The sequence below is a fragment of the Actinospica durhamensis genome (assembly GCF_018139695.1).
Lineage (GTDB): Bacteria > Actinomycetota > Actinomycetes > Streptomycetales > Catenulisporaceae > Actinospica > Actinospica durhamensis.
Window position 1 is genome coordinate 1 of sequence record NZ_JAGSOG010000029.1, and the last position, 51,372, is coordinate 51,372.

At 71.6% G+C, this 51,372-nt stretch carries 46 protein-coding genes and 1 pseudogene; 22 read left to right on the forward strand and 25 right to left on the reverse strand.

What is annotated here, in order from left to right; translation table 11 throughout:
• The first annotated feature begins 368 nt into the window (after nucleotides 1–368).
• Nucleotides 369–1,595: a chromate efflux transporter gene (gene chrA, locus KDL01_RS08885; RefSeq protein WP_246576169.1), complete on the forward strand. Its 1,227-nt coding sequence runs from the start codon at nucleotides 369–371 to the stop codon at nucleotides 1,593–1,595.
• Nucleotides 1,596–1,767: 172 nt separating this feature from the next.
• Here chrA and KDL01_RS08890 read toward each other — a convergent pair.
• The 4 genes and pseudogenes from KDL01_RS08890 to KDL01_RS08905 form a co-directional block, all read right to left on the reverse strand.
• Nucleotides 1,768–3,099 (reverse strand): annotated as a pseudogene (locus KDL01_RS08890) (MFS transporter); the annotation flags it as partial.
• Nucleotides 3,100–3,487: 388 nt separating this feature from the next.
• Nucleotides 3,488–7,675, reverse strand: coding sequence for a choice-of-anchor D domain-containing protein (locus tag KDL01_RS08895; protein WP_212527900.1), 4,188 nt, complete (start codon nucleotides 7,673–7,675; stop codon nucleotides 3,488–3,490).
• A gap of 354 nt (nucleotides 7,676–8,029) precedes the next feature.
• Nucleotides 8,030–9,280 carry an MFS transporter gene (locus KDL01_RS08900; RefSeq protein ID WP_212527901.1) on the reverse strand — a complete coding sequence of 417 codons (1,251 nt, stop codon included), beginning with the start codon at nucleotides 9,278–9,280 and terminating at the stop codon, nucleotides 8,030–8,032.
• Between the two features lie 18 nt (nucleotides 9,281–9,298).
• Nucleotides 9,299–10,060 (reverse strand): DeoR/GlpR family DNA-binding transcription regulator, encoded by a 762-nt coding sequence (locus KDL01_RS08905; protein ID WP_212527902.1) that lies wholly within the window; start codon nucleotides 10,058–10,060, stop codon nucleotides 9,299–9,301.
• A gap of 88 nt (nucleotides 10,061–10,148) precedes the next feature.
• On the opposite strand from KDL01_RS08905, the gene KDL01_RS08910 reads away from it, so the two are divergent.
• On the forward strand, nucleotides 10,149–11,366 hold the full coding sequence (locus KDL01_RS08910) for an MFS transporter (protein WP_212527903.1): 1,218 nt from the start codon (nucleotides 10,149–10,151) through the stop codon (nucleotides 11,364–11,366).
• 2 nt (nucleotides 11,367–11,368) lie between these two features.
• Here the strand turns inward: KDL01_RS08910 and KDL01_RS44450 are convergent, their stop codons facing one another.
• Both KDL01_RS44450 and KDL01_RS43170 read right to left on the reverse strand, forming a co-directional pair.
• Nucleotides 11,369–11,809: an amino acid permease gene (locus tag KDL01_RS44450; RefSeq protein ID WP_212527904.1), complete on the reverse strand. Its 441-nt coding sequence runs from the start codon at nucleotides 11,807–11,809 to the stop codon at nucleotides 11,369–11,371.
• The gene (locus tag KDL01_RS43170; protein ID WP_212527905.1) at nucleotides 11,770–12,648 is read right to left on the reverse strand and encodes an APC family permease; all 879 of its coding nucleotides are present in this window, start codon (nucleotides 12,646–12,648) and stop codon (nucleotides 11,770–11,772) included. Before KDL01_RS43170 ends, KDL01_RS44450 begins: the two co-directional genes overlap by 40 nt.
• 52 nt (nucleotides 12,649–12,700) lie before the next feature.
• Here KDL01_RS43170 and KDL01_RS08925 point away from each other — a divergent pair, with 52 nt between their 5' ends.
• Nucleotides 12,701–13,663, forward strand: coding sequence for a GlxA family transcriptional regulator (locus tag KDL01_RS08925; RefSeq protein WP_212527906.1), 963 nt, complete (start codon nucleotides 12,701–12,703; stop codon nucleotides 13,661–13,663).
• On the opposite strand, the gene KDL01_RS08930 is transcribed toward KDL01_RS08925, so the two are convergent.
• A complete protein-coding gene (locus KDL01_RS08930; RefSeq protein ID WP_212527907.1) occupies nucleotides 13,636–14,670 on the reverse strand; it encodes an NAD-dependent epimerase/dehydratase family protein in 1,035 nt (344 codons plus the stop codon). The two genes, KDL01_RS08925 and KDL01_RS08930, sit on opposite strands and share 28 nt — an antisense overlap.
• Nucleotides 14,671–14,764: 94 nt before the next feature.
• Here KDL01_RS08930 and KDL01_RS08935 point away from each other — a divergent pair, with 94 nt between their 5' ends.
• Nucleotides 14,765–16,048 carry a PP2C family protein-serine/threonine phosphatase gene (locus KDL01_RS08935; protein ID WP_212527908.1) on the forward strand — a complete coding sequence of 428 codons (1,284 nt, stop codon included), beginning with the start codon at nucleotides 14,765–14,767 and terminating at the stop codon, nucleotides 16,046–16,048.
• Nucleotides 16,049–16,145: 97 nt separating this feature from the next.
• Nucleotides 16,146–17,171, forward strand: a complete 1,026-nt coding sequence (locus tag KDL01_RS08940) for an alpha/beta hydrolase (RefSeq protein ID WP_212527909.1) — start codon at nucleotides 16,146–16,148, stop codon at nucleotides 17,169–17,171.
• Nucleotides 17,172–17,213: 42 nt separating this feature from the next.
• Here the strand turns inward: KDL01_RS08940 and KDL01_RS08945 are convergent, their stop codons facing one another.
• Complete coding sequence (locus KDL01_RS08945; RefSeq protein ID WP_212527910.1) at nucleotides 17,214–17,723, reverse strand: hemerythrin domain-containing protein; 510 nt, start codon at nucleotides 17,721–17,723, stop codon at nucleotides 17,214–17,216.
• Between the two features lie 367 nt (nucleotides 17,724–18,090).
• On the opposite strand from KDL01_RS08945, the gene KDL01_RS08950 reads away from it, so the two are divergent.
• Nucleotides 18,091–18,444 carry a DUF3040 domain-containing protein gene (locus tag KDL01_RS08950; protein WP_212527911.1) on the forward strand — a complete coding sequence of 118 codons (354 nt, stop codon included), beginning with the start codon at nucleotides 18,091–18,093 and terminating at the stop codon, nucleotides 18,442–18,444.
• A gap of 96 nt (nucleotides 18,445–18,540) precedes the next feature.
• Nucleotides 18,541–19,275, forward strand: a complete 735-nt coding sequence (locus KDL01_RS08955) for a uracil-DNA glycosylase (RefSeq protein ID WP_212527912.1) — start codon at nucleotides 18,541–18,543, stop codon at nucleotides 19,273–19,275.
• A gap of 37 nt (nucleotides 19,276–19,312) precedes the next feature.
• Here the strand turns inward: KDL01_RS08955 and KDL01_RS08960 are convergent, their stop codons facing one another.
• Nucleotides 19,313–19,957: a hypothetical protein gene (locus tag KDL01_RS08960; protein WP_212527913.1), complete on the reverse strand. Its 645-nt coding sequence runs from the start codon at nucleotides 19,955–19,957 to the stop codon at nucleotides 19,313–19,315.
• A gap of 175 nt (nucleotides 19,958–20,132) precedes the next feature.
• On the opposite strand from KDL01_RS08960, the gene KDL01_RS08965 reads away from it, so the two are divergent.
• Nucleotides 20,133–23,630 carry an AfsR/SARP family transcriptional regulator gene (locus KDL01_RS08965; RefSeq protein WP_212527914.1) on the forward strand — a complete coding sequence of 1,166 codons (3,498 nt, stop codon included), beginning with the start codon at nucleotides 20,133–20,135 and terminating at the stop codon, nucleotides 23,628–23,630.
• Here KDL01_RS08965 and KDL01_RS08970 read toward each other — a convergent pair.
• The 4 genes from KDL01_RS08970 to KDL01_RS08985 form a co-directional block, all read right to left on the reverse strand.
• Nucleotides 23,608–24,390 carry an ABC transporter permease gene (locus KDL01_RS08970; protein ID WP_212527915.1) on the reverse strand — a complete coding sequence of 261 codons (783 nt, stop codon included), beginning with the start codon at nucleotides 24,388–24,390 and terminating at the stop codon, nucleotides 23,608–23,610. The two genes, KDL01_RS08965 and KDL01_RS08970, sit on opposite strands and share 23 nt — an antisense overlap.
• Nucleotides 24,387–25,493, reverse strand: a complete 1,107-nt coding sequence (locus tag KDL01_RS08975; RefSeq protein ID WP_212527916.1) for an ATP-binding cassette domain-containing protein — start codon at nucleotides 25,491–25,493, stop codon at nucleotides 24,387–24,389. Before KDL01_RS08975 ends, KDL01_RS08970 begins: the two co-directional genes overlap by 4 nt.
• A 156-nt stretch (nucleotides 25,494–25,649) precedes the next feature.
• Nucleotides 25,650–26,294 (reverse strand): DUF5134 domain-containing protein, encoded by a 645-nt coding sequence (locus KDL01_RS08980; protein WP_212527917.1) that lies wholly within the window; start codon nucleotides 26,292–26,294, stop codon nucleotides 25,650–25,652.
• Complete coding sequence (locus KDL01_RS08985; RefSeq protein WP_212527918.1) at nucleotides 26,291–27,334, reverse strand: hypothetical protein; 1,044 nt, start codon at nucleotides 27,332–27,334, stop codon at nucleotides 26,291–26,293. Before KDL01_RS08985 ends, KDL01_RS08980 begins: the two co-directional genes overlap by 4 nt.
• A 165-nt stretch (nucleotides 27,335–27,499) precedes the next feature.
• On the opposite strand from KDL01_RS08985, the gene KDL01_RS08990 reads away from it, so the two are divergent.
• From KDL01_RS08990 to KDL01_RS09020, 7 genes are all read left to right on the forward strand, one after another.
• Entirely contained in the window at nucleotides 27,500–28,837 is a 1,338-nt protein-coding gene (locus KDL01_RS08990) for a CNNM domain-containing protein (protein WP_212527919.1), read from the forward strand.
• Nucleotides 28,834–29,328, forward strand: coding sequence for a nuclear transport factor 2 family protein (locus tag KDL01_RS08995; protein WP_212527920.1), 495 nt, complete (start codon nucleotides 28,834–28,836; stop codon nucleotides 29,326–29,328). Before KDL01_RS08990 ends, KDL01_RS08995 begins: the two co-directional genes overlap by 4 nt.
• 123 nt (nucleotides 29,329–29,451) lie before the next feature.
• Nucleotides 29,452–30,759: an MFS transporter gene (locus tag KDL01_RS09000; RefSeq protein WP_212527921.1), complete on the forward strand. Its 1,308-nt coding sequence runs from the start codon at nucleotides 29,452–29,454 to the stop codon at nucleotides 30,757–30,759.
• Nucleotides 30,760–30,842: 83 nt separating this feature from the next.
• Entirely contained in the window at nucleotides 30,843–33,437 is a 2,595-nt protein-coding gene (locus tag KDL01_RS09005) for a CHAT domain-containing protein (RefSeq protein WP_212527922.1), read from the forward strand.
• Nucleotides 33,438–33,457: 20 nt separating this feature from the next.
• Nucleotides 33,458–33,838, forward strand: a complete 381-nt coding sequence (locus KDL01_RS09010; protein WP_212527923.1) for a hypothetical protein — start codon at nucleotides 33,458–33,460, stop codon at nucleotides 33,836–33,838.
• Between the two features lie 187 nt (nucleotides 33,839–34,025).
• Complete coding sequence (locus tag KDL01_RS09015; protein WP_212527924.1) at nucleotides 34,026–35,324, forward strand: tetratricopeptide repeat protein; 1,299 nt, start codon at nucleotides 34,026–34,028, stop codon at nucleotides 35,322–35,324.
• 98 nt (nucleotides 35,325–35,422) lie between these two features.
• Nucleotides 35,423–35,968 (forward strand): carboxymuconolactone decarboxylase family protein, encoded by a 546-nt coding sequence (locus KDL01_RS09020; protein WP_212527925.1) that lies wholly within the window; start codon nucleotides 35,423–35,425, stop codon nucleotides 35,966–35,968.
• A 100-nt stretch (nucleotides 35,969–36,068) separates the two neighbouring features.
• Here KDL01_RS09020 and KDL01_RS09025 read toward each other — a convergent pair whose 3' ends face one another.
• From KDL01_RS09025 to KDL01_RS09035, 3 genes are all read right to left on the reverse strand, one after another.
• Nucleotides 36,069–36,437, reverse strand: coding sequence for a hypothetical protein (locus tag KDL01_RS09025; RefSeq protein ID WP_246576168.1), 369 nt, complete (start codon nucleotides 36,435–36,437; stop codon nucleotides 36,069–36,071).
• Between the two features lie 102 nt (nucleotides 36,438–36,539).
• Complete coding sequence (locus KDL01_RS09030) at nucleotides 36,540–36,974, reverse strand: MarR family winged helix-turn-helix transcriptional regulator (RefSeq protein WP_307846194.1); 435 nt, start codon at nucleotides 36,972–36,974, stop codon at nucleotides 36,540–36,542.
• Between the two features lie 66 nt (nucleotides 36,975–37,040).
• Nucleotides 37,041–37,931, reverse strand: coding sequence for an aldo/keto reductase (locus KDL01_RS09035; RefSeq protein ID WP_212527927.1), 891 nt, complete (start codon nucleotides 37,929–37,931; stop codon nucleotides 37,041–37,043).
• A 149-nt stretch (nucleotides 37,932–38,080) separates the two neighbouring features.
• Here KDL01_RS09035 and KDL01_RS09040 point away from each other — a divergent pair, with 149 nt between their 5' ends.
• The 3 genes from KDL01_RS09040 to KDL01_RS09050 all read left to right on the forward strand — a co-directional run bounded on the left by KDL01_RS09040 (nucleotide 38,081) and on the right by KDL01_RS09050 (nucleotide 39,948).
• Entirely contained in the window at nucleotides 38,081–38,938 is an 858-nt protein-coding gene (locus tag KDL01_RS09040) for a helix-turn-helix transcriptional regulator (RefSeq protein WP_212527928.1), read from the forward strand.
• A 239-nt stretch (nucleotides 38,939–39,177) separates the two neighbouring features.
• Nucleotides 39,178–39,510, forward strand: coding sequence for a carboxymuconolactone decarboxylase family protein (locus tag KDL01_RS09045; RefSeq protein ID WP_212527929.1), 333 nt, complete (start codon nucleotides 39,178–39,180; stop codon nucleotides 39,508–39,510).
• Nucleotides 39,511–39,543: 33 nt separating this feature from the next.
• Nucleotides 39,544–39,948: a (R)-mandelonitrile lyase gene (locus tag KDL01_RS09050; protein ID WP_212527930.1), complete on the forward strand. Its 405-nt coding sequence runs from the start codon at nucleotides 39,544–39,546 to the stop codon at nucleotides 39,946–39,948.
• 22 nt (nucleotides 39,949–39,970) lie between these two features.
• On the opposite strand, the gene KDL01_RS09055 is transcribed toward KDL01_RS09050, so the two are convergent.
• The 3 genes from KDL01_RS09055 to KDL01_RS45170 form a co-directional block, all read right to left on the reverse strand.
• Nucleotides 39,971–41,245, reverse strand: coding sequence for an MFS transporter (locus KDL01_RS09055; protein WP_212527931.1), 1,275 nt, complete (start codon nucleotides 41,243–41,245; stop codon nucleotides 39,971–39,973).
• 431 nt (nucleotides 41,246–41,676) lie between these two features.
• Nucleotides 41,677–42,036: a MerR family transcriptional regulator gene (locus tag KDL01_RS44455; protein WP_212527932.1), complete on the reverse strand. Its 360-nt coding sequence runs from the start codon at nucleotides 42,034–42,036 to the stop codon at nucleotides 41,677–41,679.
• Between the two features lie 33 nt (nucleotides 42,037–42,069).
• Nucleotides 42,070–43,158: an MDR family NADP-dependent oxidoreductase gene (locus KDL01_RS45170; RefSeq protein WP_212527933.1), complete on the reverse strand. Its 1,089-nt coding sequence runs from the start codon at nucleotides 43,156–43,158 to the stop codon at nucleotides 42,070–42,072.
• 142 nt (nucleotides 43,159–43,300) lie between these two features.
• On the opposite strand from KDL01_RS45170, the gene KDL01_RS09070 reads away from it, so the two are divergent.
• Nucleotides 43,301–43,651 (forward strand): TraR/DksA family transcriptional regulator, encoded by a 351-nt coding sequence (locus KDL01_RS09070; protein ID WP_212527934.1) that lies wholly within the window; start codon nucleotides 43,301–43,303, stop codon nucleotides 43,649–43,651.
• Between the two features lie 267 nt (nucleotides 43,652–43,918).
• Here the strand turns inward: KDL01_RS09070 and KDL01_RS09075 are convergent, their stop codons facing one another.
• Both KDL01_RS09075 and KDL01_RS09080 read right to left on the reverse strand, forming a co-directional pair.
• Nucleotides 43,919–44,332, reverse strand: a complete 414-nt coding sequence (locus KDL01_RS09075) for a nitroreductase family deazaflavin-dependent oxidoreductase (protein ID WP_212527935.1) — start codon at nucleotides 44,330–44,332, stop codon at nucleotides 43,919–43,921.
• Nucleotides 44,333–44,457: 125 nt separating this feature from the next.
• Nucleotides 44,458–45,411, reverse strand: a complete 954-nt coding sequence (locus KDL01_RS09080) for an NAD-dependent epimerase/dehydratase family protein (protein WP_212527936.1) — start codon at nucleotides 45,409–45,411, stop codon at nucleotides 44,458–44,460.
• Nucleotides 45,412–45,505: 94 nt separating this feature from the next.
• Here KDL01_RS09080 and KDL01_RS09085 point away from each other — a divergent pair, with 94 nt between their 5' ends.
• Complete coding sequence (locus KDL01_RS09085; RefSeq protein ID WP_212527937.1) at nucleotides 45,506–45,982, forward strand: MarR family winged helix-turn-helix transcriptional regulator; 477 nt, start codon at nucleotides 45,506–45,508, stop codon at nucleotides 45,980–45,982.
• Nucleotides 45,983–46,084: 102 nt separating this feature from the next.
• Here KDL01_RS09085 and KDL01_RS09090 read toward each other — a convergent pair whose 3' ends face one another.
• The 4 genes from KDL01_RS09090 to KDL01_RS09105 form a co-directional block, all read right to left on the reverse strand.
• Nucleotides 46,085–46,345 (reverse strand): hypothetical protein, encoded by a 261-nt coding sequence (locus KDL01_RS09090; protein ID WP_212527938.1) that lies wholly within the window; start codon nucleotides 46,343–46,345, stop codon nucleotides 46,085–46,087.
• A 13-nt stretch (nucleotides 46,346–46,358) separates the two neighbouring features.
• Nucleotides 46,359–46,829, reverse strand: coding sequence for a LytR C-terminal domain-containing protein (locus tag KDL01_RS09095; protein ID WP_212527939.1), 471 nt, complete (start codon nucleotides 46,827–46,829; stop codon nucleotides 46,359–46,361).
• 395 nt (nucleotides 46,830–47,224) lie between these two features.
• Entirely contained in the window at nucleotides 47,225–48,994 is a 1,770-nt protein-coding gene (locus tag KDL01_RS09100) for a hypothetical protein (RefSeq protein ID WP_212527940.1), read from the reverse strand.
• Between the two features lie 164 nt (nucleotides 48,995–49,158).
• A complete protein-coding gene (locus tag KDL01_RS09105; RefSeq protein ID WP_212527941.1) occupies nucleotides 49,159–50,085 on the reverse strand; it encodes a phosphotransferase enzyme family protein in 927 nt (308 codons plus the stop codon).
• 115 nt (nucleotides 50,086–50,200) lie between these two features.
• Between KDL01_RS09105 and KDL01_RS09110 the strand changes: the two genes are divergently transcribed.
• Together KDL01_RS09110 and KDL01_RS09115 are read left to right on the forward strand one after the other, a co-directional pair.
• The gene (locus tag KDL01_RS09110; protein ID WP_212527942.1) at nucleotides 50,201–50,338 is read left to right on the forward strand and encodes a hypothetical protein; all 138 of its coding nucleotides are present in this window, start codon (nucleotides 50,201–50,203) and stop codon (nucleotides 50,336–50,338) included.
• Nucleotides 50,335–51,057, forward strand: a complete 723-nt coding sequence (locus KDL01_RS09115; RefSeq protein WP_212527943.1) for a hypothetical protein — start codon at nucleotides 50,335–50,337, stop codon at nucleotides 51,055–51,057. The genes KDL01_RS09110 and KDL01_RS09115 overlap by 4 nt, the downstream gene beginning before the upstream one ends.
• Nucleotides 51,058–51,372 lie beyond the last annotated feature (315 nt).

Consider the following 51,372-nt stretch of genomic DNA (forward strand, 5'->3'; position numbering starts at 1 on the left):
CCACAGCCCCCAACGCCAGCACCGACAAGATAACCCGGCGCCCGATCGGCCTGCCTCGCTCAGCCGGGCGATCGGGTCGCGCGCCGTCGCCGGTGCCGCTGCCGGTCCCGCTGCCGTCGCCGGTCCTGTCGCCCTCAGCCATCCTCGATCACCGCCTTCTGCCTCCCAAGGCCACGGGCCCCGACGCCCGCGTCCTGAGCGTATCGGTGCGTCGCGGATGCGGTCAGCCGACACCCTTGCCACGGCTGCGGCGCTCCGGCTCGCCCTGAAGCCCGCGGGACGTGAAGCCCCACCGAGGCCGCGATGACCGCGATGACCGAACCGATATCGTGAGTTGATAACACGTGTCGAGGAGGCGGGCCCGCGTGATGACTCAGCCGGTCGAACCGAGCCCTGCCATATCCGGGCCACCGGGCGCGCGGGCGGCGGTGACGTTCCGGCGGATCGCCCGGGAATGGGCCCGGATCGGGGTCACCGGGTTCGGCGGTCCGCCCACCCACATCGCGCTGCTGCGGCGTCTGTGCGTCGAACGGCGCGGATGGATCGAGGCGAGCGAGTTCGAGGACGCGATCGCCGCCTGCAACCTGCTGCCGGGCCCGGCTTCGACACAGCTGGCGATCTGGTGCGGGTGGCGGCTGCGCGGGCGCCGCGGGGCGCTGCTGGCCGGGGTGTGCTTCATCGCCCCGGGCCTGGCGATGATCCTCGGGCTCTCGGCGCTGTTCCTGTCCGCGCATCCACCGCTCGTCGTGCTCGGAGCCGCGGCCGGGGCTGGCGCCGCGGTCCCGGCGGTCGCGGTGCACGCCGCATGGGGTCTGGCCCCGGCCAGTTGGAAGCGCATCCAGGCCGACGCACCCGGCGGGCCTCGCCGCGCCCGCGCCCGCTGGGTCGGCTACGCCGCACTCGGCGCCGCCGCCGCGACGCTGATCGGCCCGTTCCTCGTGCTGGTCCTGATCGCCTGCGGCCTGCTCGAGATCGTCGTACGCACCCGCCTGGCTGGAAGAGCACTGACCGGAACCGCGCGCTCCGTGCTGCCGGCGGCGCTACCGGTCGGCGCCGCGACCGGTGGCCTGGCGGCGCTGGCCTGGGTGGCGTTGAAAGTCGGTGCGCTCTCCTACGGCGGCGGCTTCGTCATCATCCCGCTGATGCAGCACGACGCCGTGTCCACCTACCACTGGATGAGCAACGCGCAGTTCCTCAACGCGGTCGCGCTCGGGCAGGTCACCCCCGGCCCGGTCGTGCTGACCACGGCCGTGGTCGGATTCGCCGCCGCCGGATACGCCGGCGCCCTGCTGGCCACCGCGGTCGCCTTCAGCCCGTCCTTCGTGTTCGTCCTCCTCGGCGCGCCCCACTTCGACGCCCTGCGCGGCAACCGCAGAATCCAGGCCTTCCTGACCGGCGCGGGCCCGGCGGTGATCGGCGCGATCGCCGGCTCCGCCATCCCCCTGGCCCTCGCCCTCACCCACGGCTGGCAGTACGCACTCCTGCCCGCCGCGGCACTGTGGCTGATCGCCGCAAGACGCGGCGGGGTCTCCACACTGCTGCTGTCCGCCGCGTGCGGAGCCGTGCTCGCCCTGGCCGGAGTGTCAGTGGCCTGAGCAGACCACGGCTCGCCGCGACGGGCACGGCACGGCACGGCACGGCACGGCACGGCACGGCAATGGGACCTCTGCGCCTCGAGATGTCCGAACAGACACCCGAGGCGGAACAGAGGTCCCACTTCTCTCACCGACGCGATCATCAGCCCCCCTGACGACCGAAGGTAAGTCTTCACCACCGCGGCGGCGCGCCCCTTCGGACCACGCGCCACGCTTTGGTGGCGACCGTAGACGATGCTGGGAGCGGGCGAAATGGATTCGGGATTCGGCGAATCCTCGGCGCGCCGGCGGGGACGGGGCGAGCGGGCAGTGCGCTGGTCGAGGCGCGGGAGGCGGCGAGCGCGCTGCCGGCGGCGATCAGCGCCAGTCCGGCGCAGGCGGTGGTCCATGCGGCGGACGGGCCGGCCCAGTGGCGTGCCGCGAGCCATGGGTAGAGCGAACCGAAGACGGCGACGCCCAGGACGCCCGCGACCGTGGACAGGGTGTTGACCGTTGCGCTCAGCGTCGCGGCGAAGCGTGGGGGTACGGCCGTGATGAGCAGGTTGAGCAACGCGGTCTGGGTCACTCCCAGGCCGTAGCCGCCGAAACACAGCACGAGCATCAGTGGCCACATCGCCACTCCTCGACCGGTCGGGACGAGCGGGGCCAGTGCGTAGGCGAGCGCTAGGAGCGCACAGCCGAGGACCGGCAGCCGTCGGGCCACGGCCTGCCGGGAATGGCCGAGCGTGGGTCCGCCCAGGCCGAAGGCCAGCACCCAGCCGAGCGGGACCAATCCCGCCTGCCAGGCGGGCAGCCGCAGTTGGTCCTGGGTGTACACCGACAGCACGAACAGCAGGGCGATGTAGGTCGCGGTCGTTCCGGCGAAGGCCACCAAGGACCACCGGGCCGTGGGGTCTGTCAGCGGTCTCAGATCCAACGCGGGTCGGCGGCCGCTCGCGACGACAGGTCGTTCGACGGCGATGAAGCATGCGCCGACGGGCAGCGCCGCGACCGTGAGCGTCCAGATCCACCAGGGCCGCTCCAGGCTGAGCGGCAGCATGACCGCCAGGGTCGACGCGGCGAGTAGCAAGGCTCCGCGCGTGTCGGACCCGGCCCCGGCGGCCGCTCGCGCGGGCGAGGGGTTCTCCCGCGGCAGCAGCGCAACACCGAGGAGCAGTACCAGGGCGCAGATCGGCAGGTTGAGCAGAAAGACCGCTCGCCAACCCAGCCCCATGACATCAGCCGAGACCACCGAGCCTCCGAGCACCTGGCCGAGCGCGGCGCCGCCGGACAAGGTGACGGCGTTCCACCCCAGGGCCTTGGCCTTCTGCGGGCCCGCGAACCACCGGTGGATGCCCATGAGCACCTGCGAGGTCATCAGCGCGGCGGCCGCTCCCTGCAGACACCGCCCGGCGATGAGCATTCCGGGCCCGGTGGCCAGCCCGCAGGTGAGCGACGCCAGGCTGAAGAGCGTGAGCCCCCACAGGTAGACCCGCCGCACGCCGTGGCGCTCGCCGAGCCGCGCCGCCGGGGGCGAGCAGGACCGCGGAGCACAGCGCGTACGCGGTCATCATCAAGGTGAGCTCGGAGGTACTGACCCCCAGTCCCCTGCTCACCGACGGTGCGGCCAGGTTGGCCACCGACAGATCGACGTTGGCCAGGGCCTGCCCGATGAGCAGCGTCAGTAGTGCGATACCGCCGGGATTGTGCTGTTCGTCAGCGTCCGCATGCACGGAGTCTTCGATCTCGCTCTCCGAGGACCTCGACCCCCTCGCGAGTCGAGCGGGCGGTCACTCACGCTGTAGACGAGCCGGACCCGGCGGACGTGAGAGTCGGAGAGACGCAAGTCGCCCCCTGGGCCCGGTGAGCTCAGGGGGCGACCTTCAATCAGACCTGCGATATATGCCTTCTGATCAGGAGAAGACCTCCATCTCGGACATCTGCGCGCCGTTCTGCACGTTGTTCGCGGTGAAGGAGAGTTCGACGTAGCGTTCGGCGGTGCCGGCGGGCAGGTTGATCGTCACGGTGTTGCCGGTCGACGGGTTCCAGGTGTAGGTGGCGGAGGCCACGAGCGTGGTCCAGGTCGAGTTGTTCGTGGAGCCGAGGACGGACAGGGTCTGGGTGCGCGTCTGCCAGGCCGAGGACGGGGGCAGGTCGAGCACCACGCTGCCGACCGTGGTGGTCGAGCCGAGGTCGACGGAGAACGTGGCGGGCCAGGAGCCGTTGACGCTCTCCCAGTACGTGCTGGTGTTCCCGTCTACGGCGTTGGCCGGGACGTACGTCTGGGTGTAGCTCGAAGCGGTGACCGGGCGGTTCAGGGCCAGGTCGGTGGTCGAGGACGTCCCGGTGCCGGAGAGCGCTACCGTCAGGGTGCTGTTGCCGGCGTTGCTGGCGACGGTGAGGCTGCCGGTGCTCGAGCCGGTCGCGGTCGGGGTGAAGGTGACCGAGGCGGTGCACGTGGCGCCGGCTGCGAGCGAGCTGCCGCAGGTGTTGGTCTGGGCGTAGGGCGCGGCGGTGGAGATCGAGCTGATCGAGGCCGCCACCGTGCCGGTGTTGGAGATCGTCACGCTCTGCGCGGCGCTGGTCGTGCCGGTGTTCTGGTTGCCGAAGGAGAGCGAGGTCGGTGAGGCCGAGAGTGTGGCCGTGCCGCCGGAGCCGCCGCCGACCGCCGGGAAGATCTCGAACTCACTGATCTGCGCCGCGGACCAGCCGGTGTTCGCGGTGACCGACAGCTCCAGGTACTGGTCGTTCGTGCCGGTGGGCAGGTTGAACGAGACCGTGTTGCCCGTCGCCGGGTTGAAGGTCAGGCCCGTGGAACCGACCAGCGTGGTGTACGTGGTGCCGTTGGTCGAGCCGAGCACCGAGAGCGTCTCCGTGCGCGTGGACCAGGCGGTGGCCGGCGGCAGGGTCAGCGTCACCGAGCCCAGCGGGTAGGACCGGCCGAGGTTCGCGGTCAGGGTCTGCGGAAAGGCTGACCCGTCCAGGCTCTCCCAGTAGGTGCTGGTATTGCCGTCGTTCGCGTTCGACGCCGGGTACCCGGATGCGTTGCTGCTGGCCGTCATCGTTCCGGACGGCGCGAGGTTGGTGCCCGCGCCGATGCCGGTGCCGGACAGAGACACCGTGGTCGGGCTGTTGTTGGCGTTGCTGGTGATCGTCAGCGTGCCCGAGTTGGTTCCGGCGGCGGTCGGGGTGAATCCGACCGTCACCGTGCAGGTCCCGTTGACCGCGACGGTGGAGCAGTTGTTGGACTCGGTGAAGGCGCCGGTGACCGCGACGGACGACACCGTCGCCGAGGTGGTGCCTGAGTTGGTGACCGTGACGGTCTGGGTGGGCGCGGCCACGCCGATGACCTCACTCGGGAACGTCAGTGAGGTCGGGGAGGCGTTGAGCACCGAGCCCGGCGCGGTGCCGGTTCCGGAGAGGGTGGTCGTGCTGGTGACCCCACCGGCCGTGACCGTCAGGGTTCCGCTCTGCGCGCCGGCGGCGGTCGGGGTGAACGTCACGTTGGCCGTGCACGAGCCGCCCGCCGCGATCGACGAGCCGCAGTTGTTCGTCTCGGCGAAGGGGCCGGTGACGGCGATGGACGAGACCGCGGCCGCCGAGGCGGTCGGGTTGAGCACCGACACGCTCTGCGCGGAGCTGGTCTGGCCGACCGCCAGCGAGCCGAAGTTCAGCGCGCTCGGGGTGGTGTACACGCCGGTGGAGAACGCCAGGTAGTGCAGGCTCCAGCCGGGGTTGTCCGGGTCGAGGGTGACGGTCTGCGAGCCGGCCGGCAGCGTGACCGTGTCGGAGACCGTGGTCCAGGTCTGTCCGCCGCCCGTGGCCGGGATCGTCTCAGCGCCGGTCAGGGCGTTGCCGGCGGAGTCCGTGAGATGGAAGGCGTCGGATACGCCGCTCGTCGAGGAGGCGCGGATGTTCAGAGTGTAGGTCCCGGCGGTGGCGACGTTGAGCGTGTACTTGAACCACTGGCCGGCGCTCGTCCAGGCCAGGTCGTCGCCGCCTCCGGTGTCGGAGGTCGTCTCCAGGTCGACGGCGTCGGTCCGGTACGAGGTGTCGGTGCCGTTGACGGAGTTGACGTTGTACGCCACGCCCTGGCCGCCGTTGTCGTAGTTCTCCGCCTGGACCGTGCCGGGCACCGCGGCGGCGGTGCCGTGGGGCGCCTCGGCCGTGCTGTTCTGCCAGCTGTTGCCGCTCGTCGTCGCGGTGAAGCCGCTGGAGTCGTTGAGGAAGGCGGACATGCCGGAGGCGAGCCCGGTGACCGAGTTCCCGGTGAGGACGGCGTTTCCGCTGGGCGCCGGGTAGTACTGCGGGGAGATCACGATGCCGTCGCGCCACGGATTGATGATCTGATTGTCCGACAGCGTCGTGCTGGTCGACGTGGAGAAGTCGAGCCCGTCGTAGACCGGATTGACGATCATGTTGTCGGTGGCGACGGTGTTGGAGACGACGCCGACGTTCTGGCCGTCACCGCCGTTGCCGATCTGCATCGCCGGCTGGCCCTGGAAGTAGGCGTTGCCGCCGGAGCGCACGACGACGTTGCCCGAGACGGTCGCACCGGTCATGTCGCTGCCGTTGGTGCCGAACCGCCCGACGCCGAGGCCGATGTAGCGGGAGGTGTCCGCGATGTAGTTGTCCTCGACGTGGTGGCCCGAGCCGCCGTAGACGGCGATGCCCTTGCCGCCCCACGGCGCGAGCGAGGTGTTGTGCTCCATGGTGATGTTCGTCATCGCGGTGTAGGTCGTGGACCCGTTGTTGGCGACCGAGTTGATCGCCATCCCGTCGTCGCCGGTGCCTCTGATGAAGTTGTTCTCGACCGTGATGTTGCTGCCGGACGTGCCGGTCAGAGCCACGTTGTTGATGTTGCAGCCGTCCGCGAAGATGTCGGTGAAGAAGTTGCCCTCCACGGTCCCGCCGGTACCCGAGGCCCAGACGCTGGATTCCACGTGCTGGACCCACATGTTCTCGATCGACCAGTTGGTCCCAGTGGTGTCCTCGGCTCCGCCGCCGCCGTCCGCCTCACCGCGGCTGAGCGAGTTCGTGTCGATGTGGAAGTCCTGGATGTGGCAGGAGTAGCACTGCAGCAGCGAGCCGAGGGGCGTGCTGTTGGGCAGCGGCGTATCCCGGTAGAGCTCGCTGTAGAGGTAGCCGGCGCCCTCGATGGTGATGCCGGTGACCGGGATGCTCTGCGTGCCGATCACGTAGAAGGTGCCCTGCGGGATCCACAGGATCTTGTTCTGCGACTCGGCCTGGCTCACGCAGTTCTGGATGTCCGCCGTACTGTCCGTCGCCCCGGCCGCGGCGGCGCCGTTGGTCGGGGTGTTGTCGGCGGTCGCTCCGCAGCTGGTGATCGAGATCGAGTTGGCCGGCTGCGCGAGCGGCGCGGGCGCGTCGAACAGGTCGATCGAGTTGATCCAGTAGGACGACGCGGAGTTCGACGAGTCCTTCACCAGTGAGATCGTGGATCCCGGCGCGATCGCGGTGCCGGTGACGAAGGCGCTGAAGTCGTCCCAGAAGTCGCGCGGGTCGCCGTCGGCGGCGTTCTGGTCGGGCACCGACGAGCTGTAGTTCCCATTGCCCTCGTACTGCCAGGTCTGGATCGAGTTCATGTTGATCGCCTGGCGGAAGGTGCCGTTCACGTACAGGTCGAGGGTCGCGGTGATCCCGCCGCCGGTCGACGAGTCGGGGATCGAGGCGCGGATGTTCACGAAGTCGATCGGCGTGCCGGTCTCGTTCGTCCACTGCACCGACTGCCCGTTGCCGGTCAGCTGCACGTACGCGTGCCCGGTCGCCTCGCCCTGCGGGCTGTCGTACTCGGAGGTCGGCGACGAGGTGAGCGAGACCACGCTCGCCCCGCCACCGAGCTGGCCTTCAGGGGCCTGATACGTGGTGAACGGCGTGGTCGCGCCGGCCACGCTCGGCGAGGGCGTTCCCGGCGCCTGGTACGCGGTGGCGGTGGAAGACGCCGCCAGCGCGGCCGGGGCGGGCGCGAGCGCCAGCACGAAGCCGGCGAAAGCCGTGGCCGCCGCCGTGCTCAGGGCGGTCAGCCGGCGCGAGCGGCGGTGGGAGGAGGGTGGCTGCGTGGGCGGGCCAGAATGTCTCATCGGTTTCCCTGGTTGACGTCGTGGCGAACCTCGACCGCCGCGACGGCGCTCGGGCGCACGTCAGGGTATTGAGGTGGGTTCGGCTGCTGTGCCAGAGAGTAAGACCTCGGATGCGCGGCCGCAAGAGTCGCAAGGAACTTTCGAATTATGTACGTAACACATCGCAAATTGTTGCGCCCCGACTGCGTTCGCCCAAGCAATCAGTAATCGATCATGTCTGATCAGGGAGCTTCATCGGCTGCGGGAGGCATCATGGCTTCTCAGCGGTGCGGTCCTCGAACGCAGCGCTTGCACAGGAGCCTTCGAATCCTGTCAAGAGATCGCAATTTTCCAGCCTGACGGCCGGTTTCCGAGTCAGCGCACGGCGAACCGGGAGCGGCTCAGGACGGCGATCCCGCCGGTGGCGACCAGTCCGTAGAGAGCCGGGGCGAAGAACACGTGCGGCAGGCCGAGAACACTGACACCCAGGCTGCCGGTCAGCCCGCCGAGGGCGCTGGCGATCGCCGAGGAGTTCATGAAGACGGCCGAGGCGGTCGCGACGGCCAGGGGCAGCAGCCGTTGGGCGACGATGATGCCCAGGGCCGCGAACACCCCCCATACCCCGCCCATGAGGATCTGCCCGGCGAACATTCCGGCGGCGTCGCCGGTCAGGGCGAAGCAGAGGTTCGCGCCGACGCCGAACGCCGCGCCGAAGACCATCAGCGGCATCATGCCGATGCGGCGGGCGACGACCACGGCAACCGGCATCAGGATCAGCTCTATCAGAGGCTGGATGCCGATGACCGCGCCGCTGAGCGCCGTCGGCAGACGCAGGTCGTCGCGCATGTAGATCGGCAGGAAGCCGTACTTGATCGGCTCGCCCGCGTATACGAGTACGTACAGGCCTGCGAACGCGAGCAGCGGCGACATCTCCCGCAGGCTCGGGCGCTGCCCGCGACGCTCGGACTGCGCTTCGGCCTGCACTTGGACCGGCGCTTCGGGCACCGATATGCGAGCGAAGCCCATGGGGACGATCTGGGCGAGCGCGCACGCACCGGTGGCCGCGAGCATGACGCGCGGACCGGCGGCGCTGGCCAGGATCGAGCCGAGGACGGGGCCGATGACCCACCCGGCCGTGAGCGCCATCCGCACGATCGAGACGACCCCGTCGGCCACGGGGCTCGCGTGCGTGCGCAGGTCGTCGTGGATCGCGGCGAACAGCTGCGAGCCGGCGGCGCCCGAGAAGGCCAGGACAACGGCGCTGATCACGAAGGGCATCCACACCTGGCCGGCCAGGGCCATCGCGATCCAGCCGAGGCTCCCGGCCAGAGCGCACCAGCGGAACAGCCCGAGCCGCCTTCCGGTGCGGTCCGAGCGCGCGCCGACCAGGTAGCCGGCGATCGGGGCGGTGATGTTCGTGAGGTAGAACAGCCCGGCCGTGGTCAGCGAGACGTGCAGGTCGTTGACCAGGAACAGGGTGATCTGCGGCGCGGCGGCGGAGGTCCCGAGCCCGGAGAGGAACAGCGCGACGGTCGCTCCGCGGTAGAGCGGCGAGGTCCAGACCGAGCGGACCGCGGACGAGGTGGTGGGCGCATCCTCGGCGGCGGCGGCGAGTGCGGATGTCATGAAAAAGATCCCTGAGATCTAGGCGGTGATGACGGCGGTACCCGCCTGCTCGAGCGCCGCGACTTCCTCGGCGGCCGCGGAGGTGTCGGTGACGAGGGTGTGCACGAGACTTGACGGCCCGACGTAGGCGTGGGCGGTGCGGCCGAGTTTGCTGCCGTCGGCTGCGGCGATGACGCGGCGGGTGGAGGCGATGATCGCCTTCTTCACCGCCGCGTCGTCGAGGTCGTATGCGGTCACGCCCTCGGCGGCGCTCAGACCGCAGCAGCCGAGGATCGCGGTGTCGAAGCGCAGCGCCGCGAGGGAGGCGAGGGTCAGCGGTCCGGTCAGGGCGCCCTCACCGCTGCGGGGCCGTCCACCCGGCACCACGAGCGTGGTCGCGGGCGCGGCGTCGCTGAGCGTGTGAATGGCCTGCAGCGACAGCGGCATCACGGTGACCGCACGGCCGTGCAGCAGTCGGGCGACGTCCAGACACGTGGTGCCGCTGTCGAGCAGGACGGTCTCGCCGTCCGCGATGAGTCGGGCGACCTCGGCGGCGATCCGGCGCTTGGCGTCGAGCGCCTCGTGGGCGCGCAGGGCGAAGGGCGGCTCCTGGCCCCGCAGCAGCAGCGTGCGCGCGCCGCCGCGGAACCGCTCGAGGACGCCCTGCGCGGCGAGGGTGTCCAGATCGCGCCGGATGGTCATCTCCGAGGCGCCGGTCAGCCCGGCGAGGTCCGGGACCGTGGCACTGCCCGAGTCCTTCACGGCCTGGGCGATCAGGCGGTGCCGGTCTGCGTTGTTCATACCGCGATTGAACACCATCCAGAACGAACACACAAGCTGTTCGAACATCGGCTTTTCAAACACAAGACATGTTCGTTACGATGGTCGCATGGAACGATCTCTCCGCGCCGCCCGGGTGGCGACCTTCGTCTACTTCGTCCTCGACGGCACCTTGATGGGCATGTGGCTGGTGCAGATCCCCACCGTCGAGAAACGGGTGGGCATCAGCCACGCGACGCTGGGCAGCCTGCTCGTGCTGCTCGGCCTCGGCGCGTTCCTCGGCATGCAGGTGGCCGGCCGGCTGGCCGACCGGCTCGGCACGCGCGTCGTGGTCCCGGCCGCCGGCGTGCTGTGCGGCGCGGCGCTGGTCCTGCCGGGCCTGGCCCGCGAGCCCTGGGCGCTGGCCGGCGCGCTGCTCGTGTTCGGCTTCGGCAACGGCTGTCTGGACGTGAGCATGAACGCCCACGCCGTGCACGTGGAGAAGGCCTACGACCGCCCGATCATGTCCGCGTTCCACGCCACCTTCTCGGTCGGCGGGGTCATCGCCGCGCTCGTCGGGGCGCGGGCGACGAGTGCGGGGATGAGTCCCGCCGCGACCCTCGGCGCCGCCGGAGCGGTCGGCGTCGTCATTGCCCTGATTCCGGCCCGCAGCCTGCTGACGACCGGCCCGACCGCCTCGGCAGCCGAATCCGCGCCGATCGAATCCGCCGAACCGACGGCGAAGCGGCGCACCTCGGCCCGGCGCATCTGGATCCTCGCCGCCCTGGCCCTGATGTGCATGCTGTGTGAGGGCGTCGCCAACGACTGGAGCGCCCTGGAGGCGAAGAACATCCTCGGCGCCCCGGCCGCCACCGCCGCGTTCGCCTACGGCACCTACGCCGCGAGCATGACCATCGGCCGGCTGCTGGCCGACCGCGTCTCCCGGCGCTTCGGCTCGGCGGCCGTCCTGCGCTACGGCGCGGCCACCGGCGCCGTCGGCCTCACGGCCGTGGCCTTCTCGCCCTGGCTCGGGATGACCCTGGCGGGCTGGGCGGTGTTCGGCCTCGGCCTGTCCGGCTGCGTCCCGCAGCTGTTCAGCGCCGCCGGGCACGCCGATCCCGCCGCGGCCGGCGCCAACGTCTCCCGGGTCGCCGGTCTCGGCTACCTCGGGATGCTCGCGGGCCCGGCGCTGATCGGCTGGATGACCCGTCTGACCGGGCTCAACCACACCTTCCTGCTCCCGGCGCTGCTGCTGGTGGTCGCCGCCGTCACCGCCGGAATCCTGCGTCCCGGCGCCGAGCGCGCGTCAGAACCCGAATCCGAGCCCGCGCTGGCGCAGCGCCCCTGAGCTCACCTCGTCGCGCGAATCGCGAGGACGACGGCGGCGATGGCGGCGGGCAGGAGCAGCCGCCAGCCGGCGAAGGGCACGGTGACGAGCAGCGGGACGATCGTGGCGGCGGCGAGGAGGCGAAGGCGGCCGGTGAAGAGCCGGGCGGCGGCCGCGACGCCGAGCAGGTAGGTGGCGAGGACGAGGGTGGAGGGGATGAACACGATCTGGTCGGTTCCCCACCCGAACACCGCCGCGCCGCACAGGCCGCCGGCACCGATCAGGCCGACGGCGAGGATCGCGCGGTACGGGACCTGCCGGGCCGTGCGCCGGGCGAGCAGGCGCGGGCCCCAGCCGTCGCGGGCGAGGGCGTAGCCGAGTCGGGACACGGAGGCGACGAACGCGTTCACCGTGCCCAGGCAGATCACGACGGCCGCGACCGCGACGGCATCGGCGACGGACACGCCGAGGCCGTGCTGGATGACGACGCCGAGGGAGATCCGGTCCAGCGCGGGGCTGCCGCGTAGGCACGGGTGCCGACGACGGCGAAGGCGACCGCGAGATACAGGACACTGATGATCAGGATCGTGAGAAGCGTCGCCCTCGGCAGGGTGCGCCGCACGTCGCGGAACTCGGCCGACAGATGGGCGATCGCCTCCCACCCGGCGAAGGCGAAGAAGAGCACGACGACGGCCTGACCGGTCCCCGCCACGCCGTGGGGCGCGAACGGCGTGAGGTTCTCGGCCCGGACCTGCGGCAGCGCGACCACGACGACGCAGACGAGGATGGCCAGGACCCCGGCGGCGAGGCCGATCTGCACCCGGGCGCCGAGCCGCAGTCCGCCGAGGTTCGCCGCGACGGCCGCCGCGAGCACGACCAGGGCGATCGCGGGAGCCCAGCGCTGCCCGACGCCGAGCGCGGCCGCGACGTAGTACCCGGCGGTCAGCGGCACGATGCTCTGCCCGACGGATCCGGCGATGAAGTACCACCAGCCCACCACTCCCCCGGCGGCGGGGCCGAAGGCCTTCGCGGCGAACGTGGCCACGCCGCCCGCATCCGGGAAGCGGGAGGCCAGCACGGCGAAGGTGAACGCGAGCGGCACTCCCATCAGAGCGCTGAAGCCCCACGCGATCAAGGACGCGGGCCCGGCCGCCGACGCGGCCTGCCCGGGCAACACGAGCACCCCCGCGCCGAGGATCGCGCACACGTACAACGCGACCCCCTGGGCCAGGCCGATCTGCTGACCCGCGGAAGCGGGAGCCTGATTCGATGTGTCGGTCGTGTTCGTCGCGTTCGTCGTCACCGTCTCATTCCAGCCCCTCGGGCCGCGCACCGCGAGTGACATGATGGCCGTCATGCGCAAGAAAACCGACGCTCACCGGGTCGCCGTCGCCGTGATGCCCGGTACGCCGATCTTCGAGCTCGCAGTGCCCTGCGAAGTGTTCGGCATCGCCCGGCCGGAGCTCGCCGACCCCTGGTACGAGTTCCGGCTGTGCGCCCCGGAGCCGGGCACCACGGTCGCGGGCGGATTCACCGCCACCGCGTCGTTCGGGCTCGAGGAACTCGTCGAGGCCGACACCGTGATCGTGCCCGCGTGTACGAGCGTCCACGACACCCAGCCCGCCGACCTGGTCGACGCGGTCGCCCGGGCGTACGCACGGGGCGCGCGCATCGCCTCGATCTGTTCCGGCGCGTTCGTCCTCGCCCAGGCCGGCCTGCTCGACGGGCGCCGCGCGACCACGCACTGGATGCACGCCGAGGAGCTGCGCCGACGCTTCCCGAAGGTGCTGGTCGACGAGACCGTCCTGAGCACCCACGACGACCGCGTTCACACCAGTGCGGGCACGGCCGCCGGGATCGACCTCTGTATCGACCTGGTCCGACGGGACCACGGCGCCACCGTCGCCAACGCCCTGGCCCGGCGGATGGTCACTCCCCCGCACCGTCAGGCCGACCAGGCCCAGTACGTCTCCACGCCGCTGCCCACCTCGCGCGCGAGGCCGCTCGGGGAGATCACCGACTGGGCGATCGCCCACCTGGACGAACCGCTACGCCTGCGCGACCTCGCCACCCGCGCGCATCTGAGCGAACGTCAACTCACCCGCCGCTTCCTCGAGGCCTACGGCCGCACGCCCGGCGACTGGCTCACCCGCGAGCGCCTGCGCCGCGCCCAGGAGCTCCTCGAGCGCACCGACCTGACCATCGGCAGCATCGCCGGCCTGACCGGCTTCGCCACCGCGGCCGGCCTACGCGCCGCGTTCGCCAGACACCTCCATACCGCACCGAGCGGCTACCGCGCCGCATGGCGCTCCGGCTGACCGGAGGCCGACCGGACCGGGCCGGCAAGGAGATCGGTGTACCAGGCCACGGTCGCGGCGAGCCCCTCCTCGAGCGTCCACCGCGGCGTCCACCCGAGCTGCTCGCGCGCCTTCGTGTTCGAGACCTGCTGATGCAGGATCTCCTCGTGCGGCGGCTCGATGACCTGCGGCACCAGATGTTCGGCCCCCATCAGGCGCTGGAGCTGCTCGACGATCCGCGTCGGCGAGTACGAGACGCCCATCGCGAAGTTGTACGCCTCGCCGCCCGCCACGCCGCGGTCGATACCGGCCGCCATGGCGAAGTACGACTCCACCGAGTCTTCGATGTACAGGAAGTCGCGGCTGAAGTCCTGGCCAGCCGGACGCTTGATCACGGGGCTCTGTCCGGACAGCAGACGCCTGACGGTGCCCGGTATCAGCCGGGAGAAGTTCCGGTCCCCCGGCCCGAAGGTGTTGCCGTATCGGCCGACGGCCACCGGCACGCCGTAACTCGCGTGGTACGCGCGGGCCAGCAGATCCGCGCACGACTTGGACACGTCGTAGGGGTTCAGCCCGTTCATGGCCATCGACTCGTCGTACGGCAGTCGGGCGTCACCGCCGTAGGCCTTGTCGCTGGACGCGACCAGGACCCGCTTGACCGATCCGGCCGCACGGCGACAGGCCTCGAGTACGTGGTAGGTGCCGCGGATGTTGGCCTCGAACGCCCGCAGCGGGTCGGCGAACGCGGCGTCCTGCTGCGCGACGGCGGCGAGGTGGTAGACCGTCTCGAACCCGCCGAGCCGGACCGTCCGCTCGATCAGTGCGAAGTCCTCGAGCCGGCCCCTGCACACCTCGACCCGGTCGATCACGCCGGAGCGAATCAGTTCACTGTCCGGCTCCCAGTCGGCCAGCAGCACCGTGACCGGCACTCCCGCCGCCGCCAGGCGGGCCACCAGCCGGGAACCGACGAACCCTGACGCCCCCGTCACCAGGCTCCGCCCGCCGTCGAAGGCGAACTTCCCGTCCATAGCTACGTCTCCGTTCGATCCGACGCATCGTGCGCCGCCATCCTAGGGGGCGGCCCGGGCGGGTAGATCGCGTCGTACCGGGTACTGGGCGCGGATGAACAGTCAGGCCGACGCCGTGCTCGAGCGCGCGCTCGCGCGGTTGTCGCTGGTGGCGGACCTGAGCGAAGCGCTGGCCGCCACCCTCGACGCCCGCGAGGGGGTCGAGCGCGTCTGCCGGCTGCTCGCGCAACGCCTCGGCGACTGGTGCGCGGTCGACCTGGTGCGCGACGGCGGCGCAACGAGCGGCATCGAGCGGATCTGCGCCAGCGAGACCGGCGCACCCGACTCGCGGTGGCCGCTGCCCGCACAGGAGGCCTCCGGCCCGCTCGCGGAGGCGCTGCACGGCGGCGGGACGGTGCTCTTCGACGCCGACGACATCCGGAACCTGCCGCGGGCGAACGCCTGGGACGCCGCGTTCGCCGACGACCTGGCCCGACGCGACGCCACCAGCGCCATCGTCGCGCCGATCGACGCGCGGCGGCAGGTGCTGGGCGTGATCTGCCTGGCCAGGTCCGGCCGGAGCCGCCCGCTGGCGAACGCCGAGCGCGCCATCCTGCGCGGGCTCGCCCACCGGGTCGGCCTCGCGCTCGAGAACGCCCGGCTCTACGCCGACGCCGAGAACATCGCCGAGCGCATGCAGCGTTCCCTGCTGCCGGAGCTCCCCCACGTGCCGTCGCTGGCCATGGCCGTACGCTACCTGCCCTCGAGCACCGCGGCGCAGGTCGGCGGTGACTGGTACGACGCGTTCCGCCTGCCGAACGGGCCGACCGCGCTGATCATCGGCGACGTCGTCGGGCACGACCTGCACGCGGCCGTCGCCATGAGCCAGGTGCGCAACATGCTGCGCGGCATCGCCTGTGACCGGCAGGAGCCGCCGGACTCGATCCTGCGGCGGCTCGACACCGCGGCCGACACGCTCAACCCGGACACGTACGCCAGCTGCGTGTACGCCGTGCTGCATGAAGATTCGGCGAGCCCCGGGGGTGGCGACTGGGCGCTGGACTACACCTCGGCCGGCCACCCGCCGCCACTGCTGATCGAAGCCGACGGCCGAGCGCGGTTCCTCGAGGACGGCCACGGCCCGATGCTCGGTATCGACCCCGCCCTCCCCCGCTCCAGCGCCACCGAGCCGATCGCGTCCGGTGCGGCACTCCTGCTCTACAGCGACGGGCTGATCGAACGCCGCGGTGAGACGCTCGACCACGGCTTGGCCCGGCTGCGCCGACACGCGGCGGGCCTGTCCGAGGACTCCCCCGACGTGCTGTGCGACCACGTGCTCGATGCGCTCGAGCCGGACGCGGGTGACGACGTGGCGCTGCTGGCCGTGCGTCTGCGCTGACGCTCTGCTGTTGGTGATCGACGGTTTATGCGATGAATTCGCGGCAACTCGGAGCATCCGGCCCGCTGGGGCCGAGCGAGCGAAGGGATGCCGCGCGATGGCCGCCGTCGTCTTTCCCGCCGTGCCGCTTCGGCCGCTGCGACGCGCCGCCGAGGCCGGGCAGGCGTTCGCCCTGGCGGAACTGCTGCGCTGGACCTGGCGGCCCACGGTCGACGTGCTCGGCGGACGCGTCGACGTCCGGCTGCTGCGCCTCGCGCTGGAGGCCGGGACCCGCCTCGTGCCGGGCGCACCGCTGCAACCGAGCCTGACCCGTCGGCCGGAACTGATCACCGGCGTCGACGGGAACGACGGCCTGTCGGCGGAGTGGACCATCCCGCGACAACCGGTGGAGGGCGCGGCGGTGCTGTATCTGCACGGCGGGGCGTTCGCCTTCGGATCCGCGCGGACGCATCGCACGCTCACCGGGGCGCTGGCGGCGGAGTCGGACCTGCGCGTGCTCGCCCCGAGCTATCGGCTCGCACCCGAACACCCGTCCCCGGCCGCGCTCGAAGACGCCCAGGCCGCCTTCCGGTTCCTCGAAGCGACGGGCATCCCCGCGGACAGAATCGTCGTGGCCGGCGACTCGGCGGGCGCGTATCTGGCGACGCTGCTGGTCGCGCAACGGTGCGAGGCCGGGTTGCCCGCGCCCGCGGGAGTCGTGCTGTTCTCACCCTGGCTGGAACTGGGATGTGCCGCGCTGTCAGATGCCGACCACCGCTGCCGCGACCCCTTCGTCAGTCCGAACGCGGCCAAGCGGCTCGGGCGACTGTACGCCGACGCGGCGGCGGGGCCTTTGGCAGAGCTCTGTCCCGGGCGTTCGGACGGCTCGCCCCCTGACTCCACTGCAGCGCGCGTCGCTCCGTACCTCATTCAGGTGGGCGGGCTCGAATCCCTCGCGCCCGGGGCCCGCGAATTCAGCCGGAAGCTGACCAGCGCTGGATTCGACTGCACATTGGAGACCTGGCCGGGGCAGATCCACGTGTTCCAGGCCATGCACCCCTGGCTGCCGGCCGCCCGCAGAGCGATGCGCCGAGCCGGGCAGTTCGCCCGTGAGCGCGCTCTCGTGGCTGAAGGTCGTGACTGAAGGTCGTGACTGGAGGTCGTGGCTGAAGCTCGTGGCTGGAGGTCAGCCCGCTGCCTCGCCGTGCCCGTCGCCGCGCTCCTCGCCCAAGGCGTAGCGCAGCTGCCGACCGAGGTGGTCGACCTCCTCGCGTGGGCACGCGTCGCGTAGTGCCGGCAGGAGGACGGCGTCCTGTCGTTCGATGTGGCGCTGGGCGTCGAGGACGAATCGGCCGACGAGCACGGCGTGGTCGGCGTCGTACTCGTTCTGCTGCTCGACCTCGCCGTGCTGCTCCTGCGCGGCGGCGCGCTGCAGACTCTCCACGGCGTCGCGCAGGGCGTGGACCCGGCGTTCCTGGTCGACCGCCTCCTGCCCACCGCCCGGCAGATACCGGCGGAACGCGGGCAGCAGATAGCGTTCCTCGGCCTCGGCATGGCTCAGGAATCGGGCTGTCGCGTCGTGGACGAGCATGGTCCGCTCCGGCCCGGGGTCGAGCGCCGCGATCCGCTGCACCAGCCGTTCGATCCCGGCGTGTTCGCGGGTCAGTTCCGTGACCGCGTCGGCTCTCTCGGGCATGGTGGCCTCCTTCGTCGCCTGATTCACCGCGGCCGCCCGCCCCGGCCTGGGCAGTTCCGGTACCCGCGACTCCCGGCATCATGCACGGCCGCTCGCCCGCACCAGCGCGTTCACCACAGCGTTTGAACATGGTTTGAACATGCGGGGGCGCACGAAGCCGGTCGGCGCACCAGAAGTTTCACGAGGATGGAAATCGGTTACTTCGGCATATCGGGTACTAGTTCATCGAGAGGTGTCGGATAAGGAGGAATGGGCCGTGAACGAGCCGACGGATCCCCGCACCCATCCCGCCGCCGAGTACTCCGACCGGCCGGACCGGGCCGCCGCGTGCCTGGGCCCGCGGTAAGCACCCGGGCAGGCTGGGATGTTGTCTCCGCGCGACCAACACACGCTGGCGCAGATCGAGGCCGAGCTGCGGGCCAGTGACCCGGAGCTGGCGCGTCGGATGGACGACGACGCGGCCGCCGCCTCGGCGCAGGGGCCCATCTACGCGCGCCCGCGTCGACGCGTCGTGCTGAGCTGGCTCACCATCGGCGCGGTCCTGCTGGCCACGGCCTTCGCGGTGCGCAGCGCGGACGTCGCCTTCCTGGGCGTCGCCGTGATCCTGGCGAACGTGAGCGTATGGACCGCCGCGCTCGTGGCGGGCCGGCTCCGGCGACGCACCAATCGTTCACGGATCGGCGACGGGCGGAACAGCAGCGGCGGACGCTTAGGCTCGTGATGCGGCCCGGCTCGGTGATGCGACCCGGCTCCGTCATGCGACGGGGCCCTGCAGCGTGAGGGCGTCGCGGTGCGTCGCGGCGTTACGGTGGACGGTATGACCGGACAGGACGCGGCCGCCGCCGCGGCAGACAGCGTCGAGCAGCTCGACGCCGCGTTGATCGGCTGCCGGGCGTGTCCACGACTGGTGGAATGGCGGGAAGAGGTAGGCCGGGTCAGGCGACGCGCGTTCGCCGACTGCGACTACTGGTCCCGACCGGTCCCCGGCTTCGGCCCGGCGAACGCTCCGCTGGTCATCGTCGGGCTGGCGCCGGCCGCGCACGGCGGCAACCGGACCGGGCGCGCGTTCACCGGCGATCCCTCCGGCGATGTACTCTTCCCCGCCCTCTATGACGTGGGCCTGGCCACTCGCCCCACCTCGACGGACCGCGACGATGGGACCGAGTTGGTGGGTGTGCGCATCACCATGCCCGTGCACTGCGCGCCGCCCGACAACAAGCCGACCATCGCCGAACGCGACGCGTGCCGTCCTTGGCTGATGCGCGAGCTGACCCTGCTGCGGCCGACCACGCGTGTCTTCCTGGCCTTCGGCGCCTACGCGTGGCAGGCACTACTGCCGATCCTCGCCGACTCGGGTTGGATCGTCCCCCGGCCCCGGCCGGGGTTCGGCCACGGCGCCGAAGTCGAACTCGAGCACCAGGCCGACGGGCAGCGCGTACGCCTCATCGGCTGCTACCACCCGAGCCACCGCAACATCGCGACACGCACCCTGACGCCCGAGATGCTCCGCGACGTGTTGGCGCAAGCGGCACACGCGGCGGGCCTGCGCTGAAACGGCGGCTCACGCGGCGGATCAGCCGGTCAGCCGATTAAGCATTTTGTCGATCGAGCCGGATGCGCAGGAGCGCCTCGACGATGGCGGCACGCCAGGCGTCCGCACCGGCGGCCCAGTCGTCGCAGACCACGTGGATCTCCGCCTGAGCCTGCGCGGTCAGGCACGGGAGCAGCTCGTCGACGATCTCCGCGAGATACGTCGGCGGAGCGTTCGGCGCAGGATGGTCGACGATGAACTCCATCGCCTCAACGACGGACATCGGGGGCAGCGGGTCCCAGGCGAGTTCTCGGAATGCCGCGTCAGACTCCTGAACCTGATCCAGAACCTGATCCGCGGCCGGCCGGGCTCTCGCGTCCCAGTGCTCGAGGATCACGCGTGCCTTTTCGTCGAACTGGGGGAAGCGCCGCGTCGCCGCCGTCAGGTTCATCAGGATCTCCGCGCGGGTGCGGCCGGGGAAGACGTCGTCCATCGCGAACGCCAACTCGGTGCGGTCGAGGTCGCCTTCGCGCAGCCAGCGCTCGCGGACCAGTTCGAGGGCGTGCCCGTTGTCGTCGTTGGTCCAACTGAGTGTGCCGAGCAGGTCCGGTAGCGCCCGGGCGTCGGCTGCCGGATCGCGCCGCACACGCAGGCAGTCGAGGAACGCCTCGGTCTGAGCGGTGAGGTCGAGGGCGGACTGCATGGTGGATGTGAGTGTACTGCTTCACTGCGCGAGCGATGGAGCGGTCGGACTCGCGGTCGGCTGCGCGAGGGCGGGGCGGGACGGCCGCGGGTGTTTGTGCCGGGGCGCCCTCGACGGAAGTGCGCGGAGCTCGCGCCCCGGCGTGGGCGCGACGTGGTCAAGTAGCCTGCTGGACATGGGTGTCGAGTTGGTCTTGTTGCCGCGGGTGGCGTTTCGGGGGCGAGAGATCGCCGGCGCCCGGCTGGTCGGGCTGCTCGCGTTGCTGGCGCAGGACCTGCACGGGGGTTGTGGCACGAACCGGCTGATCGAGGGGCTGTGGCCGCAGGAGCGTCCGGAGCATCCTAGCCGGGCGTTGCAGGTGCTGGTGTCGCGGGCGCGGGCGGTGTTGGGGGCGGAGGCGATCGTCAGCACGCCGTCCGGAGGCTACCGACTCGCACTGCGGGATGAGCAGGTGGACGCCGCGGCGGTGCTGGCGTGTGCGGCGGCGGGTGCCCGGTGCGCGCAGGACGGTGATCATGCGGGGGCGCTCGCGCAGGCTGAGGCCGGTCTGACGCTGTGGGAGGTGGCGCCGGGGAGTGGCGAGGGGGGCGACGGATCCAGTGGGCTGGGCGGAGCCGGCCGCATGGGCGGATCCAGTGGGCCGGGCGGATCCAAAGGGTTGGGCGGACCCAGTGGGTTGGGCGGACCTGGTGGGCTGGGCGGAGCCAGTGGACTGGGCGGATCCAGCGGGCCGGGCGGATCCAGTGAGCTGGGCGGATCCGGCGGCATGGGCGGAGCTGGCGGCATGGGCGGAGCCGGCGCGGCCGGTGGGCTTGGCGGATTCGGCGGAATCGGCGTGTTCGACGGGGTTGGTGACGATCCGTTGGCTGAGCTGCGGGCGGCGCGGGCGGGGACGTATCGGGGGTTGGTGCGGGCACGGGCGTTGGCGCTGAGTCGGCTGGAGCGGCGGCCCGAGGCGGTCGAGGTGCTCGGCGGTCTGATCAGGGAGCAGCCGCAGGATGAGGAGGTGTTGGCGCAACTGCTGCTGTGCGAGGCGGAGACGCTCGGACCCTCGGCGGCGCTGACTCGGTATGACGCGTATCGGCGCGGCTTGCGGGAGGAGCTGGGGAGCGACCCGGGGTTGGAGCTGCAGCAGGTGCACCGGCGGCTGCTGGAGCGGGGTGCGCCGGTCGTGCGGCGCGGCGTCGAGCATGAGCCGAACGCGTTGCTCGGGCGGGAGGAGTCCATCGCGGCGGTGCGGGAGTTGCTCGGCGCCTTCCGCGTCGTATCGATCATCGGACCGGGCGGTCTGGGCAAGACGCGGCTGGCGCACGCCGTGGCCGGGGGTGCGCAGCAGCGGGTCGTGTTCCTGGTCGCGCTCGCCGGCGCCACCGCCGACGCCGACGTGGTCGGCGAGGTCGCGTCCGCGCTCGGGGTCCCGGACCGGGGGCCCGCGCCGGGCGGGCGTCGCGGGGCGCCGACCGACGCGGTCTCGGGCATCGTCAAGGCCCTGGGACCTGGGCCGGCTCTGCTGGTACTGGACAACTGCGAGCACGTGCTGGCCGGTGCGGTCTCGCTGGTGCGTGCGCTGGTGGCCGGGAGCGGGGAACTGCGGGTGCTGACGACGAGTCGGGCGCCGCTCGGCCTGTCCTCGGAGTCCGTGTACCTGCTGCCGGAACTGAGCCTGGCCACCAGCGTCGAGCTGTTCCGGCAGCGGGCGCAGGCGGCGCGGCCCGGGCTTGACTGCCCGCCGGACTCGGTGCGGCAGCTGTGCAGCCGGCTGGACGGCCTGCCGCTCGCGGTGGAGCTCGCGGCGGCTCGGGTCCGGGTGATGTCGGTGGCTGAGATCGCCCGGCGCCTGGAAGACCGGTTCGCCCTGCTGCGCGGTGCCGCCCGCGACACGCCGCAGCGGCATCGCACGCTGCACGCGGTGATCGACTGGAGCTGGAACCTGCTGACTCCGGACACCCGGGCCGCGATGCGGGCTCTGTCGATCTTCCCCGGCGGTTTCACGATCGACACCGCGCAACACCTGCTCGAGGTGGACGAGGCGGAGGCGCTGCTGCTGGTGGAGCAGCTGGTGGACCAGTCCCTGCTCCAGCCGGGCGACGCGGCCGGGTCGGGCACGCGCTTCCGGATGCTGGAGACCGTGCGCGAGTTCAGCGCGGCCCGGCGGCACGAGGCGGACGAGGGCGAGCGGGTGACCGAGCGCTTCCTCGACTGGGCGCGGGAGTTCGGCCGGGCCCACCACGAGTCGATACTCGGGCAGGACCTGGTCACCTCGGCGGCGCGGGCCAGGGACGAGCAGGAGAATCTCCTGCTGGCGCTGCGCCTCGGGCTCGACCGCGAGGACGGTACCTGCGTCGCGGCCGTCTGCGCCGTGCTCGGCGCGCTGTGGATGTTCGAGGCCGACTTCGCCCGTATGGCAGCGCTGACCGGACAGTGCGCCGCCGCGCTGGCCCGGCTGCGCCCTGATCCGGAGTTCGTCGAGGTGGCCCGGACCGCGACGGTGCTGGCCGCCGTCAGTGCCTTGATCCTGCGGCAACCGGCCGCGGCACGTGCCCTGGTCGCACTGCGGCGGCTGCCGGCGGCCCCGCCGGACACCCCGGCGCGGGCGACCGCCCTCGTGCTCACCGCCCTGGTCGAGGCCCGCGCCGAGCAGATCACGACGCTGCAGCTGTTGTGCGAGAGCGCCGAGCCCCTGCTGGCCGGCATGGCCAACACCGTGGCCACCTTCGTCTGGCAGGGCGTCAACGATCTGGAGAGCGCGCTCAAGGCGGCCCGGCGTACGCTCACGGCCTTCGACGGCCAGGACCAGCAGCTGCCGTGGTTCAGGATCGTGACACACAGTCGGATCGGCGACCTGTGTCTCGAACTCGGCCGTGGGGACGAGGCGCACGAGCACTTCGCCGCGACGCTCGCGGCCCTGGAGGGTTTGCCGGGCTTCAACGCGTTCGAGAAGGGCTCGAGCGCGGCCCGGGTGCGCTGCGCGATGGTGCTGGCGAACCTGCAGCGCGGCGCCGTGGACGAGGCGGAGCAGTGGCTGAACCGGATCCTGCGCGAGGACGGCGCGGAGATCGTCGGGCTGCCGATGTTCGACGTCGCGGCCCGCGCGGAGATCGCGCTGGCCCGGGACGAGGTGGACTCCGGGCTCCGGCTGTGGCGCCAGGCCGCCGACGCCCTGCGCGACGGCCGGCACCGAGACGAGCACGACACCCTGTTCCACGAGCAGACCTGGGCGCTCGAGGTGGAGGCGATCACCGTGATCGCCCACGCCCAGCACGGCCGGCTCGCCCTGATCGGGCAGCTCGCCGGACTGCTGCCGCGCAACGCCTCCCGAATGATCACGGACAAAGTCAGTTCGCCGCTGTCCTATGACGAATCCCCTCTGTTCGGGACGCTGCTGTTGGCCGTGGCCCTGCTCGACGTGGACCGCGGCCGCCGCACCGGCGACGCGCGCGCCACCCGCTCGGGCGCCCGGATGATCGCGCTGGCCGAACGCTTCCCGTTCAAGCGGGCCTTCCAACCGACGCTGCGCCCCGCCCAGGCCCTGCGCCTCGCCGAGGAGGCGGACCGGTCGGCGTACACCGCTGCGGTCTCGGCGTACGCCGGCCTCGACGCGGACGAGTTGCGCTCCGCCGCCTCGGCCAGCGTGCTGGCACGGGATCAGTTCACCGAGACGCCCCTCGCTTGAACTGCATCCCGGCCCAGACGTAGCCGATCAGGGACAGCCCGACGCACCAGGCGGCGGCCACGATGCCGCTGTGCCCGATCGCGGAACCCGTCAGCAGCCCGCGCAGGGTGTCGATGATCGAGGTGAAGGGCTCGTTGTGCGCGAACCACCGCACCGAGCCCGACATCGTTCCGGTCGGCACGAAGGCGCTGCTGACGAAGGGCAGCAGCTGCACCACCAGACTGAAGCTGGCGGTGCCCTCGATCGTCCCGGCGGCCAGGCCCACCGCGACCGCGAGCCAGCTCAGCGCGAGGCTGAGCAGCGCGACCAGGCCGGCCGCCGCGAGCCACTCGGTCACTCCGGCGCTGGACCGGAAGCCCATCGCCAGCGCGACGCCCACGAGCAGGACGGCGCTCAGCAGCGTGCGTATCAGGGCTCCGGCGACGTGCCCGGTCAGCACGGAGCTGCGCGAGATCGCCATGGTGCGGAACCGGGCGATGATGCCCTCGGTCATGTCCCGGTTCACCGCCTGCGCGGTGGACGAGGCTCCGTAGCCGACGCTCATCAGCAGGATGCCGGGCACGACGTAGTCGATGTACTTACCGCCCGAGGGCGTGGCGCCGGTGCCCAGCGCGCCGCCGAAGACCCCGACGAACAGCAGCAGGAGCAGCGCCGGTACCGCGAGGGACACGATGATCGTCACGGGATAGCGCACGGTGTGCAGCAGACTGCGACGCAGCATCGTGGCCGAGTCGCGGGCGGCGAACGTCAGGGTACTCATCGGGTGGGCTCCTTCGGCGCGGAGGCGTTCGGGGTGGACGGCTGCTGCGGGGGCACGTGCGAGGACGCGGCGTCACGGGCGGAGGCGGCCGTGGTCGCGGGCTTGTCGGCGGACGCGGACGCGGGCTCGTTCGTGCTCGCGCCGTCGTCTTCGGTGGCGGGGCTCTCGGCGGCCGCGTGCCCGGTGAGGGCGAAGAAGACGTCGTCGAGGTCCGGGGTGTGCAGGGCTAGGCCCTCGACCTCGATCGAGGCCTGCTCGAGCCGGGTGAGCAGTGCCCGCAGCGCGCGCACGTTCGTCTCGCCGGGCACGTTGAGCGCAAGGCCCTCGCCGCGGGAGGCCTCCTCGAGCAGCTGCTCGGCCGCCGCGAGCGGGGCCTCCTCGGTGAACTGCAGCCGGATGTGTCCGCCCGGGACGCGCCGCTTGAGCTCGGCCGAGGTGCCGGTGGCCACGATCCGGCCCTGGTCGAGCACGGCGATCTGGTCGGCGAGCTCGTCGGCCTCGTCGAGGTACTGGGTGGTCAGGAATATGGTGACGCCGCTGCGCACCAACTCCCTGACGATCTGCCACATGGTGCGCCGGCTGCGCGGGTCAAGGCCCGTGGTCGGCTCGTCCAGGAAGATCAGCCGCGGCTCGCCGACCAGCGTCATCGCCAGGTCGAGCCGGCGCCGCATGCCGCCGGAGTAGGTCGAGGCCCGCTTGTCGGCCGCCTCCACCAGGTCGAAACGCCGCAGCAGATCCTGCGCGCGCCGGCGCCCCTCGGCGCCGCGCAGATGGTGCAGCGAGGCCATCAGCAGCAGGTTCTCCCGGCCGGTGAGCAGCCCGTCCACCGCGGAGAACTGGCCGGTGACGCCGATCGCGGCGCGTACCGCGTCCGGCTCGCGGACCAGGTCGTGGCCCGCCACCCGCACCTGCCCGCCGTCGGCGGGCAGCAGGGTGGAGAGGATCTGCACGGCCGTGGTCTTGCCGGCCCCGTTCGGGCCGAGCAGGCAGAAGACCGTGCCCTCGGCGACGCTCAGGTCCACGCCGTCGAGCACGACCTTCTCGCCGAAGGACTTACGCAGCCCGGACGCCGTGATCGCCGGGCTGGGCGCAGCGGGATTCATGACTCTCCTTCGATACCGCGGCCTGCGCAGCGGGCCGCCCTGAGTACAGGGTGCGCGCAGCCGCATTCACCGCTGTTTCACGGCGCTTTCACGGGGAGAGCGTGAAGGAGAGTCCGGCCGGATGCCGGGATCCGAAGAAGTGGAGGGGTGGAGGGGTCAGACGAGCTTGGTCAGGATGGCGTAGGCGAGCACGAGCAGCAGCAGCACGCGGCCGAGCTCGACCGTGCGGGGGGCGAGCGCGACGGGGGCGCCGTCGTCGGGGCCGCCGATGACCGGGGTCGGTTTGGTGACCGGCATCGAACCGGCCCGGTTGACGGCGAAGACGGCGGCGAACGCGAGGCCGACGACGAGGATCAGGCCGAGCGCGGGGAAGTGCTCGGTCTGGTCCATGATCATGCCGGGCATGCCCGCCATGGTGAAGCTGCCGGCCGTCGAGCCGTGGATGGTGGACGGTGCGACACCGGCGGCGAAGCAGTAGACCAGGACCGCGCAGCAGCCCACGGCACCGAGCATGCGCCGACGCGGCTCGGGCGCGGTGGCGGACCACGCGCGCGCTGCCCGGAAGGCGAAGTAGACGCCCGCGGCCGCGAACAGCACCAGCCACACCGGGCGCGGCAGCGTGCGCGCCCAGCTCGAGACGATGCCGGCGGCGGCGACTCCGGCGAGCAGGTGCAGCGCGTCGGTCTCGTAGTCGGTGGTGTAACCCCAGAAGCGCACGACCAGCAGCCGCCAGAGCGAGTAGAGGCCGAGCACCAGCATGAGGAGGCTGACCAGGTCGGAGAGCCAGTACGGGGCGTTCACGCGGCGGCTCCGTCCGGGATGGCGGCAGGGGGCGTGGAGGTGGCGGCGGACGTCGCCGCCCGGCGCGTGCGCGGCCAGTAGACGAGCGCGATGACGGCCAGCAGCGGCGCGGTGTCGGGATCGGTGCCCATGCCCATGAACGGCATGCCGAGGCCCTCGCCGAACACCCAGATCAACACGCTGAGCCCGAGCGCGAGCACGATGCCGGCCCGCACCACGCGCCGCCAGGGCGCGAGCACGCTCAGGGCGACCAGCGCGAGGGCGAGGCCGAAGACGATGCCCAGCTCGGCGCCCTTGGTGGAGCTCCACGCCGTGGCGTGGTCGAGCAGGGAGACGTACCAGACCGGCGCGCCCTCGACGTTGCCCGCGATCGTGTCGGAGAACGCGTCGGACGCCAGGTTGTGGGGGAGGAACGCGAGCACGGCGAACAGGCCCCACAGCACCAGCCACACGGCCCGGGCCGCGCGGATGCCGACGAAGCGGGTCGCCTCGACGGTTTCGCCGGAGCCGGGGGTATCGGAGCGCGGGGTGTCGGCGGCGCCGTCGCGGTCGTTCGGCCAGAGCAGGACGGCGAGCAGGCCGTAGAGGATCGAGGCGCCGGGCGCGCCGCCGAAGGCGCTGGGCGAACCGGAGGCCAGGCCCCCGAGTCCCTCGGCGAAGAACCACAGGAACGGCACCCAGACGATGCAGCCGATCAGGCCGAGCCTGACCGTGCGCGGCCAGGCGATGCCGAAGCCGATGGCCAGCTCGATCAGCGCGAACAGGACCATCAGCCCGACCGGGTGCTGCCCGACCAGGTTCGAGACCGAGTGGATCGGCCTCGCCAGCCAGCCCGGCGCGCCGTCGGTGGCGTCGCTGAAGGTCATCGGCGCGAAGTCCTTGGTGAACATGAACGGCTGCAGCTTGAGCAGTCCGTCGAGCACCCAGAGTCCCGCCAGCACCAGCTGCAGGCGGCGGCGCGGCGTGAGCGAGGCGTGACCGTCCGTGGCGCCCGGCGGGGTCCCACGGCCGAGGCCGGTGGAGGTGGCGGTTCGCGTCATAGTGCCTCCATCGTCACGGACCGGCCTGAGATTTTCCGAAGAAGGGCGAGAGACACGGCGGAGAAGATGCCAGACAGGGCTCTTCGAGTGCGCGCACGCGGCGGCCGCGCGGTATCGGGCCCGGTTACGGCGCGGGGCCGGGTCGGCCCACTAGGGTGACGAGGCGTGATCGAGGCGCTACTGATCCTGCTGGCCCTGGCGCTGACCGCGCTGTGCGCGGGGTTCGTGGCGGCGGAGTTCTCGCTGACCACGGTGGAGCGTTCGCAGGTGGAGCGGGCCGCCGCGACGGGCGACCGGCGCGCGGTGCGGGCCCTGGCCGCGGTGCGGCATCTCACCTTCCAGCTCTCGGCCGCGCAGCTGGGCATCACCGTGACGAGCCTGGTGATCGGAATGGTGGCGGAGCCCTCGGTCGCGGCGGTGCTGCGCGGGCCGCTCGAGGCTCTGGGCCTGTCGAGCGACCAGGCGCAGAGCGCGGCGCTGGTGCTCGGGCTGGTGGTCTCGACCGGCGTCCTGATGGTGGCGGGCGAGCTGGTGCCGAAGAACCTGGCGATCGCACGGCCGCTGGCGGTGGCGCGGGCGGTCGCCGGACCGATGCACGCGTTCGCCCGGGCGTTCTCCTTGCTGATCGGGCATCTGAACCGGGCCGCGAACCGGGTCGTGCGGCGGATGGGCCTCGAGCCGGCCGAGGAGCTCGCCTCGGCGCGCACGCCGCAGGAGCTGGTGGCGCTGGCCCGGCGTTCCGCGCGCGAGGGCGTGCTCGAACGCACGACCGCGGAGCACTTCGTCCGGGCGCTACGGCTGCGAGAACTGAAAGCACATAATGTGATGACCCCTCGGGTCGATGTACAGGCAGTAGGTGCCGACGCGAGCGCGCGGGACGTCACCCAGCTCAGCGCGGCCACCGGGTTCTCCCGCTTCCCGGTCTACCGCGACTCCCTCGACGACGTGGTGGGCGTGATGCACATCAAGGCCGCGCTCGCGGTCCCGTCCGACCGGCGCGACCGGGTGCCGGTGGCGGCGCTGATGTCGGAGCCGCTGCTGGTGCCCGAGTCGCTGCCCGCCGACGAACTGCTCGAGCGCGTGCGCGGACAGGCGGGCATGGCGGTGGTGCTGGACGAGTACGGCGGAATGGCCGGGGTGGCGAGCCTGGAGGACGTGCTCGAGGAGATCGTCGCCCCCGACGCGGTGGACGAGACCCGCGCCTACTCCGGCGGTACCAGCGACCGCGACGACTTCCGCCAGCACGCGCTGTGGCTGTGGGACAACGTCCAAGACGTGAAGGCCACCATCACGGATCTGATCGCCGAGGGCGACCGGGTGGTCGTCTACTGGCGGATCGAGGGCATCCACCAGGGCGCGCTCTTCGGCGTGCCCGGCACCGGCAAGGCGTTCACCGGCGCCAGCATCAGCACCATGACGATCCAGGACGGGCGGGTGGTGCGCTACACGGTGCTGGCGGACCGGCTCGGCATCATCCAGCAGCTCGACGGGACCCCCGCGTGACCGCGCCCACGCCCGCCCAGGCACCGGCCGCCCAAAGCCCCGCCGGATCCGTCCCCGACGCGGCCGAACTCGCCGAGATCCGCCAGACGCTGGCCGCCTACGCACACATCTTCGACGACCACGACCTCGACCGGTTCCACCTCGTGTTCACCGAGGACGTGGTGATCGAGATGACCCGCGGCGCCGGCACGGTCACCCGCGGCCTCGCCGAGATCCAGGCCTTCGCCGCATCCCTGCCCGAAGGCGGCCTGGACCACCACACCCTGGACACGGTCGTGTTCATCGGCGAAGACGGCCTGGTGCGGGCCCGCAGCCGCTACCTCGCCCTGCTCGCGGACCAGAGCGTGCACAACGGCGAGTACCTCGACCTACTCACCCGCACCCCGGCCGGCTGGCGCATCGCCCGGCGCATCTCGGTACCGCGCATCCCCCACGGCCCGCGGGTCCCGCTGTCCGAGGAGGACCGGCGGGCTTGGCGGCCGCGCTCTTGAATTCGTGCTAGTTTATCAGTCCCCACATTCACTGTGACGGTACGCGACCGGTGCCCACAAGCTCGATCCCGCGCATAGTCTCTGCGTCCTGATGAAGCACCCGGTCTGAGCTCGGGAGCGGCCTTGCGACTCCGTTTTCAGCCGGGAGGCCTCAGCTTCGGCCGTGATTTCGACCGGCTCTGGACGGCCGCGTCCGTCTCCTACCTCGGCGACGGCGTGTCCATGGCTGCGCTGCCGCTGCTGGCGGCCTCGCTGACCGGGAACGCCGCGCTGGTCGGGCTCAGCGGCACCGTCACCTCGGTCCCCTGGCTCTTCCTCGGCCTGGTCAGCGGCACACTGGTGGACCGGTGGGACCGGCTGCGGGTGATGTGGATCGTCGACGGTGTCAGGTTTCTGCTGGTCGTGGCGCTGGCCGTCACGGTCGCCACCGGGCACGCCGACATCGCTCTGCTGCTCGGGGCGGGGCTGATGCTGGGGATCGGGCAGACGCTGTTCGACACCGCCAGCCAGGCGACCGTGCCGAGCCTGGTGGCCGAGCGCGGCAAGAAGCTGGAGGGGGCCAACGGGCGGCTCTCGGTCAGCCAGACCGTCGGGGAGCAGTTCGCCGGGCCGCCGGCCGGGGGGCTGCTGTTCGCCGAGGCGGCCAGCGCGCCGCTGTTCGCGAACGCGGCCTCCTTCGGCATCAGTGCCCTCATGATACGTAAGCTGGCCCTCCGCCGCCGAGCGGCCCGGACGGCCATGGCGCCGAAGCCCGCGGTGCCCGCGCCGCGGGCCTCGATGCCGCACGAGATCCGTGAGGGTGTCGCCTGGCTGCTGCGCCATCGGACGATGCGGGTGCTCGCGGTGACCGTCGGCGTGGTCAACCTCACCTACACCGCCGGCTCGGCCGTCTTCGTGCTCTACGTCCGGCGCGAACTGCACCTCGGGCCGCCGGCCTACGGGATGCTGCTGGCCGCGACCGCCGTCGGCGCGGTGCTGGGGGGCCTGCTGGTGGAGCGGGCCACCCGCTCGCTCGGCCCCGGCCGGATCCTGAGCGCGGCGCTGGGCCTGGCCACGGCCAGCCGGATCGGACTGGCACTGACCCACGAGGTCTTCGCCGCGGCCGGCGCTCTGCTGCTGGGCGGTATGGGAATCACCGTCTTCGCCGTGGTGTCGATCTCGTTCCGGCAGCGGCTCGTGCCGGACCGGCTGCAGGGGCGGGTGCTGAGCGCGTACCGGATGATCGCGCTGAGCACCGAGCCGCTCGGCGGCGCGCTCGGCGGGATCCTGGTCGACCGCATGGGAGTGCGGGCACCGTTCCTGATCGGCGGCGGCCTGCTCGCCCTGCTCACCCTCGTCACGATTCCGTTGCTCTCGAACCGTTCGCTGCGCGAGGCGGCCGAGACGGAACGGGAGGAAGTGGCCCGATACGAGGCTGGAAGCCAGACATGACCTCGTACAGTTGACCTGCCCCGGGCTGGGAACCCCGTCCGCGGTGCGGCTTCTCGCGATCGGAGAGATGGGCCAGTGGCCTCATGACAGAGCCCTTCATCGGCGAGTACGAGCGGGCGCAGGCGCATTTCGAAGCCTACGAGCGCACGGGGACCTGGTCCGAACTCGAGGCGGCGGTCCTGGGCTTTCGCATGCTCACGATGACACGCATGGACGGGCCCGTCGCGAACGGCCTCGCCGTCTCGCTCTGGTCGCGGTATGAGCGGCTCGGGGACCGGGCGGATCTCCACGAGGCCATCGGACTGCTGCGATACGCTGTGGGACGGTACGCGTCGGACCCGGAGCATCTGGCGAGTGCGTCGAACCTGGCCGCGACGCTGCGCATGCGCTGGCGCGTCTCGGGCGCCGTGGCCGATCTGACCGAGTCGATCGAGCTCAGCCGGCGCGTGCTGGAGGCCACTCCCGGGGGACACCCCATGCGCTCGGCGCGGTCGAGCAATCTGGCCGAGGGCTTGCAGACGCTGTATCTGCACCACGGCGACACCTCGGCGCTCGACGACGCCGTCACGCTGTTCCGGGCGGTGGTCGAGGCGGACGAGGCGTCCGGCGACGGCTCCGTGATCGCCAAGTCGAATCTGGCCGAGGCCCTGCGGCTGCGGTTCGAGTCCAGCCGGGACATCTCGCTGCTCGATCAGGCCGTCGTGCTCGCCCGCGCGGCGGCGCAGGCGTCGATGCCGCTGCTTCAGGACCGCTTCCGTTCCAACCTCGCCCTCGTCCTGCTCGCCCGCTACACCGCGACCAGACGGCCGGAGGATCTGCGTGAGGCCGGACGCCTCGCGGAGCAGGCGGTGAAGCAGACTCCGCAGGGCCATCCCAACCGGGCCGAACGCGCCAACGCGCTGGCGCAGGCTCGGCGGCTGGAGCTGATCGCGATGGGCACCGGCATCGCCACGCCGTCCCGGTTCGCGCGCCGGACCAGGTCCTCGGCGCAGTGGCGGCGCGCGGGAGAGCGGCTGGCCGCGGCCACGGCGACAGCGGTGCAGGAGACGCCGCAGGGCCACCCCTCTCGGGCCACGGCCCTGTTCTGGCACGGGCTCGCGCTGGGCTTCCAGGGCGACGACGACGCGGCCGTCGCCCTGTGTCGGCAGGTGGCGCAGGAACCTGCCTTCCCGCCGTGGCAGCGGGTCGCGGCGGCTAGACAATGGGCGTATATCGAGCTGTGGCGTGCGGACTGGGCCGGTGCCCTGGTGCCCTTCGTGCTGGCCGTCGGCCTGCTTCCGCACACCGCGCCGCGGCGGGTGACGCAGGCGGACCGGGAGCGGGCACTGGGCGTGTTCGCCGGGCTCGCGTCGGACGCCGCGGCGTGCGCGATCCAGTCGGGTGAGCCCGAGTCGGCGGTGGCGCTGCTGGAACAGGGGCGGGGCGTGATGCTCGCGCACGCGCTCGACGCCCGTACCGAGCTGACCGACCTGGAAGAGCAGCACCCTGATCTCGCGCGCCGGTTCGCGGAGGTGCGGACCGCGCTCGACGCGCCGCACGACCCGTCGTTCATCACCCGATCCGACGTCGACACCGCACTGACCGGTGAACACCGCCATGCCCTGGCCGAGGAGTGGCAGAGCCTGGTCGAGACGATCCGGTCGCGCCCGGGCTTCGCGCGGTTCCTGCGTCCCCCGGGCGTCGAGGAGATGCTGGCGGTGGCCGCCGGGCACGGGCCGGTGGTGATGGTGAATGTGAGTGAACTGCGTTGCGACGCCCTGCTGCTGCGCGATCGCAGCGTGACCGTGGTGCCGTTGCCGGGCCTGACGCTGACGGACTGCGCGGAACGTGCCGCGCGGCTGCGGATGGGACCGTCAGAGCACGTCCAGGAGATACTCGACTGGCTCGCGGATGTGCTGACCGGCCCGGTCTTGCGGGCGCTCGGCCTCGATCAGGCCGCGCCGCAGCACGAGTTGCCTCGGCTCTGGTGGATCCCGACCGGGCCGCTGGCCGCCCTGCCGCTGCATGCGGCGGGCGACGCGTCCGACCGGGTGGTGTCGTCCTACGCTCCGACGCTGCGTGGTCTGATCTCCACGTGGACCGCGCCGCCGATCACCCGCGGTGGGTCCGACCCGCTGGCCGTGGCCGTGCCCTCGGCGCCCGGCGTGGCCGCTCTCCCGGCCGTCGAACTGGAGGTCGCGGACATCGCACGGAAGTTCCCGCATGCACGGATCCTCAACGGCGACAAGGCAACGCGCGAGAGCGTGCTCGATGCGCTGCCGCGGCACAGTTGGGCGCACTTCGCGTGTCATGCCACGAGCGCCGCGGACGGGTTCGCCGGCGGGCTCGTCCTGTGGGACCACGCCACGGCCCCGCTCACCGTCGCGGACATCGCACGGCTGCGCCTGACCAGAGCCGAGATGGCCTACTTGTCGGCGTGCGAGACGAACGCTCCCCCGCCACGCCTGGCCGACGAGGCGCTCCACGTCGCGGGCGCGTGTCACATGGCCGGATTCCAGCACGTGATCGGGACCCTGTGGCCGGTGCGCGACCGGATCGCGCGCAGTACCGCGGACCGCTTCTACGACGCACTGCTCACCCGGTCCCCGCCCGCGCGGGCGCTGCACACCGCGGTGCGCGAGCTGCGCGACACCTGCCCGGCGGCGGTGTGGGCGGCGTTCGTCCACGTGGGCGGCTGAATTACGGCACCATGGGCGGTATGACCGATCGTGATCCGGAGCGCGGAGCCGTCGACGTCTTACTCGGCGCCCTGACAGGCACGGCCCTGCTGCCGTTCGTCCAGGCGATCGCGACCAAGGGCGGCGAGGACGCGTACGCAAAGATCAAACACGTCCTCTCGCGCAAGGGCCGCCGGCGGGCGAAGGGCGAGATCAAGGACGTCGGCACGGTCACGCTCGTCTTCCCCGAGGAGCGCATCGTCCTGCGCGTGCCGGCGACGATGACCGCGACCGCGTCCGAGCAGCTGGCACAGGTCCGGCTCCCGGCCCGCAGGGACGAGTGGCTGCGCATCTCGCGGGACCAGGCGACATCCCGGTGGGTCGTGCTCGCCTGCGATCCCCCGGAGGAGCTTGCGCACTGAACGAGCCAGACTACCGCCACTCTCGTGCGGTGGAGCGGCGTGTCCCGTACTGTTGGCCACACTGACTGGGTGTCACCGGGAGGTCGGGCCCATGAGATGGCGGCGCGGGGGAAGACCCGGCGAAGACTCGGACGCCCTGGTCATAGTGGCCATGGTCGCGCTGAGGGCGGGCGACCGTGACACGGCTGTGCGAAGGCTGACCGACGCGGCGGCCAGGACCGAGGATCTGGGCCGGGTGCATGACATCGCCCTGCTTCTCTGGCAGCAGCTGGGCGAGGTGCGTCGGGCCGAGGCGCTGTTGCGGCGCGCGGCGGACGCGAACTCGGTGCCGGCGATGAGCACCCTCGGCGTCCTGCTCCAGCAGATGAACCGGCCCCGCGAGGCCGAGCCGTGGCTGCGCATCGCGGCGCAGACCGGCGACGCGGACGCGGTCAACAACCTCGGCAACCTGTTGGAACGACGGGGCGACCTGGCCGAGGCCGTGGAGTTCTGGCGCAAGGCGGCGACAGCGGGCAGCACGATGGCGATGTCCTCGCTCGCGCTGGCGCTGTTCACCCACGGCCATGCGGACGAAGCGCGGCTGTGGTGCGAGCGTGCCCTCCTGGCCACGGCGGGACAGGACGAAGATCCGGCCGTCCTCGGCAAGCTCGCACTGGTCAGCAGGATGCTGGACAGCGGGCAGAGCGTGCCGGAGAAGCCGTTCCCGGGCGACCGGACCGTGCAGGACAACCCGGTGCGGGTGGAGGACATCAACGACCCGCTTGGCTTGGTGGCGGCGCTGCACCGCACCTTCCTCGCCGAGCGCGATCCCGATGTCCTGGACGCGGCACTGCTCGCGAGCCGGCAGGCGGTGGAGCAGTGCGTGGCGGGCTCACCCGCGCAGGCCGAAGCCCTGCGGATCCGCGGCTCGCTGCTGCGCGCGGACTTCGAGCGCAAGCGTGAGCCCGCGCTGCTCGACGAGGCGGTGCGGGCCGGCCGGGCGGCGGTCGAGGGTGCGCACGGGGACCGGGCGCGCGGATACGCCCAGTCCAGCCTCGGGTCCACGTTCCTGATCAAGAACGGCGTGCTGCACGACGACGACGCGCTGGACCAGGCGATCACCTCGCTCGAGGAGGCGCGGCGCCTGTTGGGTCCCGACGACCCGGAATGGCCCGGCATCACCTCGACCCTCGGCGGAGCGTTCACCCAGCAGCACATGCGCACCACCGAAGTCGGTGGCGGCACCGACCTCAGGCTGATCGCCAAGGCCATCACGCTCCTGGAGGCCGCGATCGCGGCCACACCTCCACGCGACCCCGAACTGCCGGCCCGGCTCTACAACCTGGCCATGGCGAAGATCCAGCGCGGGGCGCTGACACAGGACACCGCGATGCTCTCCGAAGCGGCGGTGCTGTTGCAGCGGGCCGTGCAGGGCATGCCCGAGCAGCACCCGGCCCGTGCCGCGGCGATCCGCATGCTCGGGGCGCTCGGCGGATCGCCCCCCTGATCGACCGGGGTAGTGAATCCGAGCCCTGATAGTGAATCCGAGCCCTGCTGAGGCAGACTGGGCGGGCGACAAGTTCCGACTGCTGCAGGAGGCTCCTTATGGCTCACATCGATCTGGGCGTCGACGAGCGCAAGTCCCCCGGGATCAATGGTCTGATGCAATTCCGGCCGGAGACGGCCAAGCCGCTCGGCGCGCTGGCCGACGTGCTGCTGCGCGGCCCGAACTCGCTCACCCCGGGCGAGCGGGAGCTGATCGCCGCGTACGTCTCGGGCCTGAACGATTGCGAGTTCTGCCGCGACTCGCACTCCGCGTTCGCCGCGGCCCAGCTCGAGCAGGGCCTGCCGCTGGTCGAGCAGGTGCGCGCGGACCGGAACACGGCCCCGATCTCGGCCAAGCTGCGCGCGCTGCTCGCGATCGCCGCCGCCGTCCGCGAGGGCGGGCGCACCGTCACCGGCGAGCTGGTCGAGGCGGCCAAGGCCGAGGGCGCGACCGATGTCGAGGTCCACGACACCGTGCTGATCGCCGCCGCGTTCTGCATGTTCAACCGCTACGTCGACGGCCTCGGCACCCTCCCGGCCGACCCGGAGGACTACGTCCACGCCGCCCACCACATCATCGCCAACGGCTACCAGGGCCTCGGCTGACGCGGAGCCCGATCCCGCGCCTCGCGCCTCGCGCCTGACACACCATCGGGTGCGAGGTACGGGGTGCAGGTGTGCGGACCGTCAGGTCCGCGGCGGCACGCTAGGCGTGGGTGGCATTCCACGGGAAGGGGCTGAGGTCGGGGGCGACCCAGCCGGTGCGCGCCTCGGTGCAGGCCAGCGTCGCGGGCCGGTAGAAGCGGGTGAGCAGCCTCTTGTCGAGCAGCACGGGGTTGCGTTCGGCGAAGGTGTCGAAGTCGGCGGCGTCGGAGTGCTCGGTGTGGTGAGCCACGAGTTCGACCCAGGCGCGGCTGACGGTGGCGTTGTACTTCTGCGGGGCGCCGGCGTACCGCGCGACCGACTGGATACCGTCGCTAACCAGGTCGATGGCGGCGGCGGTGCCGTAGCGGCAGACGGCGAGGTAGGTCAGGTGGACGTGCTGGCGGTGGGCGAAGCGGTCGGCGGTGGACATGACCTCCGCCATCAGTTCCGGGAACGGTGACGGCGTTCGGCTCGCGCTCTCATCGGAGTGTGCGTGAGCCCTGACGTGCCCGGCGTGGTCCTGCATGGTTCATCAGCCTTCCGTGGTCAGCGCGTTCAGGACGGCATGGAAGCCGGCGACCGCCTCGGGGGGCAGGGCGCCAAGGGCGCGGTGTTCGATGTCGGCGAGGGTCCGGGTGATGACAGCGGCGGCCTCGCGTCCGGAGTCGGTCAGTTCGATCAGGACGGAGCGCCGGTCGCCCGCGCGGGTGCTGCGGGTGACGTGGCCGCGGCGTTCGAGCCGGTCGAGCACGCTGGTGAGGGTGGTCGGTTTCGCCCCGACGGCGGCGCCGAGCTGCGAGACGGTGCGGCCCACACCGTCGGCGAGGTTGGCCAGCGCGTTGATCTCGGAGGGACTCAGGTCGAGGTCGACGAGTTCGGTGGCGATCAGGTGCAAGGTGGCGTGGGTGGCACGCTGCAGGGCCAGCAGCGCGCCACCCACGGACGGCGGTACGATCTCGGACTTCACGATTTCGAATAATACGATATCGGACTACCTTGGGCAAGGCCCCGGCGGCGAGTCGTCGTCAAGCCGTCAGTCGGGCTGTCCCGGGTAGGTGTCCGGGTCGGGCCCGACGCGGCCGCTCGCCGCCCGGTCGAGTGCGTCGATGGAGGCGATCTCCTCGGCGGTCAGTTCGAAGTCGAAGACGGCGAGGTTCTCCGCCATCCGCGCGGGGCGCGCGGACTTGGGGATGACGACGTGGCCGCGCTGGAGGTGCCAGCGCAGGATGATCTGCGCGGTGGTCTTCCCGTGGGCGGAGGCGATGCGGGTGATGGTGGCGTCCTCGAGCGGCTTGCCGTCGTGTCCGAGGGGGCTGTGGGCTTCGATCGCGATGCCGAGCCGTGCCGACGCCGCGCGCGCGGCCTCGTTGGTGAAGTACGGGTGCAGCTCGAACTGGTTGACCGTCGGCGCGACGCCCGTCGCGGCGACGATGCGCTCCAGGTGGGCCGGTTGGAAGTTCGAGACCCCGGCGGAACGCAGTCGGCCCTGCGCCACGAGTTCGGTCATGGCCTTCCAGGTCGAGGCGTAGTCGCCGTCGTACTGGGTGGGCAGCGGCCAGTGGATCAGGAAGAGGTCGAGGTAGTCGAGGCCGAGGCGCTCGAGTGTCTGCTCGAACGAGCGCAGCACGTCGTCCGGGCGGTGGTTGTGGTCGCCGAGCTTGCTCGTGATGTACAGCTCGTCCCTCGGGATGCCGCTGGCGGCGATCGCCTGGCCCACGCCCTGCTCGTTGCCGTAGTTCTGGGCGGTGTCGATGTGCCGGTAGCCGGCCTCCAGCGCGAGGCCGACGACCTGCGCGGTGATCTCGGCGTTCGTCGCGGACTGCTCGCGGTCCGGCTGCACACGGAGCGTGCCGAAGCCGAGCTGGGGGATCGTGGTGCCGTCCGACAGCGTGATCCTGGGGATGTGGGGCCGGGTAGTGGACATGGTCTGTTCCTTCGCTCGGATATTCGCTGGGTGTGCGCCGGGTTTCTCACCGACCACACAAACAGCCGGTGGCGAAGGGTGCGAGTCACTGCCGGTGGGGGTACTGTCAGGGACCCCCACCCGGGACGGGCCGCGCTTAGGCTGGTGGGATGGACAACCGGGCGGAAATCCGTGATTTCTTGAAGTCCCGCCGCGACCGGCTCACTCCGGAGCAGGCCGGCCTGCCGGTCTACGGCAGCCGCCGCGTCGCCGGACTGCGCCGCGGCGAGGTGGCGACGCTCGCCGGGGTGAGCGTCGAGTACTACACGCGCCTCGAGCGCGGCAACCTCGGCGGTGTCTCCGACGGTGTCCTCGACGCGCTCGCCCAGGCCCTGCGGCTCGACGAGACCGAGCGCACCCATCTCTACGACCTGGCCCGCGCGGCGAACACGACACCCGCACGCGCGCGCCGCCGACCCGCCGCGTCCGGCGTGCGCCCCACCCTGCAGCGCATGCTGGACGCGATGCCGACGGTGCCGGCGATCGTGCGCAACAACCGGTTCGACTTCGTGGCCGCCAACCCGCTCGGGCACGCGCTGTTCTCCGAGATGTACGCCGACCCGACCTGCCAGGCGAACTCGGCCCGTTTCAGCTTCCTGACCTCGGCCGGCCGTGATTTCTACCTCGACTGGGAGCGCGTCGCCAGGAACGTCGTCGGATCGCTGCGGGTCGAGGCCGCGAAGAATCCGTACGACCGCGCACTGTCGAACCTGATCGGCGAGCTCTCCACCCGCAGCGACGCCTTCCGCGTGCTCTGGGGCGCCCACGACGTGCACGTCTTCCGCGAAGGCCGCAAACGGCTGCGCCGCCCGGTCGTCGGCGAACTCGAGCTCGAGCACGAGACGATGCTGCTGCCGGACGACAGCGGGCTGCAGGTGGCGATGTACAGCGCCCCGCCGGGCAGCGCGAGCGAGGACGGACTCAAGCTGCTCGCGAGCTGGAGCGCGACCATGGCCGAAGTGAACTGACCGGCCGCGGCGCCGAGCCTCGATTCACCGAGCCTTGATTCGCTGAGCGTTGATTCACGGTGGACCCGCCGGCCGGTCGCGCCGTCGCGGACGGCGGGTTTCTTCGGCGCGCCCGCATGCGCGAGGGGGTCCCTGCTGGTACCTGTCACGTCACGGACTCCCACTCCGCCGCGGGCTCGGGTTGGATAGTCGGTGTTCCACCTGTGTCTTCGGTACCTGTCCTCAGAAGGAGCATTGATATGACTACGCAGCCCTTTCCGCCCGAGCACCCGCTCGCCGAGTTCGCGCCCAAACTCATCGAGCTGACCAACGACGTCGTGTTCGGCGACATCTGGGAACGCCCGGGCCTGTCCCCGCGCGACCGCAGCCTGATCACCGTCACCGCGCTGGCCGCGCTCTACCGCACCGAGCAACTCGGCTACCACCTGGACTTCGCGCTCAAGAACGGACTGAGCGTGGACGAACTGGTCGAGGCGCTCACCCACCTGGCGTTCTACGCCGGCTGGCCCAACGCCCTGACCGCCATCACCCAACTCAAGGCCCTCACCGAGCGCAGCGCCGAGACCGGCTGAGCACGGCACGACCCCGAAAGGAACCTACGCACGATGCAACTGCTCAAGCAGCCCCCGACCACCAAGGCCCCGGCCGAGATGTTCACCGGAGACGTGTGGTTCGACGTCGTCTACCGCGGAGAGGAACCCTCCCGCGCCCGGGCGAACATGGTCAAGTTCGCGCCCGGTGCCCGCACCGCATGGCACTCGCACGGCCTCGGCCAGACCCTCTACATCGTCGAGGGCATCGCGCTGATCCAGTCGCGCGGCGGCGAGATCCTCGAGGCCCACCCCGGCGACGTGATCTGGACCCCGCCGGGCGAGGAGCACTGGCACGGCGCGGCCCCCGGGCGGTTCATGAGCCACCTCGCGCTGTGGGAGGCCGACGAGGTCTCCTGGCTCGAACACGTCACCGAGGACGAATACCAGGGCCCGCGCACCGGCACCCGCTGCTGCTGAGGCACCCGGGTGACGACCCGGGTCATACCCCGCCGGCGACGCTCGTGGCCTCGACGCGCATCGGCCCGACTCCCGGCTCGGCTCGCTTCGAAGCCCGGGCGAGCCAGAGTCCGACGCCGAGGGTGCCGAGCGCCGCGAGCGCCGCGCTGCAGGCCAGGCCGGACCGCGCTCCGGCGTGCTGGGAGATCCAGCCGACGGCCGGGCCGCCGAGCGGGGTGGCGCCCATCGAGACGACCGTGTAGAAGGCCATCACCCGGCCCCGGACCGCCTCGTCCACGTGCGTCTGGGCGTACGCGCTGACCGCGGTGTTCAACGTCATCAGCAGGAAGCCGACGGGTATGAGCAGAAGCAGGAAGCTTCGATACTCCGGCGCGTACGCGGCGCCCGCCTCGGCCGCCGCGAACAGCAGGGCGCTGATCACGACCTTGCGCGGGCCGGGCACGCGGCTTCGGCTCGCGGTGAGGGTCCCGGCGACGGTGCCCACGGACAGCGCCGTGTTCATCAGGCCGAGGCCGGTCGATCCGGTGTCGAAGACGCGCCCGGCGAACAGCGTCAGCGTGATCGGGAAGTTCACCGCGAGGGTGGCGGTGAGCCCGAAGATCGCGAAGACGCCGACCAGGCCCGGACGGTCCAGGATGTAGCGCAGCCCCTCTCGGGGCGCACGCAGCCACGACGTGGCGGGCCCGGCGGCTGCTGCGGCCGCGGCGCGCGGGCGGATGGCCAGCAGCGCCGCGAGCACCGCGGCGAAGGACGCGGTGTTGACGGCGAACACCCAGCCGGTGCCGAACGCGCTGATGAGCACCCCTGCGATGGCGGGTCCGACGAGCCGGGCCGCGTTGAACGAGAGGATGTTCAAGCCCGCGGCGTTGGGAATGAGCGGCCGGCCGACCAGTTCGGCGACGAAGGAGAGCCGGGCCGGGTTCTCCACCGTGAAGACGCAGCCGAGGGTGAAGGCGAGCAGGTAGACCAGCCAGACGGGACCGTGCCCGGAGAACACCGCGACCGTCAGGATCAGCGCCTGGAGCGCGTAGAGCGACTGCGCGGCCAGCTGCAGGTTGCGCCGGTTCCTGCGGTCGGCGACCACTCCGCCCCACAGGCCGAACAGCAGGACCGGGGCGAACTGCAGCCCGGCGGTCCAGCCGACCGCCGTACCGCTGTGGGTACGAGAGAGTACGTACCAGTCCAGCGCGGTGCCCTGCATGGCGGTCCCGATGTTGGAGAGCACGCCCGCGCTCCAGTACAGGCGGTAGTCCCGCACCCGCAGCGCGGGAAAGGCGCCGGTCGGCCGGGAGCTCACCGTCGCCCGCGATCGGGGAACGCGGCATTCGCGGATCGTCTCGTGCTCATGGCGGGGGCTCCGTGGGTATGGCCGCCCGGCGAACCCCGGCCCGAGCGCGGCCGAATCGGGCACGCGAAGCAGGGCGCGAAGACCGCGCGAGGAGGCGACGGGGAGAACCTTGGACACCTGCCACGGCGTGACGGACGACGATGGCGATGTGAACGGCGACAGGACGCTGATTCAGATGATCTACGGGGTCAGCGACAGGAGCAGGACCACACGCGACCGAAGTCGATGTGGCTCCTGGTGGTCAGCGGAACCCGGATCATGGGGTCAGTCTCAGCGCCCCGGGCACCAGATGTCAATAGTCTCCATGCCCATGCGACCATTACCGCCCTCGCGACCACGAGCCGCTGAGGGCCGGTCCGGCTCCCGCCCGCAGGACGGCCCTAGCCGAGCCGCTGGTGGAGCCGGTCGCGTAGGTGCGTCAAATGGCTGATGCGCTCCTCGAGAGCGGCGACGCGCTCCTGGGCCACCCTCATGGCCGTGTCACAGCGCCCTGAATCGTCGGCTAGGGCGAAACGCGCGGGAAGCTCCTGGTCCAAGAGGTCGGCGAAGGTACGCACGTCATCGATGGTGAACCCGAGGGCCAGCAGCTCGCGGATGTTGCGCACCCGCCGCACGGAGGCCTGGTCGTACTGGCGATAACCCCGGCCGGTGCGGCCGGGCGAGAGCAGCCCCTGCTGTTCGTAATAACGGAGCGCACGCGTCGTGGTGCCGGCCTCTCGGGCCGCGTCGCCGATCTGCACGTGAGTCCCCCCTCTTCGCCGCGTCCGGCGAGCTCAGAGCTCGACTATCACGTTACCGGTGTGGCGGCCGCCGAGGAGGGCGAGTAGCGCTTCGGGCGCTGCGTCCAGGCCGCGGTAGCGCACAGCCGGTATGACCAGCCGACTTTCGGCAAGCCACTGTGCCAGCTCTTTCTCGTACTGCGGCGAGAGATCGGGGTAGTCGCGTGCGGTGAAGCCCTGGAGGCGGAGGCTCTTGGCGATCACGACGAAGGTGTCGAGTTCGAGTCCCGGCAGCTCGCCACCGCCCTGCTGACCCAGGACGCCGCACAGGGCGAATCGGGCACCCGGGCGAGCCAGCTCGAGGGCGGCGCGCAGCTGCTCTCCGCCCACGTTGTCGAAGTACACGTCGATCCCCTCAGGCGCGGCGCGACGCAATTGCTCGACCACCGGACGCTCGCGGTGGTCGAAGGCGGCGTCGTAGCCGAGTTCGTCGAGCAGCCAGGCGACCTTCGCGGGCCCGCCGGCGCTGCCGATCACCCGCCCGGCGCCTTTGAGCCGGGCGATCTGGCCGGCCATGCTGCCGACGGACCCCGCCGCGCTGGAAACGAAGACCGTGTCTCCCGGCCGCAGACGGGCGGCGCCCATCAGCCCGGCGTACGCGGTCTCGCCCTGGGCCAGATGCGCCAGCAGCCGGTCCCGCGCGTCAGCGTCCTGCCGCGGCCCGTCGGTCACCGCGTCCTCGTCGGCGGCCACCTCCACGTCCGCGGGCGCGATCTGCTCGAGCTGTCCGGTCGGGACGAGGGCGAAGTCACGCCAGCCCAGCCCGTGCAGCACCCACGTGCCCGGGACAGGCCCGTCGGCATCACCGCGCCGCACCACCCGGCCCACCGCCGGGCCCCACAGCGCGGCGCCCGGCCGGTAGCGCGGCATGGGCAGTTCCCCCTCCCCCATCAGCGCCCGCATCACCGCGCGCGCCGCGAACCAGTGGTTGCGCACCAGGACCTGTCCGGACGCGGGTTCGGGGAGGGAGACCTCGGCGATGCGGAAATCGGCCGTCGTGGGCAGGTCCCGCGACCGTACGACGAGGCGGACCTCACGGGCGGTGCGCGGGTCGGAGGAAGTGCTCGCGCTCTTCACGTTCACGGTGGACGCTCCTCGGATGATCGCGCACGTCCGGGCGGGGCCGGTTCGACCCCGAGGCTAGAGCTTGACCCATACGACAAGGTCAAGCGGGAATACCCGGCGAGCCCGCGGCGCTTTCGTCGCTATGGGCGATTCATCCGCTATGAGGCCCCTGCTCGCTGACGCACGGGATCGCGCGGTCGCGCAGATCGCGGCGCTGAGCCGGGAGTACGAGGACCTGCTCGAGGCGAACGCCCTGGTCGCGGTGGACGACGAGCACGACCCGGAGGGCGCGAGCACCGCCTTCGAGCGCGCGCACGTGGCCGCGCTGCTCGCGGCCGCCCGCACCCACGTCACCGACCTCGATCTCGCGCTCGAGCGTCTGGACTCGGGCGACTACGGACGATGCGAGGTGTGCGGCGCGCCCATCCCCGCCGAGCGCCTCGAGGTACGCCCGGCCGCGCGCACCTGCGTGAACTGCGCCGCCGATACCGGAGGCCGAGGCAGGTCCTGACCCGGTCGCAGCGCCGAGCCACACCTGCGGAGAAGGGCCCGGCCCAGCGCCGGGGGGGAGAGCGCTGGGCCGGGACGCGGCGGCCACTGAGACGGGGGATCCAGCGGCCGCGCCTGCCGCCGGAGCGGCATCAACCACACCATAGCCCTGACACGGCCGCTATGGCGGGAGAACGCAGTGATCTGAGCGGCGACTTCGAGAACGACACCCCGACGGGGTCCGCCGGGGTGTCGCCGAGGCGCCGCCGGCGCGCCGGAAGCCGAGGCGTCAGACGCGTTCGAGCTCGATGACCGGGATGGTGCGCGTCGTCTTGCTCGCGTAGTCGGCGAAGTTCGGCATCAGCGCGGCCTGCTTGGCGTAGTACTCGTCCCGCTCCGCGCCCTCGAGCACGCGGGCGATCACCTCGAACGTCTCGGCGCCGACCTCGACCCGGGTCTTCGGGTTCGCGACCAGGTTGTGGAACCAGGCCGGGTTCTCCGACGCGCCGCCCTTGCTGGCGAAGATGAAGATCCGCTCGCTCTCGCGGAAGTAGACCAGCGGCGTGACCCGCTCGTTGCCCGACTTGGCGCCCGTGTGGTGCACCAGGATCATCGGCGCCCCCTCGAACATCCCGCCGACCTTGCCCTCATTCTCGCGAAACTCCTTGATGACGGTGGTGTTCCAGTCCTGCGCCTCGGACATCTGCGGCCTTCCCCTGCGATGGATCGTTACCCGGACGAGGGTATCGATCTCTGTGTCGCCCGGGCGACCGGGGGCGCGGGGACGCGGGCCGCACCGCGTCGGCGGCGTGTCGTCGGCGTGTCGCGCTACGCGGACCGGCTCCGGATCCAGGCGACGTAGTCCACGACCGCCCGGGTGGTGTCGAATGAGGGCTCGTATCCGGTGTCGCGGCGCAGCCTGCTGATGTCGAGCCACATGGCCGGGAACCGCGGGTCCGGGTCGCCGCCGGATTGGAGCGGGGCGATGTGGCCGGGTACGGCCGCGGTCAGGGCATCCGCAACCTCGCCGTACGTCGTCATGCGTCCGCCGGAGACGTTGTAGACGCGGTCCTGGAGCTGGTCGGCGAGCTGCAGGCAGGCCAGTGCTCTGCCGCAGTCGCGGACGTAGAGCAGGTCGATACCGTCCTCGGCGTAAGGCAACACGCCCCCGGGCAAGGCGGCGACATCCACCGGCTCGCCCGCCACCGCCGCGTGAACCAGCTGCGGGAGCGCGAAGAAACGCGAGGTGGCGCGGCCGAGCGGGCCCCAGATCGCGCCGATGCGGGCGCTGTAGATCTCCACGCCGGTCGCCTCGCCGAGGTGCGAGACCAGGATCTCGTCGACCTTCTTGGACGCGGCGATGGCGTGGTGGGCGGTGAGCGGCAGCGGCTGGGCCTCGTGCTGCGGGCCGGCGCCGCCCCCGTCGTAGACGCCGATCGAGCTGGCCACGCCCATCCGCCGCACGTTCCAGGTGCGCGCGGCCTCGACCAGGTTGAGCAGCGCCTCCAGGTTCGCCCGCGCGTCGTGGACCGGGTCGCCGAAGTACGCCCCGGCCAGGTGCACGATCCCGGTGATCTCGTGTCTCTCGCCGAGGTCGAACAGCGCGCGGCGGTCGGTGACGTCGACCCGCTCGAGGTGGACGCGTTCGCCGACCTCGTCCGGGAACAGCGGGGCGTCGGTCTCGGCGCGCCGCTGGGCGAGCACGCAGGTCTCGCCGCGGTCGAGCAGCGCCCGGGTGGTGTGCGATCCGATGAACCCGAGACCGCCGGTGACGAGCAGCACGATGCGTCATCCTTCCTTCCCCCACATGCCTACTTGTTCAGCAGCGCTGACCATCAGTATGGCTGACGATTAGTCTAGCCCTACGATGAAAGGCATGTCGAGACAGTCGGAGGAGACCGGACCCAGCGTCGGGCCCCAGCTCAGCTCGCGGCTCGGTTACCTGTTCAAGCACGTCCAGCAGGCGCTGGCCGAGATCACCACGCCGGCGCTCGCCCGGTTCGACCTGAGCGGCCGTGAACTCGCGGTGCTCATCGTGCTCGACGGCCTCGGCCCCGCCTCGCAGCAGGAGGCGGCGCGCGGCCTCGCGGTGGACCGGACCACGATGGTGGCGCTGCTCGACGGGCTCGAGGCGAAGGGGATCGTGGCGCGCCGCCCGGCCGAGGAGGACCGCCGCCGCAATCTCGTCGAACTCACGGCGCAGGGCCGCGAGACCTTCGCGGCCGCGCTCGCGGCGAGCGACGAGGCCGAGCGCGCCTTCGTCGCCGGGGTGATGGACGAGGAGCACGCCGCCGAGTTCAAGGCGCACCTGCTCGCCCTGATCACGCAGCAGCGCGCCGCGCCCGAGCGCTGAGGACATCGGGCGGACAGACAGGCTGAAAGATCGCCAGACGGAAAGACAGGGCCGGGAATCCCGACGGATTACCGGCCCTGGTCTCTTTCGAGCTCCGGCGTACTACCCGGATCCCTCGGAGCGGCCGTGATGACGCCGCCCCTGGTCCGTGCCCATCTCCTCGAAGTCGTAGCGCTCGAGCTCGGGGCGTTCCCCGTCGGGGTGGCCGCTGGGCCGGTAGACGTCGCCGTCGCCGTTGTAGTGCTCGAGGTGCACGAAGGCCGGCCGGCGCTCGCGCGCGGCCGCTCCGTCGAGCGGCCCGCCGCGCAGGACGTAGCCCTTCGCCGACTCGGCCGTCGGTGGTTCCTGCGGTGAAGTGGTCATGGCCGCTCCTCGATCAGCACGCGGACGAGGCCTTGGCCAGGGAGGTGAACCTGTTGCCCAGGATGAGGTCGACGCTCGGGTCCTTGCGGCTGTCGGTCATGATCTGCGCGCCGGGCACCTCGGCCGCCACGGTGCGCAGCTCGTTCATCTCCGACTGCGCGCCCCACACCTGCGCCGCGATGGTCAGGTTGGACTTGAGCGGGTCGTTGGACACCACGTCGACGACGAAGCCGCGCTGCTGGAGCTGGGTGGCGGTCTGGGCGGCCAGGGAGTCCCTCTTCGTCGAGTTGTAGACGTTGAGGATGAAGTTGGCCTGCCCGGCCATCAGGCCGTCGGGGCCGCCCGGGTCGGACCCGACGGCGAACCCGGCCGCGGAGCCGTGAGCGGGCGCGTCGCACACCGAGGCGACCGTGTTGCGCTCGGGCGAGCTGGTCAGGAAGCTGTAGGCGCTCACCCCGAGCGCCAGCGCCCAGCCGGCGATCATGGCGACGAGCATATGGGTGCGCCTGCGCCGCCTTCGCGGGGGAACATACCCGTCGTCGAACGGCACGCTGAAGCGTTTCCCGCACAGCTGCCTGAGCGAGCGCTGCGTACTGGCCGAAGCGGCGGGCGCCGCACCCTCAGGAGTCCGACGCCTTATATGAAAATACGAGTTCATGCTGCGTTGATACCCAGGTCGTCGCCCGGGGTATTCGCATGCAGACCCGAAGTACCACGCTTGGCGTAACAGACCATCACACTTTAGCTGACCTGCTGTCAGCAGTCGCGAGCTGACTTGCCGTCAGCATGTCGCCGCGAAGGCCCGCCTCCGGCCACGCGGAACCTTCGCGCGGCGGGAAGCGGGCCTCAGCGGCCGGACTCCGCCGTACGGGCCGACGGTCACTTCGTGACGATGGACTCCACCCAGTCGATGAAGTTCGTCGTCGGGTCGCCGGTGCGCTCGGCCTCGGTGTGTGGCAGGGCCCATACGGTGGCGAAGTCGACGTTGCGGATGCCGTAGTTCTGCAGGGCCAGCAGCACGTTGATCTCAGTCGTGTTCGCGGTGTCGCCCTGCATGATCCCGGTGCGGATGCGCCAGTGCGGAGCCACCTGCGACTGCCGGTAGCCGCCGAAGGCGGGCGAGAGGTAGTACAGCGGGTTGTAGGCGTCGACCCGCCAGGCCACGTCCTTCCCGGCGTCGTCGCGCTGGGCGAAGTCACTGTCGTACGCGGCGGCGCCGTAGGAGGAATCCCAGTCGGAGTACGCGGCGTACTTCGCCTGGTTCGCCGCGATGACGTCGCGGGTGAGCGGCGCGAAGTGCGACGGCGCGTTCAGGCCCATGCCGAACACGCCGTTCTCCGTCTGCTCGCGGGAGTACCCGTCGAAGGCGCCGACCGGCTTGCTCGCGTTCTTCTGGCTGTTGACGAAGCCGCCCAGATCGAGCACCTCGACGGTGTTGGTCGCGGAGTCGTAGGTGACCCAGGTGGTGTCGGTGTTGAGATACGCGATGTAGTCCTCGACCGTCTGGAACGTGGTCGAGGTCGAACTCGTGCTCGGGGGCGTGGTCGAGCCGCCGGAGGGCGGCGGCCCGAACGAGGACTGCGTGTACGTGTAAGGGAACGCCGTATCGACCAGGAAGTCGTTGAGCGACGTGGTGATCACTGAGATGACGTACTCGTAGTAGCTGCCGGCCAGGTAGACGCCGCTGCTGGACTCGGCCAGCTCCAGCCGCCTGCCGTGCTCGTCGCGCAGGCCCAGGCGGTTGACGTACTTGGCCCAGGCGTTGGCCAGGTCCGTCGAGTAGGCGCTGGTCCAGGTGCCGGCCGCACGGGTGTCGGTCGAGGCGAACTGGCCCATGTTCCATTCGTAGGACAGGTTCGCCTCGTGCAGGCTGGTGATCGGGCACCAGGCCATGACGCCGGCGACGGCATCGCTCAGCGGCCGGCCGTGCGCGTCCTCCATCGCCGCGCCGATCGCGCGCAGGTAGGGGAAGTACAGGGCACTGTCACCGGACGAGCCGGCCACCGTGTCCTGGGCGCCGCCACCGCTCATGCCGAACAGGTAGATGTCGTCCGTACTGCCGGGCAGCACGCTACGGTTGTAGCGCAGGTAGCGGATGGCGGCCTTGAGGTCGGTCACGCCCCACGGGGCGTCGCCGGTGAGGGTGCTGGTCGAGCTGGACGTGCCGCGCATGCCCGGCCACACGTAGATGAATCCGGCCTCGAGGTACTGCGCGACCGCGCTGTAGCTGTAGGACGTGGCCGGGGACTGCGCGGAGTAGCCGGGAGTGTTGACCGGGACCACGATCGGCGCCGTGCGCGCCGAGTACGCACCGACGGTGCCCTTCTGGCTGAGCCGCGCGGTGTACGTGCTCCCGTCGCTGTTGAGCGACGCCGTCAGGTAGGCGCCGGGCACGTAGATCGAGAGGTTCTCGTAGTCCGTCGCGGCCGGGTTCGCAGCGTAGGCGGCCCCGATCTGGTAGTAGACGTCGTTGGTCGAGTCGTAGGACCAGGCGGCGGAGTCGAACTCCAGCGCGTCCTGCCCGCTCGCGCCGGCGGCGGCGCCCGACGAGCCGTCAGCCAGGGCCGTGCCCGCGCCCTCGGCGATTCCGAACGCGGCCAGCGCCGCGACGCCGGCACCCTGAAAAACGGTTCTACGTCTGATGTCCACCCGTGTACCTCCTTGTGCATCGGGTTGCATGGGCTCAGCCGCGCGCGTCCGCCGCCCCCATGGGTCGGGGGGTGGAGCGGACCGTGCGGCTGGTACGAGTCCCAGACCGTAGACTCCCCTGACTCAGGATTATCGATAATTTTGATGACAGTTGGGTGAGAAGGCTAGCGCGCGCCCGCGTCGAGCTTCCGGAGGTCCTCGAGGACCTCCGCCAGCCAGCCCTCGGCCAGCGACTCCGCACCGCGCCACAGGGGCTTGGTGACCAGGTGGAAGCGGAGGTTCTCGATCAGCCCGGCGGCGGCGATCCAGGGTCCTGCGGCCAGATCGTCGGCCGTGACCGGCCGCACCTCGGTGTAGCCCGCGAGGAAGTGGTCCCAGTTCGGCGCGCCGTACGGGAAGTCCGCGGCCGCCCAGCCCACGCCGGCGAGGTCGAAGTCGAAGACCACCAGTTCCGGCTCGTCGTCGGTGCCGCCGACGATCAGGACGTTGTCCATGGTCGCGTCGCCCTGACACAGGGCGATGGTCGGCGACAGGCCTTCCAGGGCCTTGCGCGTGGCCTCGGCGACACGCGTGACCATGGACCGGTCGGGCTCCGTGAGCCGCGGGAGCACCTGGGCCAGGGGCTCCTCCAGCAGCGTCGCCAGATCGCGCGGGCGGCGCCGCCCGGGCGAGGTGAAGGTGTCGCCCGCGGCGTGGATCCGGGCCATGAGTCGACCGTGCGCCCGGTGCAGGCTCGGCGGGAAGGGATACGGCGGGCGGCGCCCCTCCACCCGGTCCATCAACACCAGCGGCCGGGGCCCCTCGGGGGCGTCCCACACCCCTGCCATCGAACCGTCGGGGCGGCGCTTGATGGGCGCCACCGGGATCCCTTGGTCGATCAGGTGCGCGATCAGTTCACCCTCCCAGGCGACCTCCTCCGACCCGCGCCAGCCGTGGCGGTAGACCTTCAGGTAGTGGCCGGGCTCGACCACGTACACGTCGTTCGCGAAGGACCGGTGCAGGACGACCGCCTCGACGGGCACCTGCCAGTCCCGCTCGATGATCCTGCGCAAGGCCTCGGGTTCGGCCAGGGACCGCATCACGTCGGACACGCAGCAAGTCTCCCCCGCGCGGCAACCGGTTTTCCCGCCTCGGCGCAGCTCGCCGTGGCCCAAGCGTTATCGAATCCAGGCAACCTTCCGGGCCCCAGAGGGGGTGAGTACGGGTATGAGCGAACAGATCGGCTTCGCCGACTACGTGGCGGCGCGGCGCGAGCGCTGGGTACGGGCGGGCGTGCCTGCTCACCGGGGACCCGCACACCGCCGAGGAGCACCCGTCGACGCGACGATCAAGGAGCTGTCGTGAACGACCCCGAACTGAATCAGGGCGCGCCGAGCGGCAGAGACCCGAACGAGGCCGTCACCCGCGAAGTGCTCGACCAGGTCGTGGCGTCCGTGCACACCTCCCCCGACCTGGCCGAGCGCGTGCGGGCCGGGGGCATCGCGCGCCGACGCAGGACTCGATGGAGCGCGACCGCGGCGATCGCGCTGGTGGCCGCCGGGACGGCGGCGGGCGTCACCGCCCTCGGACCCGGCCAGAAGGCGGCGAGCGTCTCGGACGCCGCGTCCGGAGCCGCGACGGCCACCGCGTCGGCCGGCCCGGTGGCGCTTCCGACCTGCGCGGCCGAGGCGGACGCCTACCGCGTGGTGGAGCCGAGGACCGCGCCCACCGGGCCGGCCGTGGCCGGAGCCCCGGTGGCCGCGGTGGTCTGCCGCTACGGCCCGGACGGGAAGCCGGTGCGCTCCGCGACGGTGACCGACCCGGCCGACGTTACCGCCCTGCGCACCGCTGCGAACGCGGGGACGCCCTACGCCGGATCGAGGTTCTGCCTGCAGGGCTTCGGCAGCGCCGTCATCGTGTTCGTCTACGCCCAGGGCTCGCCACGGGGGGTGGCCGTGACCTACGACCCGGCCTGCGACGCCCTGGAGACGAAGGCCGGGTCGTACGACGCGACGGGGGCTCTGGACGGCCTGATCACCGGATGGGTCGGCGACTGGCGGGCGTCGGCGAGCCCGACGGGGTAGCGCGGACGGGGTAGCGCGCGGCCTAGGGAGTGTCTTCAAAGGGGCGTCGGGTCAGGCCGCGGCGTCTGACGCGTGCGCTCGCAAGGCGCCGGGCCGCGCGCATACTCGGTCGTCTGTAAACGGTCCGGCAACGCCGCGAGCGTGCGTGGCAGGCGTCGCGGCCCCGGCGAACCTTTGAAGACACGACCTAGAAGTCCGATGAAGATCTCTGTTCTGGCCCGGCCGCGCAGCGGTTGGGCCAGAATGCTGTCATGCAGGGTGAGTGGACGGGTGAACTGGCAGGTCCCGACGTGTGGGTCACGTGTCGGGAGCTGA

Coding starts and splice junctions, on each gene's coding strand:
- KDL01_RS09035 (WP_212527927.1), bottom strand. CDS start 37,931: ATGTCCACTACCCGGCCCCACATCCCCAGGATCACGCTGTCGGACGGC.
- chrA (WP_246576169.1), top strand. CDS start 369: ATGACTCAGCCGGTCGAACCGAGCCCTGCCATATCCGGGCCACCGGGC.
- KDL01_RS08960 (WP_212527913.1), bottom strand. CDS start 19,957: ATGCAGTCCGCCCTCGACCTCACCGCTCAGACCGAGGCGTTCCTCGAC.
- KDL01_RS08945 (WP_212527910.1), bottom strand. CDS start 17,723: ATGCCCGAGAGAGCCGACGCGGTCACGGAACTGACCCGCGAACACGCC.
- KDL01_RS08895 (WP_212527900.1), bottom strand. CDS start 7,675: ATGAGACATTCTGGCCCGCCCACGCAGCCACCCTCCTCCCACCGCCGC.
- KDL01_RS09090 (WP_212527938.1), bottom strand. CDS start 46,345: ATGACCACTTCACCGCAGGAACCACCGACGGCCGAGTCGGCGAAGGGC.
- KDL01_RS08965 (WP_212527914.1), top strand. CDS start 20,133: ATGGGTGTCGAGTTGGTCTTGTTGCCGCGGGTGGCGTTTCGGGGGCGA.
- KDL01_RS08900 (WP_212527901.1), bottom strand. CDS start 9,280: ATGACATCCGCACTCGCCGCCGCCGCCGAGGATGCGCCCACCACCTCG.
- KDL01_RS09010 (WP_212527923.1), top strand. CDS start 33,458: ATGACCGATCGTGATCCGGAGCGCGGAGCCGTCGACGTCTTACTCGGC.
- KDL01_RS08930 (WP_212527907.1), bottom strand. CDS start 14,670: ATGGACGGGAAGTTCGCCTTCGACGGCGGGCGGAGCCTGGTGACGGGG.
- KDL01_RS08975 (WP_212527916.1), bottom strand. CDS start 25,493: ATGAATCCCGCTGCGCCCAGCCCGGCGATCACGGCGTCCGGGCTGCGT.
- KDL01_RS09085 (WP_212527937.1), top strand. CDS start 45,506: ATGTCGAGACAGTCGGAGGAGACCGGACCCAGCGTCGGGCCCCAGCTC.
- KDL01_RS09075 (WP_212527935.1), bottom strand. CDS start 44,332: ATGTCCGAGGCGCAGGACTGGAACACCACCGTCATCAAGGAGTTTCGC.
- KDL01_RS08940 (WP_212527909.1), top strand. CDS start 16,146: ATGGCCGCCGTCGTCTTTCCCGCCGTGCCGCTTCGGCCGCTGCGACGC.
- KDL01_RS09050 (WP_212527930.1), top strand. CDS start 39,544: ATGCAACTGCTCAAGCAGCCCCCGACCACCAAGGCCCCGGCCGAGATG.
- KDL01_RS09040 (WP_212527928.1), top strand. CDS start 38,081: ATGGACAACCGGGCGGAAATCCGTGATTTCTTGAAGTCCCGCCGCGAC.
- KDL01_RS09110 (WP_212527942.1), top strand. CDS start 50,201: ATGAGCGAACAGATCGGCTTCGCCGACTACGTGGCGGCGCGGCGCGAG.
- KDL01_RS08985 (WP_212527918.1), bottom strand. CDS start 27,334: ATGACGCGAACCGCCACCTCCACCGGCCTCGGCCGTGGGACCCCGCCG.
- KDL01_RS09045 (WP_212527929.1), top strand. CDS start 39,178: ATGACTACGCAGCCCTTTCCGCCCGAGCACCCGCTCGCCGAGTTCGCG.
- KDL01_RS08910 (WP_212527903.1), top strand. CDS start 10,149: ATGGAACGATCTCTCCGCGCCGCCCGGGTGGCGACCTTCGTCTACTTC.
- KDL01_RS08905 (WP_212527902.1), bottom strand. CDS start 10,060: ATGAACAACGCAGACCGGCACCGCCTGATCGCCCAGGCCGTGAAGGAC.
- KDL01_RS09025 (WP_246576168.1), bottom strand. CDS start 36,437: ATGTCCACCGCCGACCGCTTCGCCCACCGCCAGCACGTCCACCTGACC.
- KDL01_RS09070 (WP_212527934.1), top strand. CDS start 43,301: ATGAGGCCCCTGCTCGCTGACGCACGGGATCGCGCGGTCGCGCAGATC.
- KDL01_RS08925 (WP_212527906.1), top strand. CDS start 12,701: ATGCGCAAGAAAACCGACGCTCACCGGGTCGCCGTCGCCGTGATGCCC.
- KDL01_RS09005 (WP_212527922.1), top strand. CDS start 30,843: ATGACAGAGCCCTTCATCGGCGAGTACGAGCGGGCGCAGGCGCATTTC.
- KDL01_RS08955 (WP_212527912.1), top strand. CDS start 18,541: ATGACCGGACAGGACGCGGCCGCCGCCGCGGCAGACAGCGTCGAGCAG.
- KDL01_RS09020 (WP_212527925.1), top strand. CDS start 35,423: ATGGCTCACATCGATCTGGGCGTCGACGAGCGCAAGTCCCCCGGGATC.
- KDL01_RS08935 (WP_212527908.1), top strand. CDS start 14,765: ATGAACAGTCAGGCCGACGCCGTGCTCGAGCGCGCGCTCGCGCGGTTG.
- KDL01_RS08970 (WP_212527915.1), bottom strand. CDS start 24,390: ATGAGTACCCTGACGTTCGCCGCCCGCGACTCGGCCACGATGCTGCGT.
- KDL01_RS09095 (WP_212527939.1), bottom strand. CDS start 46,829: ATGATCGCCGGCTGGGCGCTGGCGCTCGGGGTGAGCGCCTACAGCTTC.